A 42,752-nucleotide genomic window follows, 5' to 3' on the forward strand; every position below is an offset into this window, starting at 1 on the left:
CGCCGACGCTCCGGCGCAGTCGCTGACGGTCAAGTACTCGACCGCCACGACGGCCACCGGCACGGCGCTCGGTGAGTACACGGGCCGCGCCAAGGAGATCACCCTCACGTCGGGTGCCACCACGCAGACGCTGGCGCGCTACTCCTACGACGCCTCGGGTCTGCTGCGCAGCGTGACCAACCCGGTCGAGGGCACCGACCCGGTCTCGTCGTACGCCTACGACTCCACCGGTCGTGTCTCCGACATCGCCTCGCCGACCAACGGTGAGTGGGACCTGACGTTCCCGGCCGAGTCGGCCGCCCCGAACGCCGCGCCCGTCGGCACCGACCTGCCGTCCGCCACCGAGCCCCTGCAGGGCCCGGCCGGCGACGGAACCGCGACCACGCCTCCGGCCGGGGACTTCACCACCGGTGAGATCACCGACCCGCAGGCCTACCCGCGCTACTGCAACCGCGCCACCGAGTGGATGTGGTACCTCAACCGCGGCTGCGTCGCGTGGGCCGCGCACTACGGCTGGCACTGGCCGTACTTCCGGTACACGCCGACCGGCTTCCGCGTGGCGGGCATCATCTACGACGGCTGCAGCACGCCCGGCCCGAACATCAGCCGCCCGGGCGGCTTCAACTTCCGGGCCGCGTGTGACACCCACGACTACGGCTACGGCCTGATCGGCAACACGTACAAGGGCTACAAGTACTACCTGGACCGCAGCAAGAAGTCGAACGTCGACAACGCCTTCTACAGCACGATGAAGACGCACAGCTGCAAGGCGTACAACATCCTGGTCCGCTGGAAGTGCAACTCCTACGCGTACGTCTACCTCAAGGCCGTGGCCTGGAAGGGCCACCCGAAGAACGGTGCCAACAAGACCTGATCACGGGTCAGCGCACCTTCTGACGACGTACAGCGCGACCTCCTGACGGAGCACGCCCCTCGGGCGTGAACGGGCCGGGCGGCGGACACCCCTCGCCGCCCGGCCCGTTCCGCCAGGGCCTTTCACACCCCATCTCCCCGGGCTGTGCCATGTCTGCTTCCCCACGGGCCCAGCCATGACGCGCCCCTTGCTCACCGAGGCAATATGAAGAGAACGATCTGGGCGACGGTCGTCACCGCGATGACGGCCGTGACCCTCGGCGCCGCGACACCGGCCCACGCCGTCACACCGCTGAGCACCACGACAGCGGCCGAAGCCTCGACCGGCCCGGTCGACCTGCCGCTCTACGACCGGACCGCGGGCGGCGGCAAGGTCCGCGTCAACGTCGTCACGGAGACCCTCGCGGACGTCGCCGACGCGGCGACCGCCGGCGAGAAGAAGCAGGAGTTCGAGACCGTGCCGGTGGTCACCCTCAAGGTGGACCGGGCCGGCCTCGACCGGCTCGCCGCCAAGCCGGGCGTGGTCAGCGTCACCGAGGACAAGGTCGAGCGGCCGACCCTGGACCAGAGCATCCCGCTCATCGGCGGTGACGACGCCTTCGCGGCGGGCAAGACCGGTACGGGCCAGGCGGTCGCCGTCCTGGACACCGGCGTCGAGACCGGCCACCCGTTCCTGAAGAACCGGGTCGTGGCCGAGGCCTGCTTCTCGCCGAGCGATGCCGAGAGCGGCATCGTCAGCCTGTGCCCCAACGGCGCCGACGCGCAGGAGGGCACCGGTGCCGCCAACACCGCGGCCGGCCCCTGCGCGACCATGGCCGACTGCGACCACGGCACCCACGTGGCCGGTATCGCCGCGGGCAACGGCGCCGGCATCACGGGCGCTCCCCAGCACGGTGTGGCGCCCGGTGCCAACATCGTCGCCATCCAGGTCTTCAGCCAGTTCACCACCGAGGAGTTCTGCGGGGGCGTCGCCCCCTGCGTGGGCAGCTACCAGAGCGCCCAGCTCAAGGGCCTCGAGCACGTGCTGAAGCTCAAGCAGGCAGGTACGCCGATCGTCGCGGCCAACCTCAGCCTCGGCAACGGCCGTTACACCACCGCCTGCGACGGCGATGTGCGCAAGCCGATCGTGGACAGCCTGCTGAGCGCCGGCGTGGCCACCGTGATCGCGGCCGGAAACAACGGCCACACCGACGCGGTGAGCATGCCCGGCTGCATCTCCTCCGCCGTCACGGTCGGCTCGACCACCGACGACGACGAGCTGTCCGCCTTCACCAACCGGGGCCCGCTGCTCGACCTGTTCGCCCCCGGCACGGGCATCGTCTCCTCCGTGCCCGGCGGCACCTACGCCTCCAAGAACGGCACCTCCATGGCCGCGCCGCACGTGGCCGGTGCGTACGCCGTGCTCAAGCAGGCCTTCCCCACCAAGACCGTCGCCGACCTGACGGCCCTGCTGAAGAGCAGCGGCCGGGGCATCGTCTACACCGGTGCCACCACCCCGCGGATCGACCTCGGTGCCGCCGTCAGCGGCGGGGGCACCACCCCGAAGCCGGCCGGGATGAACGACTTCAACGGTGACGGCGCGGAGGACATCGCGATCTCCGACCCCCAGGCCACCGTCGGCACGGACGCGAAGGCCGGCCTGATCCGCATCGTATACGGCGGCGGCAAGGGCACCACGGAGATCAGCCAGGACCTGGACTGGGTGCCCGGCGGCTCCGAGCCGGACGACTACTTCGGCGAGACCCTGGCCACCATCGACTGGAACAAGGACGGCTTCACCGACCTGGTCGCCGGAACCCCGAGCGAGACCGTCGGCACCGCCACCGACGCGGGCTTCGTCGACATCCTGTACGGCGCGGCCGGCGGCCTGGGCACCGGCACCCTGAAGGCCACGCACCTCGAACAGGGCATGGGCACGGGTGCGATCGCGGGTTCGTCGTCCGAGGCGGGCGACCGGATGGGCCACAGGATCGCGGCCGCGGTGAACGACGCCGGCCGGCCGTACCTCGTCATCACCCTGCCCGGTGAGGCCCTCGGCGACGTCGCGCAGGCGGGTTCCTCGTTCTACGTGTACGGCACCACCAGCGTGGCCGTGAGCCAGGCGACGGCCGGGGTTCCCGGTGACCCCGAGGCGGGCGACCTCTTCGGCTGGTCCGTGGCCGCCGACCAGAACTACATCGCCATCGGCTCCCCCAACGAGGCCCTCGGCAGCACGGCGAAGGCCGGCGCCGTCGTGATCTTCGACGCCAACCGCTTCGACTCCACCGGCCACCCCCTGCCGCTCGACGGGCTCGACCAGGACGACGCGGCCATCTCCGGCGGTGCCGAGGCGGGCGACCAGTTCGGTTACGCGGTGGCCATGGCCCCGTTCCGGGCCGGCGGCGCCGCAGCCGCCACGGAGTCGATCCTGGCGATCGGCTCGCCCGGTGAGAGCGTGACGGTCGGCACCGAGGACCGCGCCAACGCGGGCCGTGTGGTGCAGATCCGCATCAAGCCCGACGGCACCTGGAGCTACCTGCGCGAGCTCAAGCAGGGCACCGGGGACGACGACGTGTCCGGCACCTCCGAGACCGGTGACCGCATGGGCGAGTACCTCGCCGCCGTCAACACGGCCCCCGGTTCGGTGAGCACCGTGGCGTCCATGCGGCTCGCCGTGGGAACGCCCGGCGAGGACATCGGCACCGTCGCCAACGCGGGTGCGATCCACACGTTCTCGCTGGCCGGATCGGCCGGTCCGAACGACCGCTGGATCGAGGCCGGCGACGGGGACGGCATCCCCGGTCCCCCCGGCGCCAACCAGTACCTGGGCAGGAGCATCCACTTCACGGCGACCAGGCTGTACGCGGGCATGCCCTACGGGCCCCTGGCCACGGGCGCGCTGTACGCGCTTCCGATGTCCAACGTGACGCAAGGCGGCACGGTCGCTCCCACCACCACGTACAAGCCCGGCTCCGGTGGCCTCCCGGCCAACGGCGTGGCCTTCGGCTACTCGGCGCGGTAGACGGCGGTCGACGTGTGCAGCCCCCGAAGGCACCCGCCTCCGGGGGCTGCACTGCGCCCGCGAGGGCATCGCCCTTCCTATGGTGGAGAAGGCGGCACGGGCCGTGGGGCGGCCGGGGAGGCGGTCCGTCCGGTGCGGCCTCCGGGCGGGCCGTCCCGTCCGGCATCGCCGTTCCGGTGCGGTCCCGGGGACGCGGACCAGGACGGCCCGGACGGCGGCGCGAGCCCGAGGTGGGCCCAGGCGGCGGGCGTCGCGACCCGCCCCCGGGGCGTCCGGGCCAGCAGCCCCTCCCGCACCAGGAACGGCTCGGCGACCTCCTCCACCGTCTCCCGCTCCTCCCCCACGGCGACCGCGAGGGTGCCCAGGCCCACCGGTCCGCCGCCGAACAGCTTCAGCAGGGCGTGCAGCACGGACTGGTCCAAGCGGTCCAGGCCGCGGCCGTCGACCTCGTAGACCCCCAGGGCCGCGGACGCGATCTCGCGGGTGACCACTCCGTCCGCGGTGACCTGGGCGTAGTCCCGCACCCGGCGCAGCAGCCGGTTGGCGATGCGGGGCGTGCCGCGGGAGCGGCCGGCGATCTCGGCGGCGCCGGCGGGCTCGATCTCCACCTCCAGCAGCCGGGCGGAGCGGTGGACGACGCGCTCCAGTTCGGCGGGGCCGTAGAACTCCATGTGGGCGGTGAAGCCGAAGCGGTCGCGCAGCGGCGGGAGCAGCAGGCCGGCCCGGACGGTGGCGCCGACGAGGGTGAACGGCGGCAGCTCCAGGGACATGGCGGACGCGTCGAGGCCGGTGCCGACGACGATGTCGACGCGGAAGTCCTCCATCGCCAGGTAGAGCATCTCCTCGGCGGGCCGGGACATGCGGTGGATCTCGTCGAGGAAGAGGACCTCGCCCCCGGTGAGCGAGGCCAGGACCGCCGCCAGGTCCCCGGGGTGCTGGATGGCGGGACCGGAGGTGATGCGCAGCGGGGCTTCCATCTCCGCGGCGATGATCATCGCCAGGGTGGTCTTGCCGAGCCCCGGGGCACCGGAGAGCAGCACGTGGTCGGCGGTGGCGCTCCGCTGCCGCGCGGCCCTGAGGACGAGGTCGAGCTGCTCGCGGACCCGTTCCTGGCCGATGAACCCGTCCAGGGCCTTGGGGCGCAACGCCGCCTCGGTGGCCCGGTCCTCGCCGTCGGCGGAGGCTGCGACCGGCCGGTGGACCGGCTCCGCCGCGGTGGGCCGGCCGGCGGCGGTCCTGCCCGGGGTCGGCGTCTCGTCCCGGGGCGCGGCGGAGCCGGAGAACATGGTGCCGCCCCGGTTCGCCGGCGTTCGCCCCGCGCCGGGGTGAGGGAGCGGCGGGCTGGTCTTCACGACCCCGCCGGGGTGCCGTCGAGGAGGACGCGGGAGGCCTGACCGGTCAGGGCCGACGAGGTCGGCCCGGTGGAGCGCCGGCCGGCCGCGGCCGAGCCGAACGGCACGGTGCCGGGTGCGTCCGCCCGGTTGGCCGCATCCGCCCGGGGCTCCGCCGCCGGGGCCTCCGGCTTCGTCCCGATGCCCAGTTCCTCCCTGGTCTTCTTCTCGATCTCGTCGGCGAGGTCGGGGTGGTCCCTGAGGAAGGCGCGGGCGTTCTCCTTGCCCTGGCCGAGGCGGTCGCCCTCGTACGTGTACCAGGTGCCGGACCTGCGGACGAGGCCCTGCTCGACGCCCAGGTCGATCAGCTCGCCCTCGCGGCTGATGCCCCGGCCGTAGAGGATGTCGAACTCGGCCTGCCTGAACGGCGGGGCGACCTTGTTCTTGGCCACCTTGACGCGGGTGCGGTTGCCCACGGGCTCGGCGCCGTCCTTGAGCGTCTCGATCCGGCGGATGTCGAGGCGGACCGAGGCGTAGAACTTCAGCGCCCGGCCGCCGGGGGTGGTCTCCGGCGAGCCGAAGATCACGCCGATCTTCTCGCGCAGCTGGTTGATGAAGATCATCGTGGTTCCGGAGTGGCCCAGCGCGCCGGCGATCTTCCGGAGCGCCTGGCTCATCAGCCGGGCCTGCAGGCCGACGTGCGGGTCGCCCATCTCGCCCTCGATCTCCGCGCGCGGCACCAGCGCGGCGACGGAGTCGACGACGATGAGGTCGAGGGCGCCGGAGTGGATGAGGGTGTCGGCGATCTGCAGGGCCTGTTCGCCGTAGTCCGGCTGGCAGACCAGCAGGGCGTCGGTGTCGACGCCGAGCCGCTTGGCGTACTCGAGGTCGAATCCGTACTCGGCGTCGATGAACGCCGCGGTCCTGCCTGCCTTCTGCGCGTTGGCCATGGCGTGCAGGGCCAGGGTCGTCTTGCCGGAGGACTCCGGTCCGTAGATCTCCACCACGCGGCCGCGCGGCAGGCCGCCGACGCCGAGGGCGAGATCCAGGGCGATCGAGCCGGTGGGGATGACCTCGATGGGGGCCCCCGGCTCGTCGCCCAGGCGCATCACCGAGCCCGCGCCGAACCGTTTTTCGATCTGGGCGAGGGCGAGCTCGAGCGCTTCCTCGCGGTCCTGTTCCTTCATGGGGTCCGCCTCGGATGGGTGCGGTGTGTGGTCGTGGCCGGCGCACGGGTGCGCCGGGCCGTCAGAAGGGATGCGTCTCCTCGCGGGGGGCATGTCGTCCGCTCTCGGCGGGGACCGGCCGCTCGTCGCCGTCGGGCCGGGCGAACAGGTCCTCGGCGGCGGGGCCGCCGCGGGAACCGGCGGGGGCGCCGGTGTGCGGGGGTTTGACGATCGTCGCGGCGACGAACCGCAGCGACGGGCCGATCTCGTCCGCCTCCAGCTCGATGACGGTCCGCTTCTCGCCCTCCCGGGTCTCGTACGTCCGCTGGCGCAGCCGCCCCTGGACGATGACGCGGGTGCCCCGGGTCAGGGACTCGGCGGCGTGCTCCGCCTCCTGCCGCCAGACCGAGCAGCGCAGGAACAGCGTCTCGGCGTCCCGCCATTCGTTGCTCTGCCGGTCGAAGGTGCGGGGCGTGGACGCGACGGTGAAGTGCGCGACCGTGTCGCCGGACGGGGTGAGGCGCAGCTCGGGGTCGTCGGTCAGGTTGCCGACGACGGTGATGACGGTTTCACCGACCATGGCGGCTTTCCTCTCGTGCGACGGGTGATTCCTCACCCGTGCCTGTTCGAGTGCGACGGGCAGCCTCGTACGGGTGGCAAGGGTGCCCGGAGGGGAGGCCGCGCCGCTCCGGCCGGGGGTGAGAGGGGAGCTGGGCGGCGCGGGTCTCCAGGGGAGTCGCGGTGGCGAGGGACGGCGGGGCTCCGGTGCGGCGGCCTTTCGTGGGACGGGTGGTGATCATCGGGCTCGCCCCGCCTCCCCCTCCCGCCTCGGCCCGGGCTCGGCGAGCCCGGCCGCGAGGAGCCGTGCCTGGTGGGCGGGGGCCCTCCTCAGCGGGGTTCCGAGCCGGGGAACGACGCAGGGACGGCCTACGGCGGCCCCGCACCAGGGACAGGGCACGCGGAGGGAGCGGGCGCGCGGGTCGCGCCTGGAGCTGGTGGGGTGAGGGGGCTGACCGGCCGGGGCGGCGGGTATGTGCTCGACTCGCTGCCCCGAGGCGATCGCGGTCACCAGCTCGAGGAGTTCCGCACGGTAACGGCGCGGGTCGTCGGGGTCGCTGTCCGGGAGCGGCAGCGGGTTGCGGGCGAGCCGCTCCTCCCGGATCGCGCGCACCTCGGCGCGGATGTCGGCGGCGGCGATACGGGACCGCTGCCTGCCCAGCCTGGTCACGGCCGCCCGCACATCGGCGACGTCCAGGTCGGCGAGCAGGAGGTGCCAGGCGTCCGTCGTGGTGTCCTCCAGGTGCATCGACGGGCACATCGCCGCGACCAGGGCGACGAGCTGGGCCGTCTCGGCCGGCAGCATTCGCTCTTCCCTTCCGCGGGGGAACGGTCCGGCGGACGCCGGTGCGCCGCTTCCCGCCGCATCCACCGGCTGCTGGTACACGTACAGGACGGCCCCGCAGGCGCACCGCAGCCGCTTGTCGTCCTCGAACGTCCAGCGGCCGCAATCGAGGTGACCGGCTTGGGAGACCAGGAACCACACCGTGCCGAGCGCGTCCCGGTCGGGGTGGGCGACGACAGCGGTCATGGATCCTCGCCACCTTCGAGGGGAAGCAGGCGGCGCAGGTCGAGCGTGCCGGTGTACAGGGCGCGGGCGATCCGTTCCCGTCCGCCGGGCAGGGGGCGCAGGCTGAACGACCGCGGTTCGGGGGCCGACAGCACGCCCAGCCCCGGAATCGCCTCACCGGTGTACGGGTCGGCGACCGGATCGAGGCAGGTCAGCCGGGCGAGGAAGTGCCGCTGCCAGCCGGGGCGCACCCGGACCAGCCTCTCCACCTCGCCGGGGTGGTTGTCGGCCACCCAGGCGGTGAAGGCCTCCTCGTCGGCGACCACGACCGTCGGCCTGGGGTCGACGAGGGTGAGGGTGGCGACCGGTGTGTCGTCCGGCAGGGCCACCCGGACCGATTTCAGGTTCAGCTCGGCGCGGGCCGCGCGCAGCTCCTCGAGGACCTCGTGGCGCTCGGTCTGGTACGCGGCGTCGACGGCGTCGCGCAGCACCCGGAGTGCGGCCACCCGGGTGGCGTGCTCCTTGAGGCTCATGCGGCCCTGCCCTTCCGCTCGGCCCCGTCCTCCTGCCTGCTCCCGGCCCCGGACTCGACGTCCTCGGCGACCCTGTTCCTCGCCGCCGCGGTGCCGTGGCGCACGATCAGCTGGCCGAGGGTGCAGGTCTCCCCGCCGGCGTCCAGGACGGCGGCGCCGAGCAGGTTGTGCCGGCGGGCCTCTTCGTACAGGGCGCGCAGCTCCTCGTGGCCGGCGCCCGGCGCGGTGGCCGCCGTGACGCAGTCGGCGACGGAGAGGGCGGGCTTGCCGGCCTCCAGCCAGTCGAGGACGGCCTCGGCGAACTCCGGGCCCGGCCTGTGGAGCACGGTCCCGGACAGCGGCTTGGCCCGGGACTTGGAGATCACCAGGGTGTTCTCGTGGTCGAGATCGCCGACGATGTCGAATTCGTACTCGATGCCCTCCCGTTGCTCGGGCTTGAGTCCGATCTTGCGCGGCACCTTGCGGCCGCGTTCGTCGGCCTCCACGACGTACTCGGTCTTGGTGCGCATGGTGACGATGAGGTGCCCGGGGTAGGCGAGCAGGGCGTCGATCATCGCCCTCTCCTGGGGGCGGGCCTCCTTCCAGCCGGCGAAGCTGCCGCCCGCCCCGAGGCGCTTGGCCGCGTTGTCGACCTGCTCCAGCATCCCGCCGGTGCCGGACCAGAAGTGGCTCAGGGAGTCGACGATCATGACGTCGTAGCCCTCGTGGGCGGCCACCGCGAGCGCGTCGACGAGGGTGGTGGGCTGGAACGTCGTGAGCGGGAGGGTGTCGAAGGCGAACTCGTCGGCGTACTTGGCGGCGCTGCCGTGCTCGGTGTCGATCAGGGCGACCCGCTCGCCGAGCCCGGTGGCGGTGACCAGGGCGGTGTACGTCTTGCCCGAGCCGGTGGGTCCGGCGAGCGCGATGCGGGCCTTGGCCTGTTCCTTGGTGGCGGTGGTGAAGGTGAGGTTCACGCCGTTCTCCTGGCGTCTGCGACGGCGGTTCCGGGTGGGCCTGGCCGGCAGGGGACACGGTCCTCGTCCGGCAGGACGTGCTCCCGCGCAGCCGTCCTCGGATCGAATATGTATTCGAATTACTGTCTGCACCCACGCTAGGCGCCCCAGAGGGAACAATCCACCCTTTTCCGTGAGAAAAATACCGGAAAGGGTGAAATGTCAGCAAGGAGGCGTACAATGCCCTCCCGCATATGTGCGGTGCCGGACTCCCCCGGCCTCAGTCGGCCTCAGCGGCCGGGCGCTCGCCCTCCCCCGCGGCCGCGTCCGTGGCGACGGGCAGGGGATAAGGCGGCGGGGTGCCGCCCCAGGCCGGGCACAGTGCCCGATGGGGGCACCAATCGCACAGTCGGCTCGGGCTCGGGGGCCAGTCGCCCGTCCGCGTCGCCCGCTCGATCGCTTCCCACAACGCCAGCAGCTTGCGTTCCACGGCCCGCAGATCGGCCTCCGCCGGGTCGTAGGTGAGCACGTCCCCGCTGCCCAGGTAGACCAGCCGCAGGCTGCGGGGCACGGTGCCACGCAGCCGCCACAGCACCAGGGCGTAGAACTTCAGCTGGAACAGCGCCTCCGCCGCGTACTCGGGCGGGGGCGCCCGGCCGGTCTTGTAGTCGACGATCCGCACCTCGCCGGTCGGCGCCACGTCCACCCGGTCGATGATCCCGCGCAGCCTCAGCCCGGAGTCCAGCGTGGTCCTGACGAACAACTCGCGCTCCGCGGGCTCCAGCCGGGCCGGGTCCTCCAGGGTGAACCACCGGTCGACCAGCTGCTCCGCCGTGGCCAGCCACTCCGCGACCCGTTCCGCGGCGGGCGCCCCGCCCTCCCGCGCGAACAACTCCGCGAACTCCGGCCGCGCCGCCAGCAGCCGCTCCCACTCGCCCGCCACCATGGCCCGGGCCCGGGCGGCCGTGCGCTCCGCCGCAGGGAGGTCGAAGAGCCGCTCCAGCACGGCGTGCACCAGCACGCCCCGAGCCGCCGCCGCGTTCGGCTTCTCCGGCAGCCGGTCGATCACCCGGAGCCGGTAGAGCAGCGGGCACCGCATGAAGTCGCCCGCCCGCGACGGCGACAGCGACGACGGCGGCGCGGCGGGCCGGAGTGCTGCGGGCGGGGCCGGTGCGCCGGGGGTGTCGATCGGCTGCACACCCCCGACCTTACGCCGGAGGCCGGCGCACCGCTCGGATCCGCGCCGTACCCCGCCACCCGCCCCCGCGGAGACCGCCTACTGGCGTTCGAGCGTGACCACCTCGAACTCCTCAAGGCCGCAGATGGACACCCCCGTCTTCGCGACCGCCTCGCCGCGGGCCGCCGACTGCCTGCCGCGGGAGGCCGCCAGCGCGGCCTGATCGGCATACACCACACCCACGCTGCCCCGGCCCCTGGCCCGGTCGAGGAGCATCGCCGCGGTCTCGAAGCCCTCGATGGCCCGCACCCGGGGCAGCGTGGCGCCCCGGAACGTCTCCACCAGCAGGTCGGCGCCGGACGGGTCGACCTCGAAGCGGGTCAGGCGGAAGCCCGCGCCGGGTGCGACCTGCGCGGGAGGAGTGAACACCGCTGCCTCCCAGCTGTCGACCGTCATGGTGTTGGCGAACGGCGCCAGCATCGCCACGCGCCGCTCCTTGAGCTGGTCGTCGCTGTTCCGCAGCGCCTCTTCGCTCTCCCACCAGGAACCGGTGAGGATCTTGCCGAGCTCGCGGTCGGTGAACAGCGCGAAGCCCCGGTACCCGGACTGGCCGGCCAACGCCCTGGGGGCCTCCTCGCGGAGCGCGTCCACACACGCGTCGACCTTGGCGGGATCACCGATGGCGTAGATGGTGCGAACGTACATGGGGGTGCGCTCCTGTTCATCGGGCCGACGCTCGCCGGGGCGGCGGTCTCGTTCTCACCGCTTCCATCCGAGGCGCCCACGTGGCCGTAGGCAACGCGGAGGGACCGTTCGGGCGAACAGCGGGCGGGTGATCGACGGGCGCGTCGGGATCGAGCCGAAGAGGTGAAGACGAAGAGGTGAAGACGCCCGTGCGGGGTCCGGTGCCGCCCGCCTCAGGGCGGAGGCGGGGCGGGCGGCACCGGTGGGAGACCCACCGGGGACCGCGCCCGGCGGGTCCCCGCTCAGCGCCCTTCCGTCTCCTCGAGCCAGTCGGGCGTGCGGAACGTGCCGCCGTACATGGGCAGTTCGATGGTCGATCCGTAACGGGCGAGCTGGCTCCAGGGGCGGTTGACACCCGCGGAGCCGTACTGGCGGACGCGGGTGACGGCGTCGAGGTCGAGGACGTCGACGAGGACCTCCTCTCCCCCTCCCGCCTGCTGGCGGACGGTGCCTTCGGGGTCGACGATCAGGCTGGAACCGACGCCGGCCGGGTCGGAGGCGTTGACGTTGACGACGTAGAGCTGGTTGGTCCAGGCGTTGGCGCGGGCGCAGACCAGTTCCATCTCACGGTCGCGGGTGGTGGTCAGGGTGGGCTGGATGACGACCTCGGCGCCGAGCCAGGCGAGCTGGCGCACGGTCTCGGGGAAGGACCCGTCGTAACAGATGGCCAGACCCACGCGGCCGACCCCGGGGACCTCGAAGACGGTGAAGCGGTTCCCGGGCGTGGCCCGTTCGTACGGCTGCCAGGGGAAGACCTTCCGGTAGGCGGCGGCGACGTCGCCCTCGGGTGAGATCGCGAGTGCGGTGTTGTAGAGGGCGCCGTCGGCCGCGCGCTCGAACACCGTGCCCGGTACGAGCCACAGCCCGGTCTCCCTCGCCAGGCCGGCGAGGCGGTCGGTGAGCGGTCCGGGAACGGAGACCGCGGTCTTCTCCATCCAGTTCTCGGTGTGCTCGGCGAGCAGGGGACCCTCCGCGGCGAGGAACAGTTCGGGCACGACGACGAGTCGGACGTGCGGGAAGAGTTCGCGGACGGTCCTCACCTGGTGGGCGAACCGGGACCAGGTGGCTTCCAGGTCGTACGGGACGGGGGCGGTCTGGACGGCGGCGACGGCCAGGGTACGCATCGGCGGGATCAGCTTTCGTTCCGGGCGGAGTCGGTGGGGGTCGGCGGGGCGACGGATGCTTCGCCCTCGCGGAAGAAGCGGGGGAAGTCGGCGCGGATGAGCAGGACGACGAGGACCCCGAGGGCCACGGCGCCGACGCCGAGGAGGAAGACGCCGCCGACGCCGTGGAAGGAGGTGCTGCCGTAGTCGGGGTCGATCGTGTCGTAGGCGCTGCGGACGAGCGCGGCGAGCATCATCAGTCCGCCGAGCGCCGGAAGAACGCCCTTGAACAGCAGGTCGCGTGCGGAGTCGCGCAGACGGTGGCGGAAGTGCCAGACGCAGGCGAAGGCGGTGGCGCCGTAGTAGCAGGCGATCAGCAGGCCGACGCACAGGATGGCGTCGCCCAGGAAGCGCGGCGAGGCGAGCTTGAGGACCACCAGGGTCACGGCGGTGGCGGCGCCGAAGAAGACGGTACCGACCGTGGGTGTCCGATGGCGGGGGTGGATCCGCGCGAACATCCTCGGCAGGGCTCCGTGGGTGGTCATCGACAGAAAGCCGCGGCCGCTGCCGACCAGACTGGTGAGCATCGCGGACAGGGCGCTGACGCAGACGGCGAGTTGGACGGCGGTCGCCAGCGCCTTCCCGAGCAGCGGCGGAGCGAGGGCCGCCAGGAAGTCCGTGGCGTTGGCGGGGTTGCCGAGGCCGATGCCGGTGGTGCCGGTTCCGGCGTAGCCGACCGCGGCGAACGCGGTGAACAGGTAGGTGACGAGGAGGACGGAGGTGGAGATCAGCACGGCTCGACCGGGGACACGGTCGGCGTCGCTGCTCTCCTCGTTCGCGGTGATCAGCGCGTCCCAGCCCCAGTAGATGAAGAGGCACAGCAGCACCGCCTCGGCGAACGGACCGGCGCCGTCGAAGGCGAAGGGGTCGAGCCAGGACAGCGAGGGCGTGGCGGCGCCGGGCCGGGCGAGGGCCGCGAAGCCGAGCCCGAACAGCGCCACGAGCTGCAGTCCGAGCAGCGCGTACTGGATGCCGGTGGCGATCCGCAGCCCCCGGCGGGCCAGTGCGGTCGCGCCGGCGAGCAGGAGCAGACCCGTGACGGTCACGGCGGCGTCGCTGCCGGCCAGGCCGTCGAGGCCGAGGACGGAGAGCAGGTAGGTGGCGCTGACCTGAGCGAGCGCGGTCATGGCGAAGAGCGTGGCCACGGTGGGCACCCAGCTGCCGACGAGCCAGCCCGTCCAGGGGCCGAAGGCCCGGGTGTTCCACACGAAGGTGGTGCCGCAGTCCGGCATGTCCCGGTTGAGCTCGCGGAAGGCGAACGCCGTCAGCAGGATCGGCACGAAACCGATCAGCAGCGCGGCGGGAGCGAGGTGCCCCACGGTCATGGTGACCAGGCCGAGCGTGACGGCGATGGAGTAGGCCGGGGCGGTGGAGGAGAGCCCGAGGGCGACCACCCCGAGCAGACCCACGCTGCCGCTGCGCAGCCCCTTGTCGACGGGGCCGGGGGAGGTGCCGGCTCTCGGTCCGGCAGCGGTGTCATTCGAGTCGAGCGTCACGGCGGAGGCTCCTCACGTGAGACGCGTTTGTTAAAACGGGATTTAAGAAGCCGGTCGCTTCCCCGTCAAGAGCAGAAGCCCTGTTGTTAAACACACATACGGAGAGCCGCCGGGCGGCTGCGATCCACCGCACCTCGAGCGACGGGAGCGCGGAAGCGGGAGCGACGCCGACAGGCCGTGCTCCACCGCGGCGATCTCGACGCGCTCACCCGACCGGAAGTCCGGCAGGCGCTCCAGGGGGTGGCGGCCTGCGTCCGAACGACCTGACTCCGGACGCGGTGACCGCGCACGGGCGCTCGCCGCACGGGGGCGGGGCGACCGGCGGCAGGGTCGCCGGCGTGCCGCCGGATCGGCGTGCGGCGTGCGGCGTGCGGCGTGCGGCGTGCGGCGTGCGGCGTGCGGCGTGCGGCGTGACGGTGCCGAGCCGGCTTCAGGGCGTCCAGCCGGTGACCGCCCGGACGTAGGCGTTCATGGCGGCGATCACCTGGGCGCGGGAGCGGCGGCCCGCGAGGACCTCCATCTGGAAGCCGTCCTCCAGGGCGAGGAAAGTGGCCGCGAGCTGCAGCGGCGGGTCCTGGAGGGTGAAGTGTCCCTGCGCCTGGCCGAGCAGCAGGATGCCGTAGTAGATCGCGATCTGGCGCTCGGTCAGGGAGCTGTCGAGCGTGGCGGCCTTGACGTCACGCAGGCAGCGCGGCCAGTACTCGAACAGCAGCCGCGTGAGCGTGTCGTCCGGACCCGTCGCCACCCCCTTGTCGATGCAGGCGCGCAGCCGGTCACGCGCGTCCGGGTGAACCTCGACGGCCTCCTCGCGTTGGCGCGCGAAGCGCTCGATGGCCCGCTGGTACGTCTCGTGGACCAGGGCGTCCAGATCCCCGTAGTACAGCAGCGCGGCAGGGGTGACGCCCGCTTCCTCCGCGACGTCCCGGAGCCGGAGGGATTCCAGCCCGCGCGCGAGGAGCGCCCGCTCCACCGCCTCGGCCAGCTCCGCCATGCGGGCTTCCTTGCCCCTGCCTCCGCCGCGCCCCACGCCACTGCCTCCTCGCCCGTACGGCCGCACCTCACCGCATCTCACCCCCATTAAAACAGCGGGTGTCATCTGTTGACAGCCTGGAGGGAGGGTTCTTAAATTTCGATTTAATGATCTGGCCGCCTCCTTCGGCCCCTCCGACGCCCGAGAACCCCCTAGTCACACGGAGAACCCCGCATCATGCCCCTCAGCGCCACCGAGGCCGTCCCCGCCCACCACACCCCCTCCGGCCGTCCCCGGGCGCGCGCCCTCGGCATCCCGCTCGACGGCACCCCCGGGCCCTGGAACGCCATCACGGACGTCAGCGGCATCGAGGTCGGACACGTCACCCTGATCGAGGGCGAAGGCGTACGCACCGGCGTCACCGCCCTGCTCCCGAGAGGCCGTGAGGGGGTCGGCACGCCCTGCGCGGCCGGCTGGTACTCGCTCAACGGCAACGGCGAGATGACCGGCACCACCTGGATCGAGGAGTCCGGCGGCTTCGACCTGCCGATCGCGCTCACCAACACCCACGCCGTCGGGGCGGTCCACACCGGCGTGGACCAGTGGGTCGCCGAGAACCGTCCGCGGCTCGCCGCGCAGTGGATGCTCCCCGTGGTCGCCGAGACCTGGGACGGCTACCTCAACGACATCAACGGCCGCCACGTCCGCCCCGAACACGCCGTCGCCGCCATCGACGCGGCAGCCTCCGGTCCGCTGGAGGAGGGCTCGGTCGGCGGCGGCACCGGCATGAACTGCTACGGCTTCAAGGGCGGTTCGGGAACCTCCTCCCGTGTCGTCGAGTACGGACCGGACACATGGACCGTCGGCGCCCTCGTCCAGGCCAACTTCGGCGACCGGCGCGAACTCGTCATCGCCGGCGCACCAGTGGGCCGCTCCCTGCTCGACGACAACCCGCTGGAGGACGACGACTGGTTCCAGCGGGACCTGGGAGGCACGCCCGGCCGCGTACCGGGCGGGGCGGGTTCCGTCATCGTCCTCCTCGGCACCGACGCGCCCCTCCTCCCCGGCCAGTGCAAGGCCCTCGCCCGCCGCGCCGCCCTCGGCCTGGCCCGCACCGGCACCAGCGGCGGCCACTTCTCCGGCGACATCTTCCTCGCCTTCTCCACCGCCAACGCCGGTGCCCTGAACAGCGCCTTCCCCGAGGGGGAGCCGACCGAGGAGGACTACGACAACCTCCGCTTCGTCCCGTGGGGCCGGATCGATCCCTTCTACGAGGCGGCCGTGCAGTGCGTCGAGGAAGCGGTGCTCAACGCCCTGGTCGCCAACGAGCCCATGACCGGCCGTCGGGGACACCGCACACCGGCCCTCCCGCACGACCGGGTCCGCGCCCTGCTCGGTCTCGCCTGACCCGGGCCGTCCGCCCGGCGCCGCTCTCCGGCCGGCCCCCACCACGAAGGGGATCTTCCGCGTCGGAGCCGGACCGGTGTCACCTCGTCAGCGCTGCAGGGTCAGCAGACCCGGCCGGTAGGGCCACTGGCCGTAGTCGCCGCCCGAGCCGGGGGCGCGTCCCTGGTAGAGGAACCGCAGGTTGCAGGGATCGACCGTGAAGGTCTGGTCGGCGCCGGTGCGGATCAGTTCGCCGTGGCTGATGTCGTCGGTCCAGGTGGCGCCGCTGTTGGCCTTGCCGGCGAAGGGGTTGCTCTCGGTCGCGGCCTGGGGTGTCCAGGAACCGTTCAGGCTGGTGGCCGTGAACGAACGGAAGTACCGGCCCTGCGCACCGTCCGCCTCGACGATCATGAGGTAGCGGTCCTGGCCCCGGAGCTTGTAGACCTGCGGGGCTTCGAACAGGTTCTTCACCGTGTCGCTCATGACCGTCGTGTACGACGAGCCGAAACTGCCCGGGAAGTTCCCGATCGGCATGCTCGCCCGGTAGATCCTGCCGTTGTCGCCGGCGAAGAACAGGTACATGTTCGTGCCGTCGGCGATGAGCGTCTGGTCGATGGGCCCGGTTCCGGAGTCGGCGATGCTTCCGGAGAAGAGTTCCTGCTCCGCCGACCAGCCGTTCGGGTTGGTGGGGTCGGTCGACGTCCGGTAGGAGAAGGCGGTCCTGCCCCACTGGTAGGCGAGCACCCAGATGTTCTTCGGCGCGAAGTAGAAGAGCGTGGGCGCGACGGCGGAACTCGACATCGTGTTCTGGCCGGCCGAGGCCATCTCCGGCCAGTCGGTGAACGGGGTGAAGTTCATCGACCCCCAGCCGGCTCCCGTTCCCGTGGTGCCGTGCGTCGTCGCGTAGACGAGCTGCCTGCCGTTGTAGGGGGCGACGGTGAAGTCCTTGAGCGAGGCCCACCCCGCCTTGGGCTGCGCCAGCGCGCCCGTCGACGACCAGCGGTACGTCGAGGGGAGGGCGCAGGTGCCGGGGGTGCCGCCGGCGACCTTGACGAGCTGCCACTGCTGGTTGGCGCCGCCCCAGTCGTCGTACTGGACGATGTTCGCGCCGTCGGCGGTGGAGGCGCCCTGTACTTCGAGGGCCTTGTCGCTGTGGCGGGCGATGAACCGCACGTAGCCGTCCGCGCTGTCGGCCGGCCGCCACTGCTGGCCGGTGCCGTTCAGGTCGGTCCACTGGACGACCGGGGCGCCGTTGGCGGTGGACCCGTTCCGGACGTCCAGGACCTTGCCGGAGTGGCGGGACTTGACGCGGTAGTAGCCGTCGCCGGAGGCGACGAACTGCCACTGCTGCTGGTTCTGGTCGTTCCTGGTCCACTGGGTGATGCGGGCGCCGTCGCCGGTCGCCAGGTTGTAGACGTCCAGGGCCTTGCCGCTGTTGCGGTTGACCAGCACGTACCAGGCGTTGGTGTCGACGGTCGCCGCTGCGGCGGGCGGGGCACCGAGGAGAGTGGCTCCGAGCAGCAAGGAGGACAGGACCGCGAGGACGAGACCCAGGACCAGGGGTGGACGGCGAAATCTCATCAGGAGAGCTCCTTCGGGGGACGGAGGTGAGAGGACCCCGGCGAACCGCTCGGCGGACGCGTCGGGGGGACGGGGACGGGATAGGGGTGGAGGAGACCGCACATGCCGAAGATCGGGTCCTCCGGGCGCTCCAGTCGCGACAATGCGCCGCGCTCGAGGTGGGAGAGGTCCCCGCTCTTCAGCGCGTCCAGTTGGCAGCCGGTCGTGAGGGTCGCCGCCAGCGGGCCGTCACGCCAGCGGATCCACCAGGCGTCGAGCAGCTCGCTCTTCAGGCGGTGGGCCGCGGTGTGGAACTCTCGTAGCCCGCCTTCGCGCAGGGCCAGGAAGCCTTCGAGTGCCAGGTCGCGGCGGCGGCGCGCCGCCGCCGCGCGGTCGCCGGTCAGGTCGGCCGCCTCCCGGTAGGCCTCAGGATCGGCCAGCACGGGGGCGGGAAAGGTGAAGACGGCGTCGCCCGCCTCGGGGAGTCCGCTGTTCTGCATGAGCACCACGAGGCGCAGGCCGCCGGCGTTGACGAGACGGTGGATCGTGCCGGGGGTGAACCAGACGACGTCGCCGGGGCGCAGCGGGGTGTCGGCGAAGCCGGAAGCGGTGAGGGTCTGGACGCTGCCCTCGCCGTCGATGACGACGTACGCCTCGGAGCAGACGAGGTGCATGTGGGGCGTCCCCCCGCACAGCCCGTCGGCGGCCTCCCAGTCGTACACGGTCAGGCTGGAGATGCCCACGCTGCCGGGGAGCGGGGTCACCACGGGTGTTCCTCTACGTGGCGGGCCAGGCGCGCGGGGGTCCACGCGCCGTCGGCCACGACGATCCGGTAGCGGCGCGACAGGGTGTCGCCCGGGGGCAGCGGCAGTTCCTTGTCGAATGCCAGGGACGGGTTGACGGCGGGGAGGGGCTCGCTGCGGACGAACCAGTGGCAGGGGGCTTCCGGATCATCGAGGAACAGCAGCGTGGAGGAGCGGTCGACCTCGTCGTGCGTGCCGACGAAGGCCAGCCAGTCGCCCCGCTCGCCCATCGCGGGGCCGATCACCTCGCCGCCGGTGAAGTCGCGCGGGCCGCGCCAGAAGAGGCCGGAGTATCCGGCGAGTTCTCTGCCCTGCGTGCCGGGGCTCCCGAACATCAGGGGGGTGTCGAGGACGTTGGTGAGCGCGGTGGTGACCTCCAGGGTCCAGGAGTCGGTCTCGACGTCGCGTGCGGTCAGCGTGCGGCGTTCGTCGATCCAGTGCTCCCCCGCCATCGTGCACCAGGCGAGGTCCTCGGTGAGGACGGCGCGGTCGTGGTCCGTCTCGGCGGACACGGTGAGGCTGCGCATCGTGCCGAGGTTCGGCAGGTCGACGTAGCCCCGGCCGCGCAGGTAGGTGCCGCCGCCCCAGAAGTTCTGGCCCGACACCCATGACGCCGTGAACTGGATGCCCTTGTGCCAGCGGTGGTCGTGCGGCCGGTATCCGGTGACCACGTCGCCGGCGAGCGTGCGCACCGGATGCAGATAGGGCTTCGGTGCCTCGAAGGGGTCCATGACCGGCCGGTGCACATAGCGGAAGAGGTCGACGTCGCGGGCCCGGACGGTCAGCGAGTCCTCGCTCCCGTGGAGTTCGAACGTCATCGGAACACCTCCGGCCGTCCCCCGTGGAGCGAGCCGTAGAAGGGGTCGGCCGCGTCGATCTCCCCGCGCCGCACCGGCAGGCCGGTGATCGCGGCCTTGTACAGGGCGGTGACGAGTTCCATGGTGGCTCTGCCGAGGTCCGGCCGGATCCCCGCCTCGTAGCCGTCGAGGAAGTCCGCGAGCTGGGCGGTGTGCGAGCTGGGCAGGTCGTCCGGTGGCTCCCACTTCGCGTGGGGCGACCCGGCGGTGAACGTCCAGTCCGCGTTGGAGTAGCCGTACAGGTGCCGCAGCTCGACCGTGGCGTCGGCGAGGTCGAAGCGCAGGTAGCTCTCCTCGCGCGGGGAGAGGACGCTGTTGACGACCGTCGCGATGGCTCCGTTCCCGAACCGGACCAGGGCCGCGGACACGTCCTCGGTCTGGACGGCGCGGTCGAGGCGGCCGGCCATCGCGCGCACCTCGGTCCACGGGCCGAGCACGTCGAGCATGAGGTCCATCTGGTGGATGCCGTGGCCCAGCGTCGGGCCACCACCCTCGCTCCGCCAGGTGCCGCGCCAGGGCACCTCGTAGTAGGCGTCGTCGCGGTACCACGCCGTGACGCACTGCGCGACCAGCGGACGGCCCAGGGCCCCGGCCGCGATCCGGTCTCGGAGGTACCGGGCCCCCGAGCCGTACCGGTGCTGGAACACCGCGCCCGCGACGGCGGTCCCCTCGGCGGCCCGGATCCGGTCGAACTCGGCCAGCGACAGGGCCACCGGCTTCTCGCACCACACCCACGCGCCCGACTCCAGGCAGGCCACGGCCTGTTCGGCGTGCAGGAACGGCGGCGTGCACAGGTGCACGACGTCCGGGCGCTGTTCGTCGAGCATCGTGCGCAGATCGGTGTGGACCGCGGGGATGCCGTGCTCGGCCGCGAACGCCTCGGCGCGCGCGATGTCCACGTCGACGGCCGCCACGATCTCCGCCCGGTGCGCCTGTGCCCGGAGGGCGGGGACGTGGCAGACGCCGGCGATCCCGCCCGTTCCGACGATCGCCGTCCTGATCATCCGCCGAGCACCTTCCTGATGGCGTGGTAGGCGGGCTTGGGCTGGAGGTTCTCGTCGTAGGGCAGTGCGGCGCCCTCCTCGGGGAAGACTCCGGGGATCCACGAGTACTTGTCCGTGTAGTCCCAGATGGTGACGCCGACGCATTTCCTGACCGCCAGGCAGGCCTTGACGTAGTCGGCGTACCAGGCGGCCTGGGTGGCGAGCTTCTCGGGAGTCGCCGGGAGCCGCATCCGGATGTCGAGCTCGGTGATCGCGACGTCGACCCCGAGGTCGGCGAAGCGCTGGATGTTCTCCTGGACTCCGGCGGGGAAGCCGTACTGGAGTGCCAGGTGGCCCTGAAGGCCGAAGCCCTCCACCGGGACGCCGTCGGCCTTCAGCTGCCTGATGAGCTTGTAGTAGGCGTCACTCTTGGCGTTGACGCCGTCGACGTTGTAGTCGTTGAGGTACAGCTTGGCGTGCGGGTCGATCTCGTGGGCCCAGCGCAGGGCGTCGGCGATGTAGCCGGGGCCGAGGGTCTTGTAGAAGAGCGTCTCGCGGTAGGTGCCGTCCTCGTTGAACGCCTCGTTGACGACGTCCCAGTGGATCACCCGGCCCTTGAAGTGCCGGACCTCCGTCTGGATGTGGTTCTTGAGGACGGCGCGCAGTTCGCCGGCGGTCCAGCCGCGCTCGGTGAGCCAGGCGGGGAGCTGGTTGTGCCAGACGAGGGTGTGGCCGCGGACCTTCTGGTGGTGGTCCTCGGCGAAGGCCATGACCTCTTCGGCGGCGGTGAAGTCGAAGACGCCGCGCCTGGGTTCCGTGGTCTCCCACTTCATGGCGTTGCCGGGGGTGGTCTGCCCGAACTCGCTGCCGAGGAGCTTCAGGTAGGCGGCGTCGGTGAACTCGGGGTTGTCGGTGGCCGAGCCGAAGTACTTGTGGTGCTTCTCGGCCAGTTCGGCGAGCGTCCTGGGGCGGGGCTCGGCGGTCGCGGGCGCGGCGGCGAGGCCGGCCGCCAGGCAGACGGCGGCGGACAGGGCGATGAGGTGCCGGGACACGGGCATGGATGACTCCTCCGGTGCTTGGCGGTTCAGTCGAGGACGATCGTGGTCAGCGCGCGCGGGGCGAGCGTGGCCGTGAGGGTCGTGCCCTGCGTGGAGACGACGTCGGCCGGGGTGATCGAGCGGGTCTCGTCGGTGACGTAGCCGTCGGGGTGCCGGTCGTGTCCGCCGCGGAGGGCGAACTCGGCGGACTTCTCGGTGGTCGCGGTGTTGAGGATCTCGATGACGCGACTGCCGTCGGTGTTGCGGAAGGCCGTGATGCGCAGTGCCGGGTCGGCGTCGGTGACCGGCACGCGGACGGCGCCGGGGCGGATGAACCGGCTGAAGGCGGCCAGTGCCCAGTACCGCTTGGACACCCGGTAGCCGTCGCCGGGGTCGGCGAGCCGGATGAGCCCCCGGGTCGCGCCGAGGGACGCCCCGGTCCAGTAGACGTAGGCGTTGGCGTTGCCGACGGTCAGGGTGTTCTGGATGTCGGCCGCGACGGTGAGACCGTCGTAGCCGCTGCCGTCGTCCCAGTGCTCGTTCCAGGTGGTGCCGTCCGGCGACCACTCCGACATCCACACGTGCTTGTCGGTCGGCTGCGGGACCGTGGTCGGACCGCTGTAGCGGTGGCCGGTGACGGTCCGGACGGCCTTGTCGGCCTCCGGGTCCGCCTCGATGGCCTCGGTGAAGGCGACCTGCCGGTCCCAGCCCGCGGCGTCGCAGCAGACCACCCCGGTCTTCAGTCCGGACGCGCGGACGGTCGGCCCGAGCACCTTGAGGAAGTCGACGGCCTGCCGCGGGGTGAAGCGCATCGAGGCGTAGGTCGCCGTCCAGTCGGGTTCGTTGGTGAACCCGAGGTCGGTGATGTCGATGCCTTCCCGCTCGTAGAACTTGGCGTACTGGACGAGGTAGTTCGCGTACGCCTGGCGCCAGGCGGGAAGCAGCTCGCCGCCGTCGTTCTCGCTGCCGTTGGTCTTCATGAAGGCCGGCGCGCTCCAGGCGTCGGCGTAGAACCGTTCGACGCCGTACGCCTTGGCCTCCTTGGCGAGCCAGACCTGGCCGCCGTCCCAGACGTCCCAGACGTACTCCGGTGTGGCGTCCGGTCCGCCCGGATCGGCCGGCAGAATCGTCGGCATGTGGTCGTAGACCCGGTCGGTCGACGATCCGATGCCCAGGCGCAGGATCGACAGGCCCGCGCCCTTGTCCTTGCTGAGCAGCAGGTCGAGCACCTCGCGCCGCTTGGCAGGGCTGAGGCCGCGCGCGCCGTGCAGCAGGTCGGCCCGCTGGAAGGCCATGGAGAAGCCGAATCCGTCGATGGGCTGGAGTCCGGCCCGGAAGTCGATGGCGGGGCGGGCGGGGTCGGCGGCGGGCGGCGCGGGGTCGGCGGCGGCTTGCGATGTGAGCGCTAACATCATGACGGCCGTCAGGGCGGTCAGGCGTTTCACAGGATCTCCTCGGGGGTGGAGGTCACGCGGGGCGGGTCAGCCCTTGGTGGCGCCCGCGGTGAGGCCACCGATCAGCTGGCGCTCGGCGACCGCGTAGAAGGCGAGGGCGGGGACCATCGCGAGCACGATGTAGGCGAGGACGAGCGCGTAGTCGGTCGAGTACTGGCCCTGGAACTGCTGGACGCCGACCGGGATCGTCTGCCATTTCGGGTCGTTGAACACCAGCAGGGGCAGGAAGAAGTTGTTCCAGCTCGCGACGACCGCAAGCACCGAGACCGTGCCGAGCGCCGGACGCGCCATCGGCAGCAGGATCTGCCAGAAGAAGCGGAACTTGCCGCAGCCGTCCATGGTCGCGGCCTCCTCGATCTCCGCCGGGACGGTCCGGAAGAAACCGCGCAGGATCACGATCGTCATGGGGAGCCCGAAAGCCGCCTGCGGGAGGATCACTCCGAGCGGGTTGTCGAGCAGGCCGAAGGTGCGCAGCATGAGGAAGAGCGGCAGGACGGCCACGGCGAACGGGAACATCAGCCCGATCGTGAAGAGCGTGTAGAACAGCTCCCGGCCCCGGAAGGCATACCGGGCCAGGACGAACGCCGCCATCGCGGAGGCCACCACCGTGCAGACCGTCGTCCCGATCGCGATGCCCGCGCTGTTGGCGATCTGCCGCCAGAACATGCCGTCGCCGAGAATTCCGGTGTAGTTGGCGATCTTCCACTGCTCCGGCAGCCCGAACGGGTTGTTCGTCAGTTCCGCGGTGCTCTTGAGACCGGAGATCACCGCGTAGAGCAGCGGTACGGCGACGAACGCGGCGATCAGCCAGACCACGGCGTGCAGCGAAAGGCCGCGTGCCGTGCCGCGGGCGTTCATCGGTCGCCTCCCGAGGTGACGGCCCCGCTCAGGTCACGGCGGAGCACGTAACGCTGGTAGAAGAGGGAGAAGACCAGACTGATCATGAACAGCACCACGCTGATCGCGCTGGCGTAGCCGACCTGGTACCGCTTGAACCCGAACTGGAACATCGCGATCGCCATCGTCTCGGAGGAGTGGTTGGGCCCGCCCGCGGTCATGACCCAGACGAGGTCGAAGAGCTGGACGGACCCGATGACGGAAAGGAAGACGCTGATCCGGATCGTCGGGCCGAGCAGCGGCAGGGTCACGTACCGGAAGCGCTGCCAGGCGCCGGCGCCGTCGATGGAGGCTGCTTCGAGGATCTCGGACGGGATGCCCTGCAGCCCGGCGAGGAAGAGCATCATGTGGAAGCCGAAGTACTTCCAGATCATGACGACGAACAGGGTCGGCATGACCGTCGAGGGATCGGCGAGCCACTTGCCCTGCAACCCCTCCAGGCCCAGGAGGCCGGCGAGGTGGTCGGCCATGCCGGCGCCGGGCAGGAAGATCATCGTGAAGAGGACCGCCGTGACCACCTCGGAGAGGACGTACGGCGCGAAGAACAGCATCCGGTAGACGGCCCGTCCACGGAGCCTCTGGTTGAGCAGGACCGCGGTGAACAGGGCGAACGGCAGCTGCACCGTGATCGACAGGACGATCAGGTACAGACCGCGCCCCAGGTCGCCGAGGAAGACCTGGTCGTCGAAGAGCTTGGTGTAGTTCGCGAAGCCGACGAAGTCGTCCATGGGGCCGATCCCGCCCCATTTGAAGAAGCCGGTCCAGACGGCGACGACGATCGGGGCGAGGACGAAGACGAGGAAGAGGACCAGGGCCGGGACGAGGAACCAGGCGACCGACGCCCAGTCTCCCCACCCGCGCAGGCGCGACGGGGCCCGGAGTGGCGGGGGCGCCGGCACGGCCTCCTCCGTCCGCTCCTCTGTCAGGGTGGACACGGAGCTAGGCACTCTTCGCAGCCTCGGTGATCGAGGCGGTGACCTGCTCGGGCGTCTTCTTGCCCGCCATGAGGTCGGCGACGCTGTCGTTGACCTCCTGGCCGACCGCCGGCGGGTACGCCTGGTCGAGGAAGAGCTGGAAGCCCGTCGCCTCGACCAGGCTCTCGGCCACCACCTTCTTGTTGGCGTCGGTGAGCTGCTTCTCGGCGCCCTTGACCACCGGCAGGTAGCCGTTGGAGGCCAGCAGCTCGGACTCGTTCTCCAGGACGAAGAACTTCAGGAAGTCCAGGGCCTCCTTCGGGGCGCCCTTGCGCAGCGCGAAGCCACCGCCGCCGCCGAACACCTCGGTGACCTGCCCGACCCCGCCGTCGACCGTCGGGAAGGGGAAGAAGCCCAGGTCCGCTCCGAGGTCGGCGCCCGCGTCCTTCTGCACCGACGGTCCCCACTGCCCCATCAGCTCCATGGCGGCCTTGCCGTTGCCCATGGTCGCGGCCTGGCCGCCCGGGGTGGCGTAGCCGGCGCCGAGGAAGCCCGGCTGGAACGGCTGGAGGTCGACGAGCTGCTTGAGGTGGACGCCCGCCTGGACGAAGCCCGCACCGGTGAAGTCCTTGGTGGTCGCGGCCTTCTGCAGGGCGGGCAAGCCCGCGACGCGCATCGCGAGGTAGGCCCAGTAGTAGTGGCCGGGCCACTTCTCCTTGCCGGCGAGCGCGATCGGGGTGACGCCCGCCGCCTTGAGCTTCCTGACGTCGTCGAGGAACTCGGCCCAGGTGGCCGGCGGGGTGGTGATCCCGGCCTTGGCGAAGAGCTTCTTGTTGTACCAGAAGCCGACCATGCCGATGTCGTAGGGCACCCCGTAGGTCCGGCCCCCGAACCGGTAGGCCTGCAGCGAGACGGGGGTGAGGTCGGACGACCAGTCGAGGAGGTCGGTGAGGTCCTCGACCAGCCCCGCGTCCACCTGCTGCTGGAGCACGCCGCCGCCCCAGGTCTGGAAGACGTCGGGGAGCCTGCCCGAGGAGGTGGTGGCGGTCAGCTTGGACTTGAACGCCTCGTTCTCCAACGAGGTCGTGTGGATCGCGATGTTCGGGTGGGCGGTCGTGAACGCCGAGGAGATCTGCGGGAAGAGGGACTTGCCCGGTTCCGTCGTGGCGATGTTCCACCACTCGAACGTCACCTTGCCGTCGGCGGACGGTCTGCCGCCCGACCCGTCGGCCCCACAGGCCGCGGTCATGGAGACGGACAGTGCGGTCAAGCCCGCGAGTGCCAGGAAGCTTCGTCGGCTCGGGAGGGTGCTGGCCATGGGACCTCCGGGGGTGAGGAGCGCCGATACGTGCCCGAAAATTTTTCGAAATACTCTCGAATTCCGCGTTGCCACAAACTAGGAACGTGAGCCTTCCCGGTCAAGACCTCGCGTCAATTTATCTACGGGCAGCGGCTGTTCACGGGGTTGACAAGCAGGTCGGGCCGCCCAGAAACTCATCGAAAGTTTGCGATACCTATCGCGGTCGAAGGCATCCGTGCAGAGGAGAGAAGTTGAGCGAGCAGCGCCCGACCCTGGCCGTCATCGCCGCGGAGGCAGGGGTTTCCCAGGCCACCGTGTCCAAGGTGATCAACGGCCGCTCCGATGTCGCTCCCTCGACACGCGAACGGATCGAGGGCCTGCTGCAAGCGCACAACTACCTCCCACCCGGCCGGCAGGGCAGAGCCCGCAGATCGGGTCTCGTCGACCTGATCATCGGCGGTCTGGACAGCGCGTGGGCGGTGGAGATACTGCGCGGCGTCGAGGCCGAGTGCGCCCGGCGGAGCGTCGGCACCGTGGTGTCGCTCGTCCCGCCGGGCGAGGCCACGCCGTCCAGTTGGACCGCACTGCCGGTCCTGCACCACAGCGACGGCGTCATCCTCGTCACCGCCTCGGTCACCCAGGCCCAGCGCGCCCAGGTCGAACGGGCCGGGGTGGCGCTGGTCGTCATCGACCCGATCGACCTGCCGGGCAACGGCGTGCCGAGCGTCGGGGCGACCAACTGGGCAGGCGGCCTCGCCGCCACCGAGCACCTGCTGGAACTGGGGCACCGCCGGATCGCCACGATCGGCGGACGCAAGGAGATGCTCTGCAGCCAGGCCCGCATCGACGGCTACCGGGCCGCCCTGGAACGGGCCGGGATCGAGGTCGACCGCGACCTGATCCGGTTCGGCGACTTCCAGCACGAGGGCGGATTCCGGTGCGCCCAGGAGCTGCTCGCCCTCCCCGAACCGCCGACGGCCGTCTTCGCCGGGAGCGACCAGCAGGCGATGGGCGTCTACGAAGCCGCCCGGCAGGCCGGACTGAGCATCCCTCAGGACCTCAGCGTGGTCGGCTTCGACGACCTGCCGATGTGCGACTGGCTGTCACCGCCGCTGACGACGGTGCGTCAGCCGCTGGAGGAGATGGGCCGGGTCGCCGCCCGCACACTGTTCCAGCTTCTGGAGGACCAGCCCCTGGTCAGCCCCCGGATGGAGCTCTCGACCGAACTCAAGGTCCGGCTGTCCACCGCCCCGCCTCGTCCCTAGGAGAACCCCTTGACCGAGCCCTGGCGTGACCCCCTCCTGCCCGCCTCCGTACGTGCCGCCGATCTGCTGAGACGTATGACGCTGGAGGAGAAGACGGGGCAACTCGCCGCGTTCTGGGCGTTGCCCTCGAACCCGGGAGCACCCGTCGCGCCCATGGAGGACGATTCCGGTGAGTCCGCGCCGGGTCTCGACGACATCGTCGCCCATGGGCTCGGCCAGCTCACCCGGGTGTACGGCACCGCGCCGATCACCGCGGAGGCCGGAATGGAGCGGCTCGCCTCGCTCCAGCGGCAGGTGACCGGGGCCGGCCGGTTCGGGATCCCGGCGATCGCCCACGAGGAGTGCCTGACCGGGTTCATGACGTCCGGAGCGACGGTCTTCCCCGGGCCGCTGGCCTGGGGCGCGTCCTTCGATCCCGGGCTCGTGCGCCGGATGGCCGCCGCCATCGGCGCCGGGATGCGGCGGGTCGGCGTCCACCAAGGGCTGGCTCCGGTGCTCGACGTGGTCCGCGACTACCGGTGGGGCAGGACCGAGGAGTGCATCGGCGAGGACCCCTATCTCGTCGGAGCGATCGGCACCGCCTACGTGCAGGGCTTGGAAGGCGCCGGCATCGTGGCGACGCTCAAGCACTTCGCCGGGTACTCGGCCTCGCGCGGCGGCCGGAACATGGCGCCCGTCGCCTCGGGGCCCCGCGAGTTCGCCGACGTGCTGGTCGAGCCTTTCGTGCGGGCACTGCGCGAGGGAGGCGCCCGGTCGGTGATGAACAGCTACACCGACGTGGACGGCGTCCCGGCGGCCGCCGATGAACGGCTGCTGACCGAGCTGCTCAGGGGGGAACTCGGTTTCAGGGGCGTCGTCGTGGCCGACTACTACGCCGTCTCCTTCCTGGAGACCCGGCACGGCGTCACCGGCTCGCGCGGCGCGGCCGGCGCGCTGGCGTTGACCGCCGGGATCGACGTCGAGCTGCCCACGGCCCGCTGCTACGGCGAGCCGCTGACCGAACTCGTGCGGTCGGGGAGCGTTCCCGAAGCGCTCATCGACCGGGCCGCGGAGCGCGTCCTGCTGCAGAAGGCCGAACTCGGTCTGCTCGACCCCGACTGGGAACCCGTCAAGCCCGAGGCGGTCGACCTCGACCCACCGGAGAACCGGGCACTGGCCAGGCTCCTGGCCGAACGGTCCACCGTGCTGCTCGCCAACGACGGCATCCTGCCGCTGCGGCCGTGCCGGGTCGCGATCAGCGGGCCGTACGCCGACGACCCCCAGTCCTTCCTCGGCTGCTACTCCTTCCCCAACCACGTCGCCCTGCCGGGCGACCCCGGGCTTGAGATCCCGACGCTCGGCGAAGCGCTCACCGCTGCCGGGTTCACGGTCACCGCGGACGATCCGGAGGTGAACGTGCTGGTGCTCGGGGACCGGGCCGGCATGTTCGGCCGGGGCACCTCGGGAGAGGGCTGCGACGCCGAGACCCTCGACCTGCCCGGTGACCAGGCCGCGCTCGCCTCCGCCGTTCTGGACTCCGGGGTGCCGACCGTCCTGGTCGTGGTCTCGGGGCGGCCCTACGCGCTCGGCTCGCTGGCCGAGCGCGCGGCGGCCGTCGTCCAGGCCTTCTTCCCCGGCGAAGAGGGCGGGACGGCACTGGCTCGGATCATCAGCGGGGCCGCGGAACCGTCCGGGCGGCTGCCCGTCTCCATCCCCCGCCGAGCCGGCGGCCAGCCCGGCACCTACCTGCGCTCCAGGCTCGGCGGGCGCACCGACTGGAGCTCGGTGGACCCGACTCCGCTGTTCCCCTTCGGACACGGGCTGAGCTGGACCCGTTTCACCTGCTCGGAACTCTCGGTGGATCCCGTCGCCTCGACGGACGGGGTCGTCACCGTCTCGGTCACCGTGCGCAACGTCGGAGAGGTGGCCGGGACCGAGGTGGTCCAGCTGTACCTCTCGGACCCCGAGGCGTCCGTCGTCCGGCCGGAGAAGTGGCTCGCCGGATTCGGCAGGGTCGAGCTGCAGCCGGGCGCGGCCGCCCGGGTCACCTTCTCCGTCCATGCCGACCGGACCTCGTTCACCGGACTCGACCTGCGCAGAAGAGTGGAACCCGGGGAGATCGGCGTGGCCGTCGGACGGTCCAGCGGCGATCTTCCGCTCCAGGGCTCCTTCACCCTGCACGGCCCCGTGCGCCACCCGGCGGTCGACCGGGTGCTGTCCGTGCCGGTCGAGATCGTCCCGGTGATCTCATGAGCACGCCGTTCGGTGATCCCGTGCTCCCCGGGTTCCGGCCCGACCCGTCCGTCTGCCGGGTGGGGGCGGACTACTACCTGGTGACGTCCAGCTTCGAATGGTTCCCGGGCCTTCCGGTGTTCCACAGCCGCGATCTCGTGAACTGGCGGCGCCTCGGCTCCGCGCTCGACCGGCCGTCCCAGCTCGACCTCGACGGATGCGAGCCTTCCCGGGGCCTGTTCGCACCGACCATCCGGCACCATGACGGGGTCTTCCATCTCGTCTGCACGCTGATGGACGGCCCCGGCCATTTCGTCGTCACGGCGACCGACCCGGCGGGGCCGTGGTCGGAGCCGCACTGGCTGGAGGGCGAGGGCTTCGACCCGTCGCTGTTCTTCGACGACGGGCCGGACGACGGGGACGGCCGGGCCTGGTTCACCGCCGCCCGCGTACGGGACGAGGCCGCCGGCCACACCGAGATCTGGATGCGCGAATACCTCCCCCGCGAGCGACGGCTCACGGGACCCGAGTACGTCCTGTGGTCGGGAAGCCACCCCAGCGCCCGATGGTCGGAAGCTCCGCATCTCTACAAGATCGACGGCAGCTACCTCCTGCTCACCGCCGAGGGCGGCACCGCCGAGGACCACAGCGTGGTCGCCGCCCGCGCCGACCGTGTGACCGGCCCCTACGAGGGCGCCCCCGGCAACCCGGCTCTGCCTCCCGCCCCGAAGGGTCCGGTCACCTGCACCGGACACGCCGATCTGGTGCAGACGCCGTACGGCGACTGGCGGGCCGTCCTCCTGGGCGTCCGACCAGGTTCCGCCCTGGGCCGTGAGACCTTCCTCAGCCGAGTCACCTGGCACGACGACCTGCCTGCCTTCTCCCCCGTCGCCCACGCCGGCCTTTCCCGCCCCCTCCACGACGACTTCGCCACCCTCTCCGCCGACTGGAGCACCCTGCGCACCCCACGCACGCGGTTCTGGACCACCGGCGACGGGCTCCGCCTCCAGCTCCGCCCCGAGCGCCTCGGCGAACGCACCGCCCCGTCCCTCCTGGTCCGCCCCCAGGAACAGCCCGACTGCGACGTCTCCACCGAACTGCACTTCGTCCCCGCCGCACCGGACGAACAGGCCGGCCTCGCCGTCGTGATCGACGACGACACCCATCTCCTCCTCCTTCGCACCACGGACGGACTCGGTCTCCGCCGCGGGCCTGACGTCCTGGCCCGCGCTGTCGTCCCGCCGGGCCCCCTTCGCCTGGGGGTCCGCATCCGCGGCTTCGGCCACACTTTCGCCTACGCGGCGCCCGACGGCGCCTGGCAGGACCTGGCCACTGTCGAAGCCACCTTCCTCACCCCGCTGTTCACCAGCGTCCAGCTCGGCCTCTACGCCACCTCCCACGGCCGCCCGTCCACGAACCAGGCCCATTTCCCGTGGTTCGCCCTCACGTATCCCCACCGGCCCTCCGGGGCGAACGAAATCGACGATCCGGAAAGGTGACCCGAGGCGTTCATTCGTTGACGAGGTGAGCGGTCCCTGTCGAAACACTTTCGACAGGGACCGCTTTTCCGTCGCGTCGGCGGAATTCCCCGGTTCCGAAACATCTTCGAAACGCTTGACATGGTCACGCCCTGTTTCCACACTGATTGACGAGGCGCCACCGCCCCTTTCCTGTGTGCCGCGGAATCTGCCTCACATCATTTTCACCCTGCTGATCCGCATCCCTTTTCCCTGGACGCGGACATCGTCGTCGCGGTTTATCGCCGCCACGCCCCCACCCATCCGTGATTTCCGCTCTGGAGGTCCAGTCATGCGTTCACACGCCATTCCCCCGCCCGCCGTCCGCCGGAAGATCGGCGGCCTCTGGGCGGCGCTGATCGTCGGCGTCCTCGGCTCCGCCGGCGTCCTGGTGGCGCCGCCGGCCTCGCACGCCGCCGAGAGCACGCTCGGCAGCGCGGCGGCGCAGAGCGGCCGGTACTTCGGCACCGCCATCGCGTCGGGGAGGCTCAACGACTCGGCGTACACGACGATCGCGGCCCGCGAGTTCAACTCCGTGACGCCCGAGAACGAGATGAAGATCGACGCCACCGAACCCCAGCAGGGCCGGTTCGACTTCACCGCCGGCGACCGCGTCTACAACTGGGCGGTGCAGAACGGCAAGCAGGTGCGCGGGCACACCCTCGCCTGGCACTCCCAGCAGCCCGGCTGGATGCAGAGCCTCAGCGGCAGCACGCTGCGCCAGGCGATGATCAACCACATCAACGGCGTGATGGCCCACTACAAGGGCAAGATCGCCCAGTGGGACGTCGTGAACGAGGCCTTCGCCGACGGCAGTTCGGGCGCCCGGCGCGACTCGAACCTGCAGCGCACCGGCAACGACTGGATCGAGGTCGCCTTCCGCACCGCACGCGCCGCCGACCCGACCGCCAAGCTCTGCTACAACGACTACAACGTCGAGAACTGGACCTGGGCCAAGACCCAGGCCGTGTACGCCATGGTCCGGGACTTCAAGCAGCGCGGCGTGCCGATCGACTGCGTCGGCTTCCAGTCGCACTTCAACAACGACAGCCCGTACAACGCCAACTTCCGCACCACCCTGCAGAGCTTCGCCGCCCTCGGCGTCGACGTGGCCGTCACCGAACTCGACATCCAGGGTGCCCCGGCCACGACCTACGCCAACGTGACCAACGACTGTCTGGCCGTCCCGCGCTGCATCGGCATCACCGTCTGGGGCGTACGCGACACCGACTCCTGGCGGGCAGACCAGACGCCGCTGCTGTTCAACGGCGACGGCAGCAAGAAGCCCGCCCACACCTCCGTCCTCAACGCACTCAACGCGGCCTCCCCCACGCCCACTCCGACCCCCTCCCCCGGCTCCGGACCGATCAGGGGCGTCGCTTCGGGCCGCTGCCTGGACGTGCCCGGCGCCGTCACGACCGACGGCACCCAGCTCCAGCTGTGGGACTGCAACAACCGCGCCAACCAGCAGTGGACCTACACCGCCGCGGGTGAGCTCAGGATCTACGGCGACAAGTGCCTGGACGCCGCCGGCACCGGAAACGGCGCCAAGGTGCAGATCTACAGCTGCTGGGGCGGCGACAACCAGAAGTGGCGCCTCGACTCCGACGGATCCGTCGTCGGAGTCCAGTCCGGCCTCTGTCTCGACGCCGCCGCCAACGGCACCGCGAACGGCACGCCGATCCAGCTCTACTCGTGCTGGAACGGCGGCAACCAGCACTGGACCCGGTCCTGACCTGCCTGCAGTGACACCCGCACCACGGAGGGGAGCCAGGATGATCCCGGCTCCCCCCCCTCGGCGCGGTCAGGCGGAGGGAGGGTTGCCGTAGTAGGCGTCGGGGCCGTGCTTGCGGGTGAAGTGGCGGTCCAGGACGTGCTGCGGCGGTTCGACCGTGCCCAGGGCGATGGTGTGGAGGGCCATCTCGGCCACCGCCTCGCAGACGATGGCGTGCTCCAGGGACGTGGTGGCGTCGACGCCCCAGGTGAAGGGGCCGTGGTGGGCGACCAGGGCGCCGGGTACTTCCCGGGCCCGGATGTCGTCACGGCCCAGCAGGTCCACGATGACCTGACCGGTGTTGTACTCGTAGTCCGCGGCGCACTGCTGGGAGGTGAGAGGCGCGGTGACGGGGACGGGGCCGTTGAAGGTGTCCGCGTGGGTCGTGCCGAGCACCGGTATCGGACGCCGGGCCTGGGCGAAGGCGACGGCGTGGGTGGAGTGCGTGTGGGTCACCCCTCCGATGGAGGGGAAGGCCAGGTAGAGACTGCGGTGCGTCTCCGTGTCGGTGGACGGGCGCAGCCGGCCGTCCACGACGCTGCCGTCGGCCAGGGAGACGACGACCAGGTCCTCCTCGCTCAGCACGTCGTAGGCCACGCCCGAAGGCTTGATGACGAAGACGCCGGCCTCGCGGTCCACACCGCTCACGTTGCCCCAGGTGAGGGTGGCGAGGCCGGCTCGGGGGATGCGGAGGTTGGCCTCCAGCACCTCTCGGCGCAGCTCCTTGGAAACGGTCGTGCTCACGGAGGACTCCGTCCTGGCGGGGGTGGAGGCGGTGGCGGCGGGGGTGTTCACAGGCTCTGGGCCAGACGGTGGTAGGCCTGGTTCCAGCGCAGCTCGCGCGTGAAGCGCCGGACGGTGGTGTCCTCGTCGATGACGGCGAGCTCGGTCCGCAGCATCTCTGCGAGGTCTTCGAGCTCCTCGCCGCCGAGGGCCGTGGTCAGGACGGTGTGGTGCGGCGCTCCGGCCGTCAGCCATGCCTCGGTCGAGGTGCGGAGGTCGGGGCGGGGGCGCCAGACGGCACGGGCGACGGGGAGCTCGGGCAGCGGCTCGGGCGGGGTGACGACGTCGATGTGGTTGGCGACGAGGCGGAACCGGTCGCCCATGTCGGCGAGACCGACGACGACGGCCGGGCCGGGATCCGCGTCGAAGACGAGGCGGACCGGGTCCTCGCGTCCGCCGATGCCGAGCGGGTGGATCTCGCAGGCGGGCGTCGCCGTCGTGAGCGAGGGGCAGACCTCGAGCATGTGGGCGCCGAGGATGAGCTCCTGGCCGGGCCTGAGGTCGTAGGTGTAGTCCTCCATGAAGGAGGTGCCGCCGGGCAGGCCGTGGGCCATCGCCTTCAGCGTGCGCAGCAGGGTGGAGGTCTTCCAGTCTCCTTCGCCGCCGAAGCCGTAGCCGTCCGCCATCAGGCGCTGCACGGCGAGCCCGGGCAGCTGGCGCAGGCCCCCGAGGTCCTCGAAGTTGGTGGTGAAGGCGCGGAACCCGCCTTCGGTGAGGAAGGTGCGCAGACCGGCTTCGATGCGGGCGGCGTAGCGCAGGGAGTCGTGGCGCTCGCCGCCGGTCCGCAGTTCGGGCGCGAGGGCGTAGAGGTCCTCGTACTCCTTGACGAGGGCGGAGACGGTGTCCTCGGGGGCGGCGTCGACCGCGGCGACGAGGTCGTTGACGCCGTAGGTGTTGACCGAGACCCCGAACCGCAGCTGTGCCTCGACCTTGTCGCCCTCGGTGACGGCGACGTCGCGCATGTTGTCGCCGAACCGGGCGAGTCTGAGGGTGGTGAGTTCGGATCGGCCGACGGCGGCGCGGGCCCATCCGGCGATGCGGTCGACGACCTCGGGGGTCGAGACGTGGCCGGCGACGGTCTTGCGCGGGACACCGAGGCGGGTCTGGACGAAGCCGAACTCACGGTCGCCGTGGGCGGCCTGGTTCAGGTTCATGAAGTCCATGTCGATGGTGGACCAGGGCAGTTCGCGGTTGGCCTGGGTGTGCAGGTGCAGCAGCGGCTTGCTCAGGGCGTCGAGGCCGGCGATCCACATCTTGGCCGGGGAGAAGGTGTGCATCCAGGCGATCAGGCCGATGCAGCGGTCGTCGGCGTTGGCCTCCAGGCAGACCGCGCGGATGGCGGCCGCGTCGGTGAGGACCGGCTTCCACACGAGGCGGACGGTCATCTGGGGCCGGCCGGCGAGGGTGTCGCAGATGGCGCGGGACTGGTCGGCGACCTGGGCCAGGGTGTCGTCACCGTAGAGGGCCTGGCTGCCGGTGAGGAACCAGATCTCGCGGTCGGGCTGGGCGAGCGTCATGTCGGGTGTGCTCCTCGGGGGTGCTGGGGCGGAGGGGGCGGGCCGATGGGGCCGGGGGCGGGGAGGTGGCCCGGTCAGTCGGCGACGGCGACCCGCGCGGCGTTGCGGATCCGTCGCAGGCGGTGCAGGAGGAGGTCCGCGCCGGTGCCGAAGTGCTCGTGCAGGGCGCGGTACTCGTCGAACAGCGCGTCGTAGGCGTCCGCCCGGGCCGGGTCGGGCACGTACGCGTGGCGCCGGACGCTTCCCATGACGGAGGCGGCGGAGCGGACGTCGGGGTGGGCGCCCGCGGCGACGGCGGCGTGAATGGCCGAACCGAGCGCCGGCCCCTGCTCGGACGTGCCGAGGGAGACGGGGCGGCGGAGCACGTCGGCGTAGATCTGCATGAGCAGCGCGTTCTTCCGCAGGCCTCCGGTGACGATGAACTCCTCGACGGGGATCCCGCCCTCCTCGAAGGCCTCGACGATCATCCGGGTGCCGTAGGCGGTGGATTCGAGCAGGGCCCGGTAGACGTCTTCGGGCCGGGTGTCGAGGGTGAGACCGGCGATGACTCCGGAGAGGTGGTGGTCGACCAGGGGGGAACGGTTGCCGTTCATCCAGTCCAGGGCGACCAGGCCGTGCGCGCCGACCGGCTGGTCCGCGGCCTTCCGGGTCAGGAGCTGGTGGAGGTCCTCGCCGGAGGCCTGCGCCTCGGCGCGATAGTGGTCCGGTACGCCCTGCCGGAGCCACCAGGCGAAGATGTCGCCGACCGCGCTCTGGCCGGCTTCGTAGCCGTAGGCGCCCTCGACGACGCCTCCGTCGACGACCCCGCAGATGCCGGGGATCTCGGCGAGGGCCGCGCCGTTGAGGACGTGGCAGGTGGAGGTGCCCATGATGGCGAGCATCCGCCCGTTCTCGACGGCGCCCGCCGCGGGCGCGGCCACGTGGGCGTCGACGTTGCCGACGGCGACGGCGATGCCCTCGGGGAGGCCGGTCCAGCGCGCGGCCGGGGAGCTCAGCCCGCCGGCCCGGGAGCCGAGGGGGGAGAGCGGGTGTTCCAGGCGCGTGGCGGGGAAGTCGGCGAAGTCCGGGTGGAGCCCTGCCAGAAAGCCGGGCGAAGGGTAGGCGCCGTCCTGGTGGATGCCCTTGTAGCCGGCTGTGCAGGTGTTGCGGGACTCGCTGCCGGTGAGCTGCCAGACGATCCAGTCGGCGGCCTCGATCCAGCGGGCGCAGGCGGCGTAGACGACGGGGTCCTCCTCCAGGACCTGCAGGGCCTTCGCGTACTGCCACTCGGAGGAGATCTTGCCGCCGTACCGTGCGATCCACTTCTCGCCGCGGGCGCGGGCGAGGGCGTTGATGCGGTCGGCCTGCTCCTGGGCCGCGTGGTGCTTCCACAGTTTGGGCCAGGCGTGCGGGCGGTCGGCCCATTCGGGCATCAGGGCGAGCGGGGTGCCGTCCGGGGCCGTCGGCAGGACCGTGCAGGCGGTGAAGTCGGTGGCGATGCCGATGACGCGGGCGGGGTCGACCCCGGCGTCGGCGACCGCCGCCGGAACGGCGGTGCGCAGGACGTCGCGCCAGTCCTCGGGGTGCTGCAGGGCCCAGTCGGGGCGCAGGGGGACGCCGGTGGAGGGGAGGCGGTCCTCGATGACGGCGTGGCGGTACTCGTGGACCGCCGAACCGAGTTCGGCGCCGTCCCGGACCCTGACCACGACGGCGCGCCCGGAGAGGGTGCCGAAGTCGACTCCGACGGTGCAGGCCTCGGGATGGTGACGGGCTGCGGGCTCGGAAAGGGCGTGTGGGGTCACGATGCGGTCTCTCTCGTCATGAGCGGGGGTCGGAGGAGCATCCTGATTGTTAACGCTCACAACAGGGTTGGACAAGAGTGGTGTGCGGTTCTGTAGAACATTCAGCAAGAAATGAAGCCCCTGAAGTGAGCGCTCACTTGAACGCCGCGGGCAGTCCCTGAGCCGCGACCGGCCCGGCAGGAGAAGGGTGTCACGGAGAAGGGCGGTCACGCAGAGGGGCGGTCACGGAGAAGGGCGGAACGACCGGTGGGGTCGAACGGCTGGCGGGGCGGAGCGGTCGACGGGCGCGCACGCACGGGCGGACCGGCGCGCGTGCGCCGCCGGCTCCCTGTCGTCCGACGGCCGGCGGACGGCAGGGAGCCGGCCACCGGCGGTCAGAAGGCGGTGGCGAGAGCCGCCCGGCGCGTCAGGCCTCGCCCGGAGGGCGTGTGCTCGCGCGCATGATGAGCTGCGGCTGCACCAGGAGGTGCTCGGCCTTCCGGGCGCGGCCCTCGATGTGGTCCACCAGAAGCCCGATGCTCCGGCGTCCGATGGCGGCGAAGTCCTGGCGGACCGTCGTCAGCGGCGGCGGGAAGAACTCGGCCTCCGGGATGTCGTCGAAGCCGGCGACGGCCACCTGCGCGGGGGTGCGGATCCCTCCCTCGCGCAGCGCCCGCAGGACGCCGAGCGCCATCTGGTCGTTGGCGACGAAGACCGCCGTGACCGGTGTCGCCCCGCGGCGGGCCAGGGCGAGTCCCGCGAGTTCCTGTCCCGCCCGGTACCCGGACAGCGGGCTCCAGTCCCCCGTCAGCACGCGCGGAGGCCGGATGCCGCTCTCCTCCAGGACGGCGCGCCATCCCGCGGTGCGGGCCTCGCTCTCCAGCCAGTCGTCGGGACCCGCCACGTGCCAGACGTTGCCGTGCCCGGCGGCGAGCAGGTGCTCGGTGACCATGCGGGCGCCGAGCTCCTGGTCGAGGGAGACGCCGGGCAGGTCGAGCTGGTGACCGCCCTCCACGGTGACCACGGGGAAGGGCGCGTCCAGTTCGGCGAGCGCCTGCACGTGCGAGCGCTGCGGGGTGATGGCGACGACGCCCTCCACTCCCCAGGCCGCGAGGTGGTCGATGGCGTCCTTGAGCCCCTGCCCCTCTCCGGTGCGCAGACTGACGGTCGAGACGAGGTAGCCCTGCTCCCGGGCCGCCTCCTCCAGGCCGGTCAGGGTGCTGGCGGGGCCGTACAGGGCGGTGTTGACGGCGATGACGCCCAGCGTCCTCGTACGGCGCGTCACCAGGGCGCGTGCGGCGGAGTTGCGGCGGTAGCCGAGCCGCTCGATGGCGAGGGTGACCTGCTCCCGGGTGGCCGCGCGCACGTTGGGGTGACCGCTCAGCACCCGGGAGACGGTCTGGTGGGAGACCCCCGCCTCTCGTGCGACGTCGGCCATCGTCGGCGGGCGGACGTCTTCCGCGGGATGCGCCACGTTCGCCTCCCTTCTCCCTGCTTACGGCTGTGTATCGATGCGAGAAAAACCTTAGCGCCTCTTGTATCACGCTGTTGTGAGCGCTAACAATCTAGCTCGACCGGGGCGCCGACGCCCTGGCCGCCCAGCCGGAACGGTGCCGTCCCGGTGGTGCGAGGACACGCGCCGCCACCGAGCCCGTCCCCGGTCGGAGCCGCCCTCGACGACGGGATTGCCAGGTAACGCCCATGAAGAAGTTCCGATCCGTATCCGCCCTCCTGGCCGTGACCACCGGCTGTGCCCTGCTCCTGACCGCCTGCGGACAGAACAGCGAGGGCGGCAGCCAGGAGTCGAAGGACAAGAAGGACCTCACCATCGGCATCGCCATGCCCACCAAGTCCTCCGAGAGGTGGATCGCCGACGGCCGGAACATGACCGCGAGCCTGAAGAAGGCCGGCTTCTCCACGACCCTGCAGTACGGCGAGGACGACCCCGACCAGCAGGTCGCCCAGATCGAGAACATGATCACCCAGGGCGTCGACGCCCTGGTCGTGGCCGCGATCAACGGCGAGGCGCTGTCCAACGTCCTGCGGCAGGCGGCGGACGCCCACATCCCGGTGATCTCCTACGACCGCCTCATCCTGGGCTCCCCGCACGTCGACTACTACGCCTCCTTCGACAACGAGAAGGTCGGCGAGCTCCAGGCCACGTACATCGTCGAGAAGCTGGGGCTCAAGGCGGGCTCGAAGAAGGGCCCCTTCAACATCGAACTGTTCGCCGGGTCCAACGACGACAACAACACCAAGTACTTCTTCAACGGCGCCATGAAGGTGCTGAAGCCCTACCTCGACAAGAAGCAGCTGGTCGTGCGCTCCCAGCAGACCCAGCTCAACCAGGTCACCACGTTGCGCTGGGACGGAGGGACGGCCCAGAAGCGCATGGACGACCTGCTGACCTCCTCGTACTCCACGGCCCGGGTCGACGCCGTGCTCTCCCCCTACGACGGCATCTCCATCGGCATCCTGTCCGCCCTGAAGTCCGACGACTACGGCAGTGCCGCCAAGCCCCTGCCGATCGTCACCGGCCAGGACGCGGAGGTCGCCTCCGTGAAGTCGATCATCGCGGGCCAGCAGACGCAGACCGTCTACAAGGACACGCGCGCACTCGCACAGGTCGCCGCCGACATGGTGACCGCCGTCCTCGCCGGCAAGAAGCCCCAGATCAACGACGACACGACCTATGACAACGGCAAGAAGGTGGTCCCCGCCTTCCTGCTCGACCCGGTCAGCGTCGACAAGTCGAACTACCGGAAGGTCCTGGTCGACTCCGGCTACATCGACGCCGGGGCACTGCGATGACGCCCATCCTCCAGATGCGGTCCATCGTCAAGACCTTCCCCGGAGTCAGGGCGCTGTCCGAGGTGACCCTGTCCGTGGAGCGCGGCGAGGTGCACGCCCTGTGCGGAGAGAACGGTGCCGGAAAGTCGACGCTCATGAAGGTCCTGTCCGGCGTCCACCCGCACGGGACCTACGAGGGCGAGATCCTCTTCGACGGCGAACCGTGCCGCTTCAAGGACATCAGGGCCAGCGAGCGGCACGGCATCGTCATCATCCACCAGGAGCTCGCGCTCGTTCCCCACCTCTCGATCGCCGAGAACGTCTTCCTCGGCAACGAGCCCTCCCGACGGGGGATCATCGACTGGCACGAGGCGCTGCGCCGGGCCTCCGAACTGCTCAGGCGGGTCGGGCTCGACGAACACCCCGAGACCCGGGTCGCGGACATCGGTGTCGGCAAGCAGCAGCTCGTGGAGATCGCGAAGGCGCTGGCCAAGAACGTCCGCCTGCTGATCCTCGACGAGCCCACCGCGGCGCTCAACGACGAGGACAGCGCGAAGCTGCTGCGGCTGATGCGGGAGCTGAAGGGCCAGGGCATCACCTCGATCATCATCTCGCACAAGCTGAACGAGATCGCCCGGATCGCCGACTCCGTCACCGTCCTGCGCGACGGGCGCTCCATCGAGACCCTCGACGTCAGGGACCCCGCCACCACCGAGGAACGCATCATCCGCGGCATGGTGGGGCGGGACCTCGACAGCCGCTTCCCCGACCGCACGCCGTACGAGGGTCCGGCCGGCGCCGAACCCGTCCTGGAGATCCGGGACTGGACCGTACGGCATCCGCTCGACCGCGCCCGCAAGGTCGTCGACGGCGTCTCGCTCCGGGTCCGCCGCGGGGAGATCGTCGGCGTCGCGGGACTCATGGGGGCCGGCCGTACCGAACTCGCCATGAGCGTCTTCGGCCGTTCCTACGGCCACTACGAGCGGGGCTGCGTGCTCAGGGACGGCCGCGAGGTGCGGACGCGTACGGTCCCGGAGGCGGTCGCCCACGGCATCGCGTACGTCACCGAGGACCGCAAGCACTACGGTCTCGACCTCGGGGACTCCGTGAGCCGGAACATCTCGCTCGCCTCCCTCGGCGCCCTCGCCCGCCGCGGGATCGTCGACGGGCACGAGGAACGCAAGGTGGCCGAACGGTACCGGCGGACCATGAACATCAAGGCGCCGAACGTCCTCGAACCGGTCGGCCGCCTTTCCGGCGGCAACCAGCAGAAGGTCGTCCTCAGCAAGTGGATCCTCGCCGGACCGGACGTCCTCATCCTCGACGAGCCCACCCGCGGGGTCGACGTGGGAGCCAAGTTCGAGATCTACACCGTGATCGACCGGCTCGCCGCCGAGGGCAAGGCGATCCTCTTCATCTCCTCCGAGCTGCCCGAACTGCTCGGCATGTGCGACCGCATCTACACCATGGCCGCCGGACGGCTGACCGGCGAGGTCACCCGCGAGGACGCCACGCAGGAAGTGCTGATGCGGCACATGACGCAGGACTCCCCCGCACCGACGGCGGTCACCGCAGGCGCCGCCTCCAGTGAAGGACACCAGGCATGAGCACCGACGTCAGCACGAAAACGACCGCTCCCGCGCCCCCGGGCGGCGGGTCCCCGTCCACGGGGGCATCGATGGCCCGGGTGCTCCTGGACGGCGTCCGGCGGAACATGCGCCAGTACGGGATGCTCTTCGCGCTCGGCCTGATCGTGCTCCTGTTCCAGGTCTGGACGGGCGGCGACCTCCTGCTGCCGCGCAACGTCTCCAACCTGGTGCTGCAGAACAGCTACATCCTCGTCCTGGCCATCGGCATGATGATCGTCATCGTCTCCGGACACATCGACCTGTCCGTCGGCTCCCTGATGGCCCTGGTCGGCGGCATCGGGGCGGTGCTCATGGTCGAGCACCACGTCTCCTGGCCCGTCGCGGTGCTCCTCACCCTGCTCCTCGGAGCCGTCGCCGGCGCGCTGCAGGGGTTCTTCATCGCGTACGTCGGCATACCGTCGTTCATCGTGACCCTCGCCGGCATGCTGCTGTTCCGCGGGCTCACGGAGATCTTCCTCAAGGGGCAGACGCTCGGCCCGTTCCCGGACGGGCTGCAGAAGATCGCCAACGGCTTCCTGCCGGAGGCGGGGCCGCGGACCAACTACCACAACCTGACCCTGCTCCTCGGCGTGGGGCTGATCGCCTACGTGGTCTTCCAGGAGGTGCGGGACCGTCGCCGCCAGCGGGAGTTCGCCCTGGAGACGCTCCCCACGGGCCTGTTCGCGCTGAAGGTGACGGCGCTGGTCGCCGCCGTCCTGGTGACGACCCTGCTGCTCGCCAGCTACAAGGGCGCCCCGGTGGTCCTCCTGATCCTGGCCGCGCTGCTGGTGGGCTTCGGCTACGTGATGCGCAACGCGGTGATCGGCCGCCACGTGTACGCGATCGGGGGGAACCTGCCCGCCGCGAAGCTGTCCGGGGTCAAGGACAAGAAGGTGACCTTCGCGGTGTTCCTCAACATGGGCATGCTCGCGGCGCTCGCCGGGCTCGTCTTCGCGGCGCGCTTCAACGCGGCCTCGCCGAAGGCGGGCGTGAACTTCGAACTGGAGGCCATCGCCGCCGCGTTCATCGGCGGGGCGTCGATGAGCGGTGGCGTCGGGACCGTCCTGGGAGCGATCATCGGCGGCCTGGTCCTCGGCGTGCTCAACAACGGCATGAACCTCGTCGGGGTGGGCACCGACTGGCAGCAGGTCATCAAGGGCCTGGTGCTGCTCGCGGCGGTCGGCTTCGACGTCTGGAACAAGCGCAGTGCGGGCGCCTGACACCCGCCCTGGACATGGCCGTGGCCCCCCGGGGCGCCCCCCCCGCGGGCCCCGCCCCGGGGGGGGGGCGGGGGGGGGGGTGGGGGGGCGGGACGGAACCCCCGGACCCTCCTCGACCCGAACACCAAGCCGGGGGGCAGCAC

Annotated in this window: 34 protein-coding genes (1 of these 34 running past the window's edge); 10 read left to right on the forward strand and 24 right to left on the reverse strand. The window is 71.3% G+C overall.

Annotation, left to right across the window (positions count from 1 at the left end; all coding sequences use genetic code 11):
- Positions 1-874: the 3' portion of a phospholipase A2 gene (locus tag ACFYUZ_RS20550; RefSeq protein ID WP_389311206.1), read on the forward strand. The gene continues 779 nt to the left of window position 1, outside the view; 874 of the gene's 1,653 nt are visible here — the last part of the coding sequence; the start codon falls outside the window, past its left edge; it ends in the stop codon at positions 872-874.
- Between the two features lie 204 nt (positions 875-1,078).
- On the forward strand, positions 1,079-3,874 hold the full coding sequence (locus ACFYUZ_RS20555) for a S8 family serine peptidase (RefSeq protein ID WP_389311208.1): 2,796 nt from the start codon (positions 1,079-1,081) through the stop codon (positions 3,872-3,874).
- Between the two features lie 77 nt (positions 3,875-3,951).
- On the opposite strand, the gene ruvB is transcribed toward ACFYUZ_RS20555, so the two are convergent.
- The 11 genes from ruvB to ACFYUZ_RS20610 all read right to left on the reverse strand — a co-directional run bounded on the left by ruvB (position 3,952) and on the right by ACFYUZ_RS20610 (position 14,974).
- Complete coding sequence (ruvB, locus tag ACFYUZ_RS20560) at positions 3,952-5,160, reverse strand: Holliday junction branch migration DNA helicase RuvB (protein ID WP_389311210.1); 1,209 nt, start codon at positions 5,158-5,160, stop codon at positions 3,952-3,954.
- A gap of 62 nt (positions 5,161-5,222) precedes the next feature.
- The gene (gene recA, locus ACFYUZ_RS20565; protein ID WP_389311212.1) at positions 5,223-6,392 is read right to left on the reverse strand and encodes a recombinase RecA; all 1,170 of its coding nucleotides are present in this window, start codon (positions 6,390-6,392) and stop codon (positions 5,223-5,225) included.
- Positions 6,393-6,453: 61 nt separating this feature from the next.
- Positions 6,454-6,951: a single-stranded DNA-binding protein gene (locus ACFYUZ_RS20570; protein ID WP_389311214.1), complete on the reverse strand. Its 498-nt coding sequence runs from the start codon at positions 6,949-6,951 to the stop codon at positions 6,454-6,456.
- Positions 6,952-7,167: 216 nt separating this feature from the next.
- Positions 7,168-7,959 (reverse strand): hypothetical protein, encoded by a 792-nt coding sequence (locus ACFYUZ_RS20575; RefSeq protein WP_389311216.1) that lies wholly within the window; start codon positions 7,957-7,959, stop codon positions 7,168-7,170.
- A complete protein-coding gene (locus tag ACFYUZ_RS20580) occupies positions 7,956-8,471 on the reverse strand; it encodes a hypothetical protein (protein ID WP_389311218.1) in 516 nt (171 codons plus the stop codon). Before ACFYUZ_RS20580 ends, ACFYUZ_RS20575 begins: the two co-directional genes overlap by 4 nt.
- Positions 8,468-9,424: an ATP-binding protein gene (locus ACFYUZ_RS20585; RefSeq protein WP_389311220.1), complete on the reverse strand. Its 957-nt coding sequence runs from the start codon at positions 9,422-9,424 to the stop codon at positions 8,468-8,470. Before ACFYUZ_RS20585 ends, ACFYUZ_RS20580 begins: the two co-directional genes overlap by 4 nt.
- 259 nt (positions 9,425-9,683) lie before the next feature.
- On the reverse strand, positions 9,684-10,601 hold the full coding sequence (locus tag ACFYUZ_RS20590) for a RecB family exonuclease (protein ID WP_389311222.1): 918 nt from the start codon (positions 10,599-10,601) through the stop codon (positions 9,684-9,686).
- 78 nt (positions 10,602-10,679) lie between these two features.
- Complete coding sequence (locus ACFYUZ_RS20595) at positions 10,680-11,285, reverse strand: antibiotic biosynthesis monooxygenase (RefSeq protein WP_389311224.1); 606 nt, start codon at positions 11,283-11,285, stop codon at positions 10,680-10,682.
- Between the two features lie 281 nt (positions 11,286-11,566).
- Positions 11,567-12,448 (reverse strand): carbon-nitrogen hydrolase family protein, encoded by an 882-nt coding sequence (locus tag ACFYUZ_RS20600; RefSeq protein ID WP_389311226.1) that lies wholly within the window; start codon positions 12,446-12,448, stop codon positions 11,567-11,569.
- Positions 12,449-12,456: 8 nt separating this feature from the next.
- On the reverse strand, positions 12,457-13,983 hold the full coding sequence (locus ACFYUZ_RS20605; protein WP_389311228.1) for an APC family permease: 1,527 nt from the start codon (positions 13,981-13,983) through the stop codon (positions 12,457-12,459).
- Positions 13,984-14,413: 430 nt separating this feature from the next.
- Entirely contained in the window at positions 14,414-14,974 is a 561-nt protein-coding gene (locus ACFYUZ_RS20610) for a TetR/AcrR family transcriptional regulator (RefSeq protein ID WP_389311230.1), read from the reverse strand.
- Between the two features lie 216 nt (positions 14,975-15,190).
- On the opposite strand from ACFYUZ_RS20610, the gene ACFYUZ_RS20615 reads away from it, so the two are divergent.
- Entirely contained in the window at positions 15,191-16,360 is a 1,170-nt protein-coding gene (locus ACFYUZ_RS20615; RefSeq protein ID WP_389311232.1) for a P1 family peptidase, read from the forward strand.
- An 87-nt stretch (positions 16,361-16,447) separates the two neighbouring features.
- Here ACFYUZ_RS20615 and ACFYUZ_RS20620 read toward each other — a convergent pair whose 3' ends face one another.
- From ACFYUZ_RS20620 to ACFYUZ_RS20660, 9 genes are read right to left on the reverse strand one after another with little or no spacing between them, the layout of a single operon-like run.
- Positions 16,448-17,920: a non-reducing end alpha-L-arabinofuranosidase family hydrolase gene (locus ACFYUZ_RS20620; protein WP_389311234.1), complete on the reverse strand. Its 1,473-nt coding sequence runs from the start codon at positions 17,918-17,920 to the stop codon at positions 16,448-16,450.
- Entirely contained in the window at positions 17,920-18,663 is a 744-nt protein-coding gene (locus ACFYUZ_RS20625) for a cupin domain-containing protein (protein ID WP_389311656.1), read from the reverse strand. Before ACFYUZ_RS20625 ends, ACFYUZ_RS20620 begins: the two co-directional genes overlap by 1 nt.
- Positions 18,660-19,520, reverse strand: coding sequence for a PmoA family protein (locus ACFYUZ_RS20630; protein ID WP_389311235.1), 861 nt, complete (start codon positions 19,518-19,520; stop codon positions 18,660-18,662). Before ACFYUZ_RS20630 ends, ACFYUZ_RS20625 begins: the two co-directional genes overlap by 4 nt.
- The gene (locus ACFYUZ_RS20635; protein WP_389311237.1) at positions 19,517-20,563 is read right to left on the reverse strand and encodes a Gfo/Idh/MocA family protein; all 1,047 of its coding nucleotides are present in this window, start codon (positions 20,561-20,563) and stop codon (positions 19,517-19,519) included. Before ACFYUZ_RS20635 ends, ACFYUZ_RS20630 begins: the two co-directional genes overlap by 4 nt.
- Positions 20,560-21,600, reverse strand: a complete 1,041-nt coding sequence (locus ACFYUZ_RS20640) for an endo-1,4-beta-xylanase (protein ID WP_389311239.1) — start codon at positions 21,598-21,600, stop codon at positions 20,560-20,562. Before ACFYUZ_RS20640 ends, ACFYUZ_RS20635 begins: the two co-directional genes overlap by 4 nt.
- A 26-nt stretch (positions 21,601-21,626) precedes the next feature.
- A complete protein-coding gene (locus ACFYUZ_RS20645) occupies positions 21,627-23,024 on the reverse strand; it encodes a glycoside hydrolase (protein WP_389311241.1) in 1,398 nt (465 codons plus the stop codon).
- Between the two features lie 36 nt (positions 23,025-23,060).
- Positions 23,061-23,891: a carbohydrate ABC transporter permease gene (locus ACFYUZ_RS20650; protein ID WP_389311243.1), complete on the reverse strand. Its 831-nt coding sequence runs from the start codon at positions 23,889-23,891 to the stop codon at positions 23,061-23,063.
- A complete protein-coding gene (locus ACFYUZ_RS20655; RefSeq protein ID WP_389311245.1) occupies positions 23,888-24,877 on the reverse strand; it encodes a carbohydrate ABC transporter permease in 990 nt (329 codons plus the stop codon). The genes ACFYUZ_RS20650 and ACFYUZ_RS20655 overlap by 4 nt, the downstream gene beginning before the upstream one ends.
- Positions 24,870-26,162 (reverse strand): extracellular solute-binding protein, encoded by a 1,293-nt coding sequence (locus tag ACFYUZ_RS20660; RefSeq protein ID WP_389311247.1) that lies wholly within the window; start codon positions 26,160-26,162, stop codon positions 24,870-24,872. Before ACFYUZ_RS20660 ends, ACFYUZ_RS20655 begins: the two co-directional genes overlap by 8 nt.
- A gap of 233 nt (positions 26,163-26,395) precedes the next feature.
- Here ACFYUZ_RS20660 and ACFYUZ_RS20665 point away from each other — a divergent pair, with 233 nt between their 5' ends.
- The 4 genes from ACFYUZ_RS20665 to ACFYUZ_RS20680 all read left to right on the forward strand — a co-directional run bounded on the left by ACFYUZ_RS20665 (position 26,396) and on the right by ACFYUZ_RS20680 (position 32,872).
- On the forward strand, positions 26,396-27,409 hold the full coding sequence (locus tag ACFYUZ_RS20665; protein WP_389311249.1) for a LacI family DNA-binding transcriptional regulator: 1,014 nt from the start codon (positions 26,396-26,398) through the stop codon (positions 27,407-27,409).
- Positions 27,410-27,418: 9 nt separating this feature from the next.
- Positions 27,419-29,641, forward strand: coding sequence for a glycoside hydrolase family 3 N-terminal domain-containing protein (locus tag ACFYUZ_RS20670; protein WP_389311251.1), 2,223 nt, complete (start codon positions 27,419-27,421; stop codon positions 29,639-29,641).
- Positions 29,638-31,119: a glycoside hydrolase family 43 protein gene (locus ACFYUZ_RS20675; RefSeq protein ID WP_389311253.1), complete on the forward strand. Its 1,482-nt coding sequence runs from the start codon at positions 29,638-29,640 to the stop codon at positions 31,117-31,119. The genes ACFYUZ_RS20670 and ACFYUZ_RS20675 overlap by 4 nt, the downstream gene beginning before the upstream one ends.
- A gap of 310 nt (positions 31,120-31,429) precedes the next feature.
- Entirely contained in the window at positions 31,430-32,872 is a 1,443-nt protein-coding gene (locus ACFYUZ_RS20680) for an endo-1,4-beta-xylanase (protein WP_389311255.1), read from the forward strand.
- A 69-nt stretch (positions 32,873-32,941) separates the two neighbouring features.
- Here ACFYUZ_RS20680 and araD read toward each other — a convergent pair whose 3' ends face one another.
- The 4 genes from araD to ACFYUZ_RS20700 all read right to left on the reverse strand — a co-directional run bounded on the left by araD (position 32,942) and on the right by ACFYUZ_RS20700 (position 38,445).
- Positions 32,942-33,655 (reverse strand): L-ribulose-5-phosphate 4-epimerase AraD, encoded by a 714-nt coding sequence (araD, locus tag ACFYUZ_RS20685; RefSeq protein WP_389311257.1) that lies wholly within the window; start codon positions 33,653-33,655, stop codon positions 32,942-32,944.
- Positions 33,656-33,702: 47 nt separating this feature from the next.
- On the reverse strand, positions 33,703-35,211 hold the full coding sequence (gene araA / locus ACFYUZ_RS20690; protein ID WP_389311259.1) for an L-arabinose isomerase: 1,509 nt from the start codon (positions 35,209-35,211) through the stop codon (positions 33,703-33,705).
- 74 nt (positions 35,212-35,285) lie between these two features.
- Entirely contained in the window at positions 35,286-36,992 is a 1,707-nt protein-coding gene (gene araB / locus ACFYUZ_RS20695; protein WP_389311261.1) for a ribulokinase, read from the reverse strand.
- A gap of 406 nt (positions 36,993-37,398) precedes the next feature.
- Entirely contained in the window at positions 37,399-38,445 is a 1,047-nt protein-coding gene (locus ACFYUZ_RS20700; protein WP_389311263.1) for a LacI family DNA-binding transcriptional regulator, read from the reverse strand.
- A gap of 227 nt (positions 38,446-38,672) precedes the next feature.
- Here ACFYUZ_RS20700 and chvE point away from each other — a divergent pair, with 227 nt between their 5' ends.
- From chvE to mmsB, 3 genes are read left to right on the forward strand one after another with little or no spacing between them, the layout of a single operon-like run.
- Complete coding sequence (chvE, locus tag ACFYUZ_RS20705; RefSeq protein ID WP_389311265.1) at positions 38,673-39,782, forward strand: multiple monosaccharide ABC transporter substrate-binding protein; 1,110 nt, start codon at positions 38,673-38,675, stop codon at positions 39,780-39,782.
- Positions 39,779-41,368, forward strand: a complete 1,590-nt coding sequence (mmsA, locus tag ACFYUZ_RS20710; protein WP_389311267.1) for a multiple monosaccharide ABC transporter ATP-binding protein — start codon at positions 39,779-39,781, stop codon at positions 41,366-41,368. The genes chvE and mmsA overlap by 4 nt, the downstream gene beginning before the upstream one ends.
- Entirely contained in the window at positions 41,365-42,609 is a 1,245-nt protein-coding gene (gene mmsB, locus ACFYUZ_RS20715) for a multiple monosaccharide ABC transporter permease (protein ID WP_389311269.1), read from the forward strand. Before mmsA ends, mmsB begins: the two co-directional genes overlap by 4 nt.
- Positions 42,610-42,752: the final 143 nt, after the last annotated feature.

This window comes from Streptomyces sp. NPDC004266, assembly GCF_042874095.1.
Taxonomy (GTDB): Bacteria; Actinomycetota; Actinomycetes; order Streptomycetales; family Streptomycetaceae; genus Streptomyces.

Bases quoted from the DNA above. Each gene is read 5' to 3' on its own strand.
- ACFYUZ_RS20640 (WP_389311239.1), bottom strand. From the start codon at position 21,600: ATGCCCGTGTCCCGGCACCTCATCGCCCTGTCCGCCGCCGTCTGCCTG.
- ACFYUZ_RS20570 (WP_389311214.1), bottom strand. From the start codon at position 6,951: ATGGTCGGTGAAACCGTCATCACCGTCGTCGGCAACCTGACCGACGAC.
- mmsB (WP_389311269.1), top strand. From the start codon at position 41,365: ATGAGCACCGACGTCAGCACGAAAACGACCGCTCCCGCGCCCCCGGGC.
- ACFYUZ_RS20555 (WP_389311208.1), top strand. From the start codon at position 1,079: ATGAAGAGAACGATCTGGGCGACGGTCGTCACCGCGATGACGGCCGTG.
- ACFYUZ_RS20580 (WP_389311218.1), bottom strand. From the start codon at position 8,471: ATGAGCCTCAAGGAGCACGCCACCCGGGTGGCCGCACTCCGGGTGCTG.
- ACFYUZ_RS20630 (WP_389311235.1), bottom strand. From the start codon at position 19,520: ATGACGTTCGAACTCCACGGGAGCGAGGACTCGCTGACCGTCCGGGCC.
- ACFYUZ_RS20615 (WP_389311232.1), top strand. From the start codon at position 15,191: ATGCCCCTCAGCGCCACCGAGGCCGTCCCCGCCCACCACACCCCCTCC.
- ACFYUZ_RS20635 (WP_389311237.1), bottom strand. From the start codon at position 20,563: ATGATCAGGACGGCGATCGTCGGAACGGGCGGGATCGCCGGCGTCTGC.
- chvE (WP_389311265.1), top strand. From the start codon at position 38,673: ATGAAGAAGTTCCGATCCGTATCCGCCCTCCTGGCCGTGACCACCGGC.
- ACFYUZ_RS20600 (WP_389311226.1), bottom strand. From the start codon at position 12,448: ATGCGTACCCTGGCCGTCGCCGCCGTCCAGACCGCCCCCGTCCCGTAC.
- ACFYUZ_RS20620 (WP_389311234.1), bottom strand. From the start codon at position 17,920: ATGAGATTTCGCCGTCCACCCCTGGTCCTGGGTCTCGTCCTCGCGGTC.
- ACFYUZ_RS20680 (WP_389311255.1), top strand. From the start codon at position 31,430: ATGCGTTCACACGCCATTCCCCCGCCCGCCGTCCGCCGGAAGATCGGC.
- recA (WP_389311212.1), bottom strand. From the start codon at position 6,392: ATGAAGGAACAGGACCGCGAGGAAGCGCTCGAGCTCGCCCTCGCCCAG.
- ACFYUZ_RS20660 (WP_389311247.1), bottom strand. From the start codon at position 26,162: ATGGCCAGCACCCTCCCGAGCCGACGAAGCTTCCTGGCACTCGCGGGC.
- ACFYUZ_RS20595 (WP_389311224.1), bottom strand. From the start codon at position 11,285: ATGTACGTTCGCACCATCTACGCCATCGGTGATCCCGCCAAGGTCGAC.
- ACFYUZ_RS20610 (WP_389311230.1), bottom strand. From the start codon at position 14,974: ATGGCGGAGCTGGCCGAGGCGGTGGAGCGGGCGCTCCTCGCGCGCGGG.
- ruvB (WP_389311210.1), bottom strand. From the start codon at position 5,160: ATGTTCTCCGGCTCCGCCGCGCCCCGGGACGAGACGCCGACCCCGGGC.
- araA (WP_389311259.1), bottom strand. From the start codon at position 35,211: ATGACGCTCGCCCAGCCCGACCGCGAGATCTGGTTCCTCACCGGCAGC.
- ACFYUZ_RS20575 (WP_389311216.1), bottom strand. From the start codon at position 7,959: ATGACCGCTGTCGTCGCCCACCCCGACCGGGACGCGCTCGGCACGGTG.
- ACFYUZ_RS20675 (WP_389311253.1), top strand. From the start codon at position 29,638: ATGAGCACGCCGTTCGGTGATCCCGTGCTCCCCGGGTTCCGGCCCGAC.
- mmsA (WP_389311267.1), top strand. From the start codon at position 39,779: ATGACGCCCATCCTCCAGATGCGGTCCATCGTCAAGACCTTCCCCGGA.
- ACFYUZ_RS20650 (WP_389311243.1), bottom strand. From the start codon at position 23,891: ATGAACGCCCGCGGCACGGCACGCGGCCTTTCGCTGCACGCCGTGGTC.